The sequence below is a fragment of the Nostoc sp. LEGE 12454 genome, from assembly GCF_056620565.1.
In genome coordinates this window covers 57,672-115,342 of the sequence record NZ_JBWQXL010000016.1, presented here as the reverse complement: position 1 = coordinate 115,342, position 57,671 = coordinate 57,672, and the positions used below count along the sequence as shown (strand labels likewise).

Annotated in this window: 48 protein-coding genes and 1 pseudogene (1 of these 49 only partly in view); 27 read left to right on the top strand and 22 right to left on the bottom strand. The window is 41.0% G+C overall.

Translation table 11 applies throughout. From position 1 onward, the window contains the following. Positions 1-12 precede the first annotated feature (12 nt). The 5 genes from AC1F2U_RS18425 to AC1F2U_RS18405 all read left to right on the top strand — a co-directional run bounded on the left by AC1F2U_RS18425 (position 13) and on the right by AC1F2U_RS18405 (position 3,926). Positions 13-705 carry a hypothetical protein gene (locus AC1F2U_RS18425; RefSeq protein WP_480262411.1) on the top strand — a complete coding sequence of 231 codons (693 nt, stop codon included), beginning with the start codon at positions 13-15 and terminating at the stop codon, positions 703-705. Between the two features lie 8 nt (positions 706-713). Continuing rightward, positions 714-2,336, top strand: a complete 1,623-nt coding sequence (locus AC1F2U_RS18420) for a TrbI/VirB10 family protein (RefSeq protein ID WP_480262410.1) — start codon at positions 714-716, stop codon at positions 2,334-2,336. Between the two features lie 37 nt (positions 2,337-2,373). After that, positions 2,374-2,946 (top strand): hypothetical protein, encoded by a 573-nt coding sequence (locus AC1F2U_RS18415; protein ID WP_480262409.1) that lies wholly within the window; start codon positions 2,374-2,376, stop codon positions 2,944-2,946. Positions 2,947-3,365: 419 nt separating this feature from the next. Continuing rightward, on the top strand, positions 3,366-3,605 hold the full coding sequence (locus tag AC1F2U_RS18410; protein WP_322717398.1) for a hypothetical protein: 240 nt from the start codon (positions 3,366-3,368) through the stop codon (positions 3,603-3,605). A 63-nt stretch (positions 3,606-3,668) separates the two neighbouring features. Further along, positions 3,669-3,926, top strand: coding sequence for a hypothetical protein (locus AC1F2U_RS18405; RefSeq protein WP_480262408.1), 258 nt, complete (start codon positions 3,669-3,671; stop codon positions 3,924-3,926). Positions 3,927-4,001: 75 nt separating this feature from the next. Here AC1F2U_RS18405 and plsY read toward each other — a convergent pair whose 3' ends face one another. The 4 genes from plsY to AC1F2U_RS18385 form a co-directional block, all read right to left on the bottom strand. Further along, positions 4,002-4,685: a glycerol-3-phosphate 1-O-acyltransferase PlsY gene (gene plsY, locus AC1F2U_RS18400; RefSeq protein ID WP_480262407.1), complete on the bottom strand. Its 684-nt coding sequence runs from the start codon at positions 4,683-4,685 to the stop codon at positions 4,002-4,004. Positions 4,686-4,775: 90 nt separating this feature from the next. Then, positions 4,776-6,050: a DUF3086 domain-containing protein gene (locus tag AC1F2U_RS18395; RefSeq protein ID WP_480262406.1), complete on the bottom strand. Its 1,275-nt coding sequence runs from the start codon at positions 6,048-6,050 to the stop codon at positions 4,776-4,778. A gap of 136 nt (positions 6,051-6,186) precedes the next feature. Beyond that, positions 6,187-6,573, bottom strand: a complete 387-nt coding sequence (locus AC1F2U_RS18390) for a DUF3119 family protein (RefSeq protein ID WP_194043054.1) — start codon at positions 6,571-6,573, stop codon at positions 6,187-6,189. A 119-nt stretch (positions 6,574-6,692) separates the two neighbouring features. After that, positions 6,693-7,487: an MlaE family lipid ABC transporter permease subunit gene (locus AC1F2U_RS18385; protein WP_480262405.1), complete on the bottom strand. Its 795-nt coding sequence runs from the start codon at positions 7,485-7,487 to the stop codon at positions 6,693-6,695. A gap of 454 nt (positions 7,488-7,941) precedes the next feature. Here AC1F2U_RS18385 and AC1F2U_RS18380 point away from each other — a divergent pair, with 454 nt between their 5' ends. From AC1F2U_RS18380 to treS, 4 genes are all read left to right on the top strand, one after another. After that, positions 7,942-8,238 carry a hypothetical protein gene (locus AC1F2U_RS18380; RefSeq protein ID WP_480262404.1) on the top strand — a complete coding sequence of 99 codons (297 nt, stop codon included), beginning with the start codon at positions 7,942-7,944 and terminating at the stop codon, positions 8,236-8,238. 544 nt (positions 8,239-8,782) lie between these two features. Continuing rightward, positions 8,783-9,604 carry a signal peptide peptidase SppA gene (gene sppA, locus AC1F2U_RS18375; RefSeq protein ID WP_099102028.1) on the top strand — a complete coding sequence of 274 codons (822 nt, stop codon included), beginning with the start codon at positions 8,783-8,785 and terminating at the stop codon, positions 9,602-9,604. 124 nt (positions 9,605-9,728) lie between these two features. Continuing rightward, entirely contained in the window at positions 9,729-10,139 is a 411-nt protein-coding gene (gene aroH / locus AC1F2U_RS18370) for a chorismate mutase (RefSeq protein WP_480262403.1), read from the top strand. Positions 10,140-10,791: 652 nt separating this feature from the next. Further along, positions 10,792-14,178: a maltose alpha-D-glucosyltransferase gene (gene treS, locus AC1F2U_RS18365; RefSeq protein ID WP_480262402.1), complete on the top strand. Its 3,387-nt coding sequence runs from the start codon at positions 10,792-10,794 to the stop codon at positions 14,176-14,178. 718 nt (positions 14,179-14,896) lie between these two features. Here treS and AC1F2U_RS18360 read toward each other — a convergent pair. The 7 genes from AC1F2U_RS18360 to AC1F2U_RS18330 form a co-directional block, all read right to left on the bottom strand. Then, complete coding sequence (locus tag AC1F2U_RS18360) at positions 14,897-15,310, bottom strand: type II toxin-antitoxin system VapC family toxin (protein WP_480262401.1); 414 nt, start codon at positions 15,308-15,310, stop codon at positions 14,897-14,899. Beyond that, positions 15,297-15,557 carry a DUF2281 domain-containing protein gene (locus tag AC1F2U_RS18355; RefSeq protein WP_480262400.1) on the bottom strand — a complete coding sequence of 87 codons (261 nt, stop codon included), beginning with the start codon at positions 15,555-15,557 and terminating at the stop codon, positions 15,297-15,299. Before AC1F2U_RS18355 ends, AC1F2U_RS18360 begins: the two co-directional genes overlap by 14 nt. 126 nt (positions 15,558-15,683) lie before the next feature. Continuing rightward, on the bottom strand, positions 15,684-16,085 hold the full coding sequence (locus AC1F2U_RS18350; protein ID WP_480262399.1) for a PIN domain-containing protein: 402 nt from the start codon (positions 16,083-16,085) through the stop codon (positions 15,684-15,686). After that, on the bottom strand, positions 16,082-16,441 hold the full coding sequence (locus tag AC1F2U_RS18345) for a hypothetical protein (RefSeq protein ID WP_480262398.1): 360 nt from the start codon (positions 16,439-16,441) through the stop codon (positions 16,082-16,084). The genes AC1F2U_RS18350 and AC1F2U_RS18345 overlap by 4 nt, the downstream gene beginning before the upstream one ends. 160 nt (positions 16,442-16,601) lie before the next feature. Beyond that, positions 16,602-17,930 (bottom strand): GIY-YIG nuclease family protein, encoded by a 1,329-nt coding sequence (locus AC1F2U_RS18340; protein WP_480262397.1) that lies wholly within the window; start codon positions 17,928-17,930, stop codon positions 16,602-16,604. A gap of 173 nt (positions 17,931-18,103) precedes the next feature. Then, positions 18,104-18,409 carry a hypothetical protein gene (locus AC1F2U_RS18335; protein ID WP_480262396.1) on the bottom strand — a complete coding sequence of 102 codons (306 nt, stop codon included), beginning with the start codon at positions 18,407-18,409 and terminating at the stop codon, positions 18,104-18,106. 219 nt (positions 18,410-18,628) lie between these two features. Further along, entirely contained in the window at positions 18,629-20,842 is a 2,214-nt protein-coding gene (locus AC1F2U_RS18330; RefSeq protein ID WP_480262395.1) for a phosphoketolase family protein, read from the bottom strand. A 186-nt stretch (positions 20,843-21,028) separates the two neighbouring features. On the opposite strand from AC1F2U_RS18330, the gene AC1F2U_RS18325 reads away from it, so the two are divergent. From AC1F2U_RS18325 to crtO, 4 genes are all read left to right on the top strand, one after another. Then, a complete protein-coding gene (locus tag AC1F2U_RS18325) occupies positions 21,029-22,411 on the top strand; it encodes a cytochrome P450 (protein WP_480262394.1) in 1,383 nt (460 codons plus the stop codon). A 487-nt stretch (positions 22,412-22,898) separates the two neighbouring features. After that, positions 22,899-24,275, top strand: a complete 1,377-nt coding sequence (locus AC1F2U_RS18320; RefSeq protein ID WP_480262393.1) for a cytochrome P450 — start codon at positions 22,899-22,901, stop codon at positions 24,273-24,275. A gap of 103 nt (positions 24,276-24,378) precedes the next feature. Beyond that, positions 24,379-25,137, top strand: coding sequence for an LmeA family phospholipid-binding protein (locus AC1F2U_RS18315; protein WP_322671294.1), 759 nt, complete (start codon positions 24,379-24,381; stop codon positions 25,135-25,137). 105 nt (positions 25,138-25,242) lie between these two features. Beyond that, complete coding sequence (gene crtO, locus AC1F2U_RS18310) at positions 25,243-26,937, top strand: beta-carotene ketolase CrtO (RefSeq protein ID WP_480262435.1); 1,695 nt, start codon at positions 25,243-25,245, stop codon at positions 26,935-26,937. Between the two features lie 85 nt (positions 26,938-27,022). Here crtO and AC1F2U_RS18305 read toward each other — a convergent pair whose 3' ends face one another. Then, positions 27,023-28,759, bottom strand: a complete 1,737-nt coding sequence (locus AC1F2U_RS18305; RefSeq protein WP_480262392.1) for a trypsin-like serine protease — start codon at positions 28,757-28,759, stop codon at positions 27,023-27,025. 641 nt (positions 28,760-29,400) lie between these two features. Between AC1F2U_RS18305 and AC1F2U_RS18300 the strand changes: the two genes are divergently transcribed. Then, positions 29,401-30,144: a tetratricopeptide repeat protein gene (locus AC1F2U_RS18300; protein ID WP_480262391.1), complete on the top strand. Its 744-nt coding sequence runs from the start codon at positions 29,401-29,403 to the stop codon at positions 30,142-30,144. A 78-nt stretch (positions 30,145-30,222) separates the two neighbouring features. Further along, on the top strand, positions 30,223-31,095 hold the full coding sequence (locus AC1F2U_RS18295) for an SDR family oxidoreductase (protein WP_480262390.1): 873 nt from the start codon (positions 30,223-30,225) through the stop codon (positions 31,093-31,095). Between the two features lie 9 nt (positions 31,096-31,104). On the opposite strand, the gene AC1F2U_RS18290 is transcribed toward AC1F2U_RS18295, so the two are convergent. From AC1F2U_RS18290 to AC1F2U_RS18275, 4 genes and pseudogenes are all read right to left on the bottom strand, one after another. After that, positions 31,105-32,466 carry an eCIS core domain-containing protein gene (locus AC1F2U_RS18290; RefSeq protein WP_480262389.1) on the bottom strand — a complete coding sequence of 454 codons (1,362 nt, stop codon included), beginning with the start codon at positions 32,464-32,466 and terminating at the stop codon, positions 31,105-31,107. A 231-nt stretch (positions 32,467-32,697) separates the two neighbouring features. Further along, positions 32,698-32,877 carry a hypothetical protein gene (locus tag AC1F2U_RS18285; RefSeq protein WP_480262388.1) on the bottom strand — a complete coding sequence of 60 codons (180 nt, stop codon included), beginning with the start codon at positions 32,875-32,877 and terminating at the stop codon, positions 32,698-32,700. A 212-nt stretch (positions 32,878-33,089) separates the two neighbouring features. Further along, positions 33,090-33,641 (bottom strand): annotated as a pseudogene (locus AC1F2U_RS18280) (REP-associated tyrosine transposase). Between the two features lie 403 nt (positions 33,642-34,044). Continuing rightward, the gene (locus tag AC1F2U_RS18275) at positions 34,045-35,709 is read right to left on the bottom strand and encodes an eCIS core domain-containing protein (protein ID WP_480262387.1); all 1,665 of its coding nucleotides are present in this window, start codon (positions 35,707-35,709) and stop codon (positions 34,045-34,047) included. 192 nt (positions 35,710-35,901) lie between these two features. Here AC1F2U_RS18275 and AC1F2U_RS18270 point away from each other — a divergent pair, with 192 nt between their 5' ends. The 10 genes from AC1F2U_RS18270 to AC1F2U_RS18225 all read left to right on the top strand — a co-directional run bounded on the left by AC1F2U_RS18270 (position 35,902) and on the right by AC1F2U_RS18225 (position 48,940). Further along, a complete protein-coding gene (locus tag AC1F2U_RS18270) occupies positions 35,902-36,141 on the top strand; it encodes a hypothetical protein (RefSeq protein WP_480262386.1) in 240 nt (79 codons plus the stop codon). Beyond that, entirely contained in the window at positions 36,141-36,665 is a 525-nt protein-coding gene (locus AC1F2U_RS18265) for a phage tail protein (RefSeq protein WP_480262385.1), read from the top strand. Before AC1F2U_RS18270 ends, AC1F2U_RS18265 begins: the two co-directional genes overlap by 1 nt. A 23-nt stretch (positions 36,666-36,688) precedes the next feature. After that, positions 36,689-40,324: a hypothetical protein gene (locus AC1F2U_RS18260; RefSeq protein ID WP_480262384.1), complete on the top strand. Its 3,636-nt coding sequence runs from the start codon at positions 36,689-36,691 to the stop codon at positions 40,322-40,324. 37 nt (positions 40,325-40,361) lie between these two features. Further along, positions 40,362-40,934, top strand: a complete 573-nt coding sequence (locus AC1F2U_RS18255) for a CIS tube protein (protein ID WP_480262383.1) — start codon at positions 40,362-40,364, stop codon at positions 40,932-40,934. Positions 40,935-41,005: 71 nt separating this feature from the next. Next, a complete protein-coding gene (locus AC1F2U_RS18250; RefSeq protein WP_480262382.1) occupies positions 41,006-42,742 on the top strand; it encodes a VgrG-related protein in 1,737 nt (578 codons plus the stop codon). Between the two features lie 72 nt (positions 42,743-42,814). Further along, positions 42,815-43,312, top strand: coding sequence for a PAAR domain-containing protein (locus tag AC1F2U_RS18245; protein ID WP_180277558.1), 498 nt, complete (start codon positions 42,815-42,817; stop codon positions 43,310-43,312). A gap of 511 nt (positions 43,313-43,823) precedes the next feature. Next, positions 43,824-44,237 (top strand): GPW/gp25 family protein, encoded by a 414-nt coding sequence (locus tag AC1F2U_RS18240; protein WP_480262381.1) that lies wholly within the window; start codon positions 43,824-43,826, stop codon positions 44,235-44,237. Positions 44,238-44,330: 93 nt separating this feature from the next. Then, entirely contained in the window at positions 44,331-46,526 is a 2,196-nt protein-coding gene (locus tag AC1F2U_RS18235; RefSeq protein ID WP_480262380.1) for a putative baseplate assembly protein, read from the top strand. A 123-nt stretch (positions 46,527-46,649) separates the two neighbouring features. Continuing rightward, positions 46,650-47,681 (top strand): phage tail protein, encoded by a 1,032-nt coding sequence (locus AC1F2U_RS18230; protein ID WP_480262379.1) that lies wholly within the window; start codon positions 46,650-46,652, stop codon positions 47,679-47,681. Between the two features lie 59 nt (positions 47,682-47,740). Next, positions 47,741-48,940, top strand: coding sequence for a DUF4159 domain-containing protein (locus tag AC1F2U_RS18225; RefSeq protein WP_480262378.1), 1,200 nt, complete (start codon positions 47,741-47,743; stop codon positions 48,938-48,940). 16 nt (positions 48,941-48,956) lie between these two features. Here the strand turns inward: AC1F2U_RS18225 and AC1F2U_RS18220 are convergent, their stop codons facing one another. From AC1F2U_RS18220 to serA, 4 genes are all read right to left on the bottom strand, one after another. Beyond that, a complete protein-coding gene (locus tag AC1F2U_RS18220) occupies positions 48,957-49,271 on the bottom strand; it encodes a hypothetical protein (protein WP_442949849.1) in 315 nt (104 codons plus the stop codon). Positions 49,272-49,350: 79 nt separating this feature from the next. Continuing rightward, entirely contained in the window at positions 49,351-50,619 is a 1,269-nt protein-coding gene (locus tag AC1F2U_RS18215; RefSeq protein WP_480262377.1) for a hypothetical protein, read from the bottom strand. A gap of 130 nt (positions 50,620-50,749) precedes the next feature. Continuing rightward, on the bottom strand, positions 50,750-51,670 hold the full coding sequence (gene prmA / locus AC1F2U_RS18210; RefSeq protein ID WP_480262376.1) for a 50S ribosomal protein L11 methyltransferase: 921 nt from the start codon (positions 51,668-51,670) through the stop codon (positions 50,750-50,752). A gap of 171 nt (positions 51,671-51,841) precedes the next feature. Further along, the gene (gene serA / locus AC1F2U_RS18205) at positions 51,842-53,422 is read right to left on the bottom strand and encodes a phosphoglycerate dehydrogenase (RefSeq protein WP_480262375.1); all 1,581 of its coding nucleotides are present in this window, start codon (positions 53,420-53,422) and stop codon (positions 51,842-51,844) included. An 804-nt stretch (positions 53,423-54,226) separates the two neighbouring features. Here serA and AC1F2U_RS18200 point away from each other — a divergent pair. Continuing rightward, complete coding sequence (locus AC1F2U_RS18200; protein WP_480262374.1) at positions 54,227-55,030, top strand: Uma2 family endonuclease; 804 nt, start codon at positions 54,227-54,229, stop codon at positions 55,028-55,030. A gap of 441 nt (positions 55,031-55,471) precedes the next feature. Here AC1F2U_RS18200 and AC1F2U_RS18195 read toward each other — a convergent pair whose 3' ends face one another. After that, a complete protein-coding gene (locus AC1F2U_RS18195) occupies positions 55,472-56,326 on the bottom strand; it encodes an HIT family protein (protein ID WP_480262373.1) in 855 nt (284 codons plus the stop codon). Positions 56,327-56,515: 189 nt separating this feature from the next. Continuing rightward, positions 56,516-57,340 (bottom strand): MAP7 domain-containing protein, encoded by an 825-nt coding sequence (locus AC1F2U_RS18190; RefSeq protein WP_480262372.1) that lies wholly within the window; start codon positions 57,338-57,340, stop codon positions 56,516-56,518. A 149-nt stretch (positions 57,341-57,489) separates the two neighbouring features. On the opposite strand from AC1F2U_RS18190, the gene AC1F2U_RS18185 reads away from it, so the two are divergent. After that, positions 57,490-57,671, top strand: the start of a protein-coding gene (locus AC1F2U_RS18185) for a HEAT repeat domain-containing protein (protein ID WP_480262434.1). 2,938 nt of this gene lie beyond the right edge of the window; 182 of the gene's 3,120 nt are visible here — the first part of the coding sequence; its start codon is at positions 57,490-57,492; its stop codon lies off the right edge, out of view.

Below are 57,671 nucleotides of genomic sequence, written 5' to 3'. Positions count from 1 at the left end.
GATCAATTATTAATGCAATTACTCAAACCAGAAAATAAGAAAAATAGCCCCTTACCCCTGTTGGCAGTAGGAACATTTGGTTTACATCTATTTACCTTGCTGTTACTAATATTTCATGGGTCTATGTTACAACAGTTAGGTCGACAACTCACACCTCAAAGTTTAGTGCAACTTGTTGATGGTCATGCTATAACGGTAGACCCCCAACCCAATTTAGAGCGGCAACCAGAGACAATTCGGCGCTTTGTGGGTGAAACTATGAGTTTAATGCTTACCTGGTCACAACAACAGCCACCAACACAAATCTGGGAAATTACCTCCCAATTGGTAGCTGATGATTTTAAAGAAAAACTTAAGTTAGAAATTACTAATTTAAATCCAGATAGCCAATTTGAAAATGTTAATAGAGGAGCGGAGAATGTCTTAGTAATCCAAAAAGTTTCTCAACCGAAAGCAATAAGTAATGGGAAGTGGAAAGTAGAGATACTTGCCAATCAATTAATTTTTAACAGTTATGATAAATTAGGGAAATCAGTTTCCTTTAATAAACAAATTTTAGTTAGAGCAATAGATCAACCTGTAACTTCACTACCAAATGCAGCACTACTGTCGCAGTTTGCAGCTTACCGCCTTGGAGAAGCCAGATTAGAAATTTATAATATATGTGAAATTAAAGATAATAATTGTTCTGGAAATCCAAACTAGGCTCTACCATGACCCGATACTCAATTCCTGCCCAAACGCCTCCCCAAAATGGATTTGCTCTAACTACCGACGATCGCCAACCAGAAGTAGAATCTGTAGATTGGGAATCGCGGATGTCAAGGTTGGTCGGCTTTGAAGAAGAATCTTCTTCTAGTGACACCGAAGGATCAAAAGACTCTGCAACACCGCCAGAGCCTCTTTCTCAACCACAAGATGTTCAGACTAAGCAAGCACTCTCATCTAATCCCTTTGCCAAGTTAGGCTTGGTAGGGGCTGCTACCTTAGGGATCGTTTTGGTGGGTGGTGTGTTTTTGTCTCAGTTGTTCGGTGGCAGCAATCAAAAGCCAAAAACTATTGTTTCTCCACCAGTGCAAGAGCAGCCTACTGATGAATCCATATCTCAACAGATGGAAGCCCAAGTAGATACTCTCAAAACGAAATTAGCTCTGACTGAACAAGCACAGATGGTGAGAGCTGCCCAACAACAGCTGAGAATTGCCAAATCAACGCCGACAGTAGCCTTACAACAACCGTCAGTTAGACAAAAAGCGATCCCAACACCCCCACCAACAGCTTATGTCCCTCGGACAGTGACAGTTGAGCGCATCATTAGAGTACCTGCTTATCAACCTTCGCGATCGCCCCAGCCACCAGTTGTGAACCCCACTCAACCAGTAGTTAATGTAACTCCACCAACTCCCCCAAGCCCATTTGAAGAGTGGGCAAGGTTAGCAAAGTTGGGTAGCTATGGTCAAGTCAATCCGAGCAATCAACCTACTAGTAATATAGCTACTTTGGAACCTGCAACCAATGCGCAGCCGCAGCAAGAGGCAACAAATCCCAATCCCGACTCCAATCCCGAACAAACCTCACAAACCCCACAACAGGACAATCCTGCGGTCAGTCAAGCCCAACCGCAGGGACAGAAATCTGTAGCAGTTGGGAGTAGTGCTAAAGCTGTGTTGGCGACAGCAATATTTGGAGAAACTAGTAATAAGTCAGGCGGTGGTGGAGATGCAGAAGAAGCGAAAAACGTATTTGTAATCCGATTGAAAGAAGCACTAAAATCTACCGATGGTGCGATCGCTCTACCCGCAAACACCGAATTCCTAGCTGAAATTGGTTCGCTTTCCGAACAAGGTCTTTTGCAGATGAACGTAGTCAAGGTTATCTCGCAAAATAATGGCAACCCCACAGAACAAAGCTTACCCAACAATGCAATTATTCTTCGCGGTACCCAAGGTAAGCCTTTAATCGCAAATAAATTTCCCGGTCAAAGTTCGTCTATAGCCTCGATGGATGCAGGACTATTTGTTTTGGGAGGTATTGCTAAAGCAGCAGAGCTAGTAAATCGGAGTGATAGTGAATACCAATATCCAACAGTTAACCCCACTAACTCCGACGGCACTTCTAACGGTAACAACGTCACCAGTGCATATCCTATTTTGGTCACTAAGAACAGACGCAATCTGGCAGCGGGGGTTCTGGAAGGTGGTATGAACTCTGTAGTACCCCAAATTGCCCAACGTAATCAACAGGCGATCGCCCAAATGTCTCAACAAGGTGGTATTTGGTTTTTGCCAGCAGGCACAAATATTGAAATATACGTTAATCAACCAACACAATTTTAAGGGGTAATATTTATAGCAATTTTAGATATTTGCAACCATGAAAAAAAATATTAACTTGTCAGGAAATAATCCAAAACGTTCTTATTTCCTACCTATAGCTTCCTTAACTTTCTCGGTTGCTATGTTCTGGTTGGTAGGTCGTGCTGTAGCTAATAACGCCGTTCTGCGTTCCATATTTTCCTGTCAAGCACAAGGTTTAGGGGGACTAGTACCTACGGTCGACGTTTGGTATCAACAAGGAACAAACTTAAGTTTTATCCCAGCTGGAGAAGTAATTAAAAAAGTTTGGTTAAATGACCCATCACAAGTAACTATGGATTTTGATGGGCCAGTATGTATGCAGTTTGGTCAAGAAGCTAATAGTAATTCAGGAGATTGTAAAAACTCCGCAGCCAATGTAATTCAACTCAGACGAATTCAAAAACTCGACATTCCTGGACTTCCTCCCACTAGCAATACACTTTTAACAGTTGTTACCGAAGCGCAAGGTAAAAACAAATTGTATACTTTTAAAGTGATATATAAAACAGATAATCCTGAATATCACACCTTAGCAGTTTTTCCCGATCCTTCTGGTCAGGAAGGAGCTTGTGCGAAAGTTTTACAATAAAGTTCTAGCAAAATTACCTGATAGCCACAGAAGTTTCCCCTCGAAAAAAAGCATTAATACCTACGTATATCTGCATTGTGGCCAATCGAAAGCCCTACTGTAATTCCCTCCTCCGAAAAAACGGTTAGGGAAGATTTAAGTCTTTGGACAGTTTTATTTCTTTATATAGCACCGTTAAGATAACGTCTGATACCATTTTAGATTTTGAATTTTAGATTGGAAATTGCCTCTGTCGCAATCATTTTTCAAATTGGTCTGAGCAGTCTTCTAGTTCAATCAATTGAAAAACTCTATAACTTAACAGATTTAACTGACTCAGGCATTTTTACGCCTACATCTTTATAAATCTTCAGACAAAAACTAACCACAAATTCCAAATCCGTGTAAATATAAAGAAAAGCTTAAGAGGTTACAGACTCATGGTGACAGCGAAAATGATGCAACAGCTTTGGGCTGTAATCGAGTCTACCCAGGTCAACACCCTGCTCCAGTTTGACGATGCTGCTTTAGTACAATTGCTTCTCCAGCAGTTAAAAGCGAAGCAGGGGCTTGATGCCCAGGCAGATAGCACGCTCAATACTTACATAAAATCTAAACTGCCCCTAATTCGTGATACGGCGGAAGGTCGTTTATCTTTAGGGCAAGGCGGCAATCATTAGTCCGAAAAATCAAATTATTGCTCGCTGCCAAGCATACGCTCAGAGTTGAAACAGTGGAATATTATGAATAACTGGCTAGTAATTGCCCTAGTAGCTTATCTAATTGGAGCAGCGATTGAAGGGGTGAGTGCAGCCAGTCAGCTATCTCATTCAATGCCAGAACTAGCTAAAAACACACAAGCTCATCCTTCAGAGTCTGACACTGGATCTAGTTCAAGTTGGCGAGTTCTGGCCGCTATCGCCTCAGTCAGCATTTGTGGAGCTTTTTTGTGGCCTTGCCGCCTTTTCCACCGTTTAATTAAAGGCAATGTTCGTTCGTAAGCCTAAAAGATCAATACAGTAATTCTGGAAGAAGCTCCTTCTGAGAGAAGAGTTTTGAGTTTGGCTCTCGCTTACCTATGATGCAGTTTGTTCGGGTTCTGTCGCTACAGGTTGCCCAATTTTTGGCTCCGTTCCCGCAAACAGTCGTTCAATATTAGCGCGATGGCGCAAAATCACATACAACCCACCGGCAATCCCAAACAGAATATAGGGTAAAGGTTGATGCAAAAGTACCATGAAAATGGAAACTGCGATCGCGCCTGCTATTGAACTTAAAGAAACAATCCGCGATATCGCCACAACGACGGCAAACACACCCGCTGTTGCTAAACCTACCTGCCAATTCATTGCCAACAAAATTCCCAAACTGATAGCAACGGATTTACCACCCGTAAAGCCCAAAAAAATTGATTTACTATGTCCCAGAATGGCAGCTAACCCAAATATTGTTACTAACCACGGTTGCCACAGTTGTACATCTACCGTTTGAGGGATATAATTTTGAATTGGTTCAAAATTGAACAACCAATAAACTAGAGCGATCGCTAATACTCCCTTTAAGGAATCAAGTACTAAAACCAATGCTCCTGGCCCTTTGCCCAAGGTTCTTAGTACATTAGTTGCGCCAGTAGAACCGGAACCAACTGCCCGAATATCAATACCTTTTAACTGCTTTACAGCAATGTAGCCAGTGGGAAAAGAACCCAGCAGGTAAGCGATGACTACAATTGCCCCGCACAGAATTAACCAAATAGCCATAATAAAATTCAAAATTCAAAATTTAAAAAGTCAAGAGGTATTACTCTTGACCAATGACAAATGACAAATGACTAATGACTAATGACTCATTTAAAAGTCATCATCATAGTTTCTCACTATTTTGGGGTCAGGGGCAAAGGCTAACCACAGGGGAAATTGCAACAGTGACAGACTAATTTGTTCTTCTGAATCGTCAATAATAATTAAAGGCAATTGATTGGCTTTCGTCAATCGGTCTGCTTTTTGAGCGAGAGCGTCAGATGCCTCAAATAATACCACACCCCGGTCTGGGCCGAAATCTGGGCGACCGATTCCTAGACAATCTTGCAAGCCACGCCGCCATTCACCTAATCGCTCCGGTGTATTAGCTAAAACTAAAGTACGGACGCGATCGCCATACAGCTTGTGTAATATCGAAATTGCAGCTGAGGCAATCAAAATATTCTGTAAGCGGCTACCCATTGTCCGCAAACCACCCCTTCCTCCTTGGGTAAAAAACCAGTTGGAAACTCGTTCAGCGTGGATTGGTTCAAAGGTACGGCGTAGTTGCCACGGTGGGCCGTAGTAATCTGGTTTATTGCGATATTGGTCAATGAGGCGGCGAATTTGCTTTGTCGTATCTTGAAACTGCTGTTGGGCAAATTGGGGTATTCCAGGTTGGGGTTCAGCTGGTTTAGCCTCTTTTACAGATGGTTTTTCTCGTTCCACCACACTTGGCGTTAGTTGCAACTGCTCGGCGGCAGAGGCCAAATCCTGTAAGCTACCCGTGAGATAGTCTTTAAAACCCTGCACCCGGATTGCCAAGTCTTGGGATGTACCAGCAAAAGTGGTTCGCATCTCATTGCGGATACGCTCTTGACGGCGTTCTAATTGTTCTACAGAAATTTGCAGGGTTTGTTTGCGTTGTTCTAACTGGACTAGCGACTCTTGCACGATTCGCCCCAGCGAGGTTTGAGTTTCACTCACCTGTGTCTGAAGCTTATCGTAAGAAGTTTGCAGCTTGGCTATTTCTGACTTGAGAACTGCTTCAGCACTCTGCAACTCTGCTATCCGCTGCTCTGCTTCTACATATAATGAATGATTTCCCGATCCTATTTCAGACCCCAGAGCGGCATTTTCCGCTTCTAACTGCGCTACAAACTCGCCATTTGAATTTTCTGTTAGCTCTACTGTAGAATCTACCACTTCTGCACTGGAAATGATTGGCTCAAAATTTGTGTAGTCCTCCGATGAGCTAATGGCTTTTGTGTCTACCACTGACTCAACTGATGGATTTACTGGATGTTCAATTGCATTGTTCTCTTCTGGTTTTTCTGCCAACCGCTCATCAATTGGTTCTGGGGTTTGAGATGCCTCTGGGTTCATAAACAATAGTGTAATTCCTATGACGCGAATAAATAGCTTTCAGAAATATTACAATTGACCTGCTATAAAAGTCCTGAGCATGAGTGCTGAGTTCTGAGTCTATATCAAAACGACTCAGAACAGATGGCAATCAGCACTAAATACGCGGACAACGTTGTTCTAAACAAGTTTTCAAGGTGTTGGGGTCAAATAAAATCGGCAAAAAGTGAATACTTTTAATTTCTTTAAAGTAAAACAAAATGGGGACTCTATTCCAAAATATCCGCCAGTTTTGCCATTCTTGGTAGGGAAAGCGTCGAATCAATTTTTCGCCTCTGTAAATATCTAAGTCGGTAGCGGTAAATTGCAAACGCAGCGTTAACGCCTGAAACATGAGAAACAAACCAAACAGAGTGAAAACGGAGCCTACCCACGGTTGTACCAACAGTAGTGGAATCGCGGCAATCACCAACACTATGGGTATATTGTAACTAGGCTTGAGTTCCACAGTTGATGTGGAGTTAGAAACAAATGAACTGGTCACAGTTTTAAATCCTGCTTTGTTTAGTAGGCATCTCTCCTATTTTAGGAGTCAGGAGTTAGAAGTTAGAGTTAAGAGTTAAGAGTGAGGAATTTTAACTCATAACTCATAACTCCTCACTTCTATAGCCCTATGAATGCACTGCCAGTCCCCTGAAACATTAACCAAGAAAGAAAGAAGTTGCTAACAAATATAATCAGCAAGGCAGTCACAACAGCTGTTGTAGTTGACTGTCCTACACCTTTGGCACCTCCTGTTGTCGTCAACCCCCAACTGCAACCAATTACAGCGATTAAAATGCCAAAACAACAGGCTTTAATCATGGCGCTAAAAATATCCCAGATACCAAGAAAGTTACGGGCTGAGTCTAGAAATACCGTATCAGACAGGTTATAGATATTGGTCGCAATGATGAATCCTCCGAACATCCCTGTCACTAAAGACAGAAGGGTTAAAATTGGTAGCATGAAACAGCAAGCAAGAACGCGGGGGATAACCAGATAATCAATCGGATCTGTTCTCAACATCAACATGGCATCAATTTGTTCTGAGACTCGCATGGTACCGATTTCTGCTGCAAAAGCAGAACCGACTCGTCCGGCCAAAATCACTGCTGTTAACACAGGAGTAAGTTCTCGTGTCAACGCTACAGAAAGGACTCCGCCGATAATGTTTCCTGCGCCAAAGTTGATAAATTCTCGCGCCACCTGAATCGTAAACACTGCGCCAACGAAAATAGCCGTCAATAGGGCAATAAATAAGGAATCTGGCCCAACTGCTGCCATTTGTTCTAAGGTATTGCGCCGATGGATTTTGCCTCTCAATAGGTGAACTAGTACTTGCCCACCCAGAAAAATCGCCGCCAGCAGCCGCTGACTCCATTCCCCTAAACTGGATTTGGATGTAGTCTGGTTCAATGTTCTGTAGCTAACTCGGTAACTGCCTTAAGAATAGCGGAAGTCATGGGAATGGGGAATGGGGCATTGGGCACAAGAAGCAGAGGTGCAGAGGGGCAGAAGGGAAAAACTTACTGTAACTTCTCCTCTGCTCCCCTGCTCCCCTCCTCACTCCCCGAATAGGACTGAATATTAACTTAGATTAAAGATGTTCTCAGAAAATAAAGCTGTTCTTAAACGTGCTCTAAAGCAATAAATAAGTACTCCTCTTGGCAATAACCTCGATTTTACAAGGCTTTTGTAGATTTCAGCCGCTTTTTTTATCCCCAGCATGGGCTGTAACTGCTAGCCATTTATTTTAATGAAAACTTAAGATTTTTGACAGATTCGCTGCTCTGGAGCGATCGCCCGTATTGTAGAAAATGACAAACCGCTATCTTGCTCTTGTCATCTCTACTCACGGAGTTTGTCTTAAATGACTATTTTCACTAACTTTCTCCGCTCCCTTGTACTCACAATCATTTTTAGTTTTGTCCTTCCCATCTTTTTCGTTGGCGGCGGATTCCTCGTTCTGTCCCTCATTGGTAACATCCCCTGCTTACAAGAGTTAACTGAGGCGATCGCAACTGAGATTATTCATTTTCTCGCCACCTTCGGCAGTGGAACTCCCCTACGCGGATTATTTGTAATTAGCTTAACCTGTAGTTTCGTTGGGGCACTGTTTGATATGTTTGTCTATTATCGGTATCAAATTTTACGGATAGATTCTTGAGTAGTGAAATCGCTTTATCAGGAGATTATTGGGCTGTATAAGACAGGAAAAAGTGATATTTCCAAGAGTGAAAGTACTACTAGTCTATAACCTAAATAGAGATTAGTGTTGCTGAATGAATTTGGATTAATTAAATTGAGTGTCGAAGTAATTGATTAAATATTTATATATTCATTAGTTATTAGTTATTAATTACTGACAACTAGTAAACGTGCGCGACCTTAGTAAAACCAGTCCTCAAACATTCAAAAAGCCAGAATAACAAGGCATTGAGAACTTTTAATTTTGCAAAATAGTTAAAATAGCCTTTCTAAATCATCACGTTAACGCTAAACTAGAGTTTGGCATTTTGTGCTAGCTGCAATCTTTGAGGATTTGATTAGGATTAATCGAGAATATCAAATAAAACTCACTGAAAAATATAAAAATTTCCTTAAAATTCTGACGATCGCAATGCCTGCTCATGTTTCTTAACAGAGGAAAGCAGGTCGTCTGACCGTTGGGGATCTTATATTGAATTTATTACGAGGTATGTTGACAGCTCATGGTTTGGCCGTTTAAGCCCAAGTTTAGAAAACAAATTGCGCGGATTGAAATTACTGGTGCGATCGCCAGTGCTACTCGCAAACGCGTCCTAGAAGCCCTGAAAACTGTAGAAGAAAAAAAGTTTCCGGCATTATTGCTACGTATCGATAGCCCTGGCGGTACAGTCGGAGATTCTCAAGAAATCTACAGTGCCTTAAAGCGTCTGCGCGAGAAAATCAAAATCGTCGCTAGCTTTGGCAATATTTCGGCTTCTGGAGGAGTGTACATCGGCGTGGGAGCCGAACACATCGTTGCCAACCCAGGTACAATTACGGGTAGCATTGGTGTGATTCTGCGTGGGAATAACTTGGAACGCTTGCTAGAAAAAATCGGTGTTTCCTTCCAGGTAATTAAGTCTGGCCCTTACAAAGACATTTTGGCTTTCGATCGGCAACTGACCGAACCAGAAGAACACATCCTGCAAGAGTTGATTGACACAAGTTATCAGCAGTTTGTCCAAACGGTAGCTGATGGCCGTTCTTTAACGGTAGAAGCTGTAAAAAGTTTCGCCGATGGCCGGATTTTTACTGGACAGCAAGCCCTAGCTTTGGGTGTTGTAGACCGCTTGGGCACAGAAGAAGATGCCCGTCGTTGGACAGCAGAACTGGTTGGTCTCGATCCAGAAAAAACTCTCTGCTATACCCTAGAAGAACGTAAACCCTTATTGAGTCGCTTTATACCAGGAAGTCGTCAGTTTTCATCAGGAATTGGGGCTGGTATTGATTGGCTCGAATTTGAAATGTCTACTAGCGGTTTACCTCTGTGGTTATATCGACCCTAAATAATTGTTTGTCGTTAGTCATTAGTCTTTTGTCCTTTGTTCACAGTCAAATGACCAATGACCAATGACCAATGACCAATGACCAATGACCAATGACCAATGACTAATTAAGGAGGATTTTGGCGTGGACTGGCAAATGCGGGCTATTCGCGGAGCAACAACCGCTTCAGAAAATACTGTTGAGACAATCCAAGAAGTGGTTACAGAACTACTAGATGAACTGGAAAACCGGAATCAATTCCAGCCAACGGACATCATTAGTGTGACTTTCTCAGTGACACGCGATTTGGATGCAGTTTTTCCAGCTGCGATCGCCAGAGCGCGTCCTGGTTGGGATAATGTGGCTATGTTGGATGTGCAGCAAATGCACGTCGAAGGCAGCTTACAGCGCTGTATTCGCTTCTTAATCCACGCCTATCTGCCAGCCTCCGCCTCAATTCATCATATTTATTTACGCAACGCCGCTAGCTTGCGTCCCGACTGGAGTTTGCCTCAGATACAAGCATCACAGCAAGCAGTTAAGTCAAAAGTGTAAAATACTTAATATTTTTTAAGAATAAATCCAGTTTTCGAACTGTAAATTAGTAATGCGGCTGTAGTGACGAGTATTGTTTGTTACTAAAATTTTCTGCAACTGCAACACTAGCAATTAGTAAATCAAATTCAGCAATAGTTTGTCCTATTCTACGGAGTTATGCCTTTAATTCAGCATACTTTCTAAGGGCAGAATCGCTTAAAGGTAGAATGGGTAAGTTTTGAATAAATTCTTTTGCACTAGTTAAATTTTCCACTACTCGTTGAGAATTATAAGCACCAAAATACAACTCAGCAACCGTGATATATGTACAGCAGGTTGCTTTTTAAGTGAAGTTCAAAATGCAGTACGGGAACATCAGATATAAGAAGTTTCTGCCTCACTTCTCTACAAGAGGCTGCGCCAACGACTACGCTCAGTGACCACCTGCCTCAAAACCCGTAACTTTTTACTTCATGCAAATGAAAACTGCTATATGTATATACGCAGTTGGGATGATTATTTATGACTAAATATAGCTCGTTTGGTAGTTTCATTACTTAAGCAAGAAAGCGTAAACATTACTCGTGTAAGATAAATAAGCTGATAATCTCAGCGATTGTATCAAGTAAAATATAGTTCTATTGGATATGCGATCGCATATCTTTTTAAAATGCCAAACTCCAGCTTGAAAGATGACTCGTTATGGTTCAAAAATGCAATTATCTACGAACTAGGTGTTCGCACATTTGCTGACAGTAATGGTGATGGTATTGGTGATTTTCCAGGACTGACAGAAAAACTAGACTATTTACAAGATTTAGGTATTACTGCCATTTGGTTGTTACCTTTTTTCCCTTCACCACTCAGGGATGATGGTTACGATATTGCTGATTATACTAGTGTTAATCCTATCTATGGCACATTAGAAGACTTTAAAGCGTTTTTGAGCGCTGCTCATCAGCGCGGTATTCGTGTAATTATTGAGTTAATTATTAACCATACTTCCGACCAACATCCTTGGTTTCAAAGGGCACGTCGCGCCCCGAAAGGAAGTCCGGAGCGAGATTTTTATGTTTGGAGTGATACTCCTGAAAAATACCAAGAAGCGCGAATTATCTTCCAAGATTTTGAGACATCTAACTGGGCTTGGGATTCAGTTGCCAAAGCTTATTGCTGGCATCGTTTCTATTCCCATCAGCCGGATTTGAATTATGACAATCCCTTGGTGCGCGAAGCGGTATTTGATGTTCTAGATTTTTGGTTGGAGATGGGTGTAGATGGACTACGCATGGATGCTGTGCCTTATCTCTACGAACGGCAAGGAACGAACTGCGAAAACTTACCTGAAACCCATGCTTATTTGAAGGAGTTGCGATCGCACATCGACGCGAAATTTCCTAACCGGATGTTATTAGCTGAGGCGAACCAATGGCCTGAAGATGCAGCTCAATATTACGGTGCAGGGGATGAGTGTCACATGAACTTTCATTTTCCCCTAATGCCGCGCTTGTTTATGGCAGTGCGGATGGAAGATAATTTTCCGATTGTAGATATTCTTCAGCAAACTCCATCGATTCCTGATAACTGTCAGTGGGCATTGTTCCTCCGCAACCATGACGAACTGACTCTAGAAATGGTGACAGATGAAGACCGGGATTTTATGTATGGGGCCTATGCACAAGACCCAATGATGCGGGTAAATTTAGGCATCCGCCGCAGATTAGCGCCGCTTTTGGGCAATGACCGCCGCCAAATTGAGTTACTCAATAGTTTACTGTTATCTCTGCCAGGAACCCCCGTACTTTACTACGGTGATGAAATTGGCATGGGAGATAACGTTTATCTAGGCGATCGCAATGGTGTTCGCACACCTATGCAGTGGAGTTCTGACCGCAACGCTGGTTTTAGTCGCGCCAACCCGCAACGCTTGTATCTACCCGTCATCGTTGACTCAGAATATCATTACGAAGCACTCAACGTCGAGGCACAACGGACTAATACCAATTCTCTCTGGTATTGGATGAAACGTTTAATTGCTACTCGCAAACGGTTTTCGGCATTGGGTGAAGGGCGTTTTGAATTGGTACAGTCTAATAATCGCAAAGTTTTTGCCTTCAGCCGGATTGCCTCTGAAGAATATGTCTTGGTAGTCGCAAATTTATCTCATTATGTGCAAACGGTAGCGTTAGATTTATCAACCTTCAATGGGTTATTACCAATAGAAATTTTTGGTTCCACCGAGTTTCCACCGATTACAGAATCGCCCTATTTCCTCAGCTTAAGTCCTTACGGATTTTACTGGTTCACCTTACAACGCAAACCTAGCTCAACTCAACCCCTTAAACCCCAAGCAGACTTGAGCTATTTGCTGGTAAATGGTTCATGGCAGAATGTGATTTTGCAACGAGAGTCAAAAAGCATTCTAGAATCAACACTGCGGGATTACCTCTATACCTGTAGCTGGTTTGGCGGTAAAACTCAGACTGTACAATCAGTACAAATCATTGAAGCGATTTCTTTACCCTATAACCAGCAGATAGCTCAAATTGTTTGGTTGCAGGTAGATTATAGCCAGGGAAACCACGAAACTTATCTGTTATTTCTCGCCTATGCAGAAGGTGAGCAAGCAACACATCTTTTGGCAGAAATGCCGCAAGCTGTAATTGCACGGCTGAGGGTGCAAGGCAAAATAGACACTCCTCCACCCAATACTCAAGAAGGTGGAATTTTATTTGATGCTTTAGCAGACAAGAACTTTCTCACCTCGCTGCTAGATGATGCGATCGCTAATCATCACTCTTATAAAGGGATAAGCGGAGAATTATTTGGCACTACTACTGATTCATTCTCCGAATTGCGCCGACAGTTAACCAATCATGAGCCGATTGTTCTGAATAAAGAAGAACAAACCAATACTTATATAGTTTATGGCGATCGCTTGTTGTTGAAACTCTTCCGTAAAGTCGAGGAGGGTTTGCACCCAGATTTAGAAATCCGGCGTTTCCTATACCAGAAAAAACGCTTGCAAAACTCAGTTTTCCTAGCTGGTGCTTTAGAATACCGCCGTGGAAATAAAACAGGCAATAAAACTGCTCAACCCGCCACTATAGGCATATTACAAGAGTTCATTTCAGATATCCGCAGTGGCTGGGACTACACTCTTGATAGTTTGCAAAACTACTTTGATTTTGTTACCACAGAACACGCCGCTATTACCGAAGTGCCTCTGCCATCAGGTTCCTTGTTGGATTTACAGAGAATTGAGATTCCAGAATTGGCAATTGCAACTATCACTTCTTACCTACAAAGTGTTGAGATGTTGGGTAAATCCACAGCTGAATTCCATATAGCGCTGGCAACAAATATAGATAGCTCAGACTTTGCTCCAGAATCTTTTTCATCACTTTATCAACGTTCAATATATCAAAATGCACGTAACTTAACTGGACAAGTATTTCGGTTGTTAAAAGAACGAGTAAAATACTTGCCAGCCGATACTCAACCATTAGCATTAGAAGTTCTTAATAGTCAAGAGAAAATCTTAGAACGCTTTCAGTTAGTTGTCGGGCAAAAAATTACTACATTGCGTACTCGTCATCATGGAAACTACCATTTATCGCAAGTATTTTACACAGGAAAAGACTTTATTATTCCTGATTTTGAAGGCAAAGCAGATCGTAGTTTTAGCGAACGACGCATAAAGCGATCGCCTCTACAAGATGTAGCAGGAATGTTGCTATCTTTCAACTATGCAGTTAACGATGCTCTAGGCTATCAAAAAGAATCTGGGATGATCCTGCCGGAAAATTTACCCCTTCTAGAACAATGGGGACAGTTTTGGTATACCTGGGTTAGTACTAGCTTTCTCAATTCTTATTTAGAAACTGCTAGTCAAGAATCTTTCCTGCCAAAGACGACAGAAGAACTAGATGTGCTGCTTTTTGCCTATCTTCTAGAGCAAGCGATTGATGCAGTAGGCAATGAACTAAATAATCGCTCCGATCGGGTAGAAATTCCACTCCAATTTATTCTGCGATTACTGAGTGAAACTGCTTAAACAGTTTTTCCTAGTCAGAATAAACTGTAAGAAATAAATAATATTAGGAGGAAGGAAAGATTTTCACGCTCCATTTTTGATACCTTAATTTTCGACCTGAATGCTTACATTTACTCTAAGGCAATGAGGCGATCGCATTTCCTTAACTTGTCTTTTTGAGTGCCAAACGACTGAAGTCACGGCTATACAAACAAAACCTGCTTTTGCAGGTTTCAAAACATTGAAATCCGCCTTCGCAGACTTTGTTTGTGAGCCAGTGATATCATGTCCGCATAATTAGTTATGCTAACCACAGTCAATACACCCCACCCCCAGCCCCTCCCTGCTCTTCGGGAGGGGAGACAAAGCATAGCTTTGGCGGGGGTGGGGTTCTTCGGGTTTAATAAGTAATCAAGCGGACTTGATATGACTTCTAGTCTGAGAGGATGTTTGAAAAGTTCTCTTCTTGGTAGCAAAACGTTTTAGATCCCCCTAAATCCCCCTTAAAAAGGGGGACTTTGATTCCGGTTCCCCCCTTTTTAAGGGGGGTTAGGGGGGATCAATAAGTGCCTAAAATCACAGCGAAACACTTTTCAAACAACCTCTGAGGGAGAAAAGATTTTTTTTACGTAGAGACGGGAATGCTGGGTTTCGTTCCTCAACCCAACCTACAACTACAACTTCATCCCATTGGGAGAAGAGAAATTGCGCGATCGCGGCTGATAAATTTATAATTACTTCAAAATAGAAGATTTTCAAAAGGATAACTTTGCTTCCAACGATAGGTATTAAAGTCACGCTGATCTACTGAAAAAATGCGTCCATGCCCTAAATGTTCTGCTAAAATTACTAGGGAAGCATCAGCCAAATCCATTGGAAGATCGGCATATTTTTTCATTAATTCAATAATTCGAGCAGTATGGTGAAGTTCTAAATTAAAAATCGTAAATAATTCTTCTTGCAGACTATTTATAAAAATAATTTCAGCGTCAATTCCCTTGCGAGTTAGCAAAAGATAACAGGTTTCTGTGACAACACACCATGTTGTAATTAAAGGTTCATTATATTGTTTTAAAGCTTGTTTTACTCTTTCGTGGTGAGTGTCTTTTTTATCAATAAGAGCTAACCAAAATCCTGTATCAACGACGATCATATTTATTATCTAATGTATTAGATAAAACTTCTTTATATGTGGTTGATAAATTTTCGTCAACAGAACAACAACCAATTAATCCAATTTCATCAAACTTATCATAGAGACTTTTTTCTTGACTATGATTTTCTGATTCTGATTGAGGATACCGCTTTTTGAGTAACTGAATAAAATCAAGTAGTAATACTTGAGCTTCTTCTGGTAAAGTATCAATATCTCTATATATTTCTTCAAGTTTTATAAGCATAATTAACTTCTAAGATTGAGGAAAATAGTATTACTTATTATAGACTGCTTTTCAAGCGATCGCGGCTGATAATCTAATTTATAATGGCATACAGCCAAATAATCGAGACTAACTAATGTTGAGTGTTTAAAGCAGAGTCCAGTTTTCCAGTTTTAATCCGTTGATGCGTTCATAATGACGAGTATTGTTTGTTACTAAAGTGTAGTTTTCTGCAAGTGCAACACTAGCAATTAGTAAATCAAATTCAGCAATTGTTTGCCCTATTCTACGGAATTCTGCCTTTAATTCACCATACTTTCTCAGAGCAAAATCGGTTAAAGATAAGACGGATAAGTTTTGAATAAAGTCTTCTGCATTACCTAAGTTTTCTGAAACTCCATTAGAATTGTATGCACCATAATACAATTCAGCAGCAGTGATGACACAAATGCATACTTCATCCCATCCGACTGCTAATAATTTATCTCTGACTGGCTGGCGACCCTTAAGCCAATAAATACATGTATCAGTGTCGAGTAAATAATTCACAAGCTATAATTGCGATCGCTTACAGTACGGCTTGAATATATTTCATCAACAATTTCTTCTGCGGTGCGTGTATCTTCCCAGCTTCCAAAGGTTTCTAAAAAATCTTCTGATGCATGGGGTTTTGGCTGCTGTTCAGATGAGACAATTATTTCATTAACTATCAATTGATTTGCTTCTGGAACTCCTAATTTTTTAGTTTCCTCTTTAGCTATAACCATGATTTGCATCAAGGTTATAGCCTGACGCAGAACATCACCTTTACTTGTGCCTATTTTATTTGCTAGTTCGTCTAATATCTGATTTAGTTCAGGTGACAAATCTAAGTTTAAGCGAACCATATTTTGAGCGTCAGTCATGGTTCCATCCTTGTGTAAAATCTTAAGTATATTATAATTGGCTAAGGCTGTATCAAGAAATAAAGTCAGGTGTTTCAGCTTTGATGACTCAAGAATACATTTTATAATTACTTTAAAAAGGATTTAATCTAAAGCAATTGTTGATTTTTATCAACTCAAGCTACTTATTATTATTGGTTTGAAGCAGCGAAGATATAGAATTAGATTGTAGCCATACAAATAGTTTTATACTTCCTCTATCATAGTCAGTTGATTTATACTCACCCCTTAAAATTTGTTCTAGAGCTTGACTATTAAACCTTGACTTGTCTTTCATGAGGTCTTCAAACATAGCTAGTGGAAATAGTATACTCTCAACTTCTACATCATCTTCACTAAACCTAATCATCTCAAATCTAAATTTATAACCAGACCATCTGATAGTCGGTAGTCTATCAACTGAATGTTTGGAATTTTCTATTATTCTATTATACTCAAGACTAGGATTTTTCTGATTGTGCATTATCCACCAGTAAACATTGTGTCTAACAAAATGCTTTCCATTGTCGTTAGTACATACTTCTATTTCTATATCATCCACATAAACAAACTGACGAGTCATTATTCTAACTTCACCTTCAGCCATTGGTTCTAATTCCTCCCAAGGTTCAACTTCAACTTTATTTTTATAATTACTATTTAAAGGTTGATTTCTATAAATATTTTCTACTGGAATAGGATCGTCTTCTAATGCTTCTAAACCTGATGTATTCTCATCATTCTCTTCTTTTTTATCTAAAATTAATTCTAGCTGTTCCCTACTAAATGCCATAAGTTCTATTCCAGCTAGAGTCCGATGAGTTGAATGTTCCATGAAGTAAACTAAACTATCAAATGGAGATAAATCTATTCTTAAACCGTTGTATTCAGTCTCCCATAAACCAAATTTACCTGAAGATTTAGGATAAGTTTTGTATTCTTTCCACTTTAGTGAGCTAGCCTTTTTATTAATGTTCTTTAATGCAGTTCTAATACTTCCAGAAAATCCTTTCATCCCATAAACAGGATATACTAAATATATTGTTGGTAGTTCTCCATCTGATATTGGATCAAAGCCAACTATCATAACATTGAGCTTGGCTAGCTGCTGAAGACTTTGCTGTAAAGCAGTTTCGGCTGGAGTTATTTTTCTAATTGGTACTACTACTTTAGACCAATTAAGGGGTGGTTTGTATAACTTGATAAACTCATTTTCGAGATTTGATAGATTTTCTATATCACTACTACAAGTCAACCAACTAATCCTAAGAGGATTTTTCCGATTAAATCTTTTTAGCTGATTAAATCTATGATGTGCTTTCCATCTTTCAACTAAATTAATAGTTCTACCGATATAAATAATATGTCCTTTACTGTCAAATACAAAGTAGATAGCCGCACAATTAGGAAGACGATCTTTATCCAACAAATAAACTGATGGTAATTCAAATATTTTGATGTTTTCTAACAAAATTAGACACCCATAAATAAAAGATATATATTTTGAATTATGCTTTATAGAAACATCAAAAGCTATATCATAAAACCGCAAATATACGCAAATATACGCCAAATTATCCGCGTTTAACTGCGTACATCTGCGGTTTGAAAATCCTTAATCCACTAACCCGATCGCACTTTTCCTCAAGTCTCCACATTCCCCACGCTTCCAGATAAAATATCACCCTTCGTCCTAGCTACAAAAATCAAGTTTTGCGACTTGTAAACTAAGTTTCTGACTCGTAAACTAACTTTTGCGACTCCAAAACCAGCTTTTGCGACTTCAAAACCAGCTTTTGCGACTTCAAAACTAGCTTTTGCGACTTCAAAACTAACTTTTGTGACACCAAAACCAGCTTTTGCGACTTCAAAACTAGCTTTTGCGACTTCAAAACCAGCTTTTGTAACTTCAAAACTAGCTTTTGCGACTCCAAAACCAGCTTTTGTCAAAGAATTTCAGCAAATCTACTCCCATTTTTCCTGCTTGCTAAGTTCTCTTCAATAAAAAAACGCAAATATACGCATTCCGACGCAATTTCAGCGTTTCTATACGTATAAATGCGATAAAAGTAGAAGCAATTCCAGCTTTATTTAATGGGCGTTGCTGCATCTAGGGATGAAACGCAAAGTAAAATTCAATAAATTTATCCCGCATTTATGCAACATCATTTAATGAACTAACGCGATCGCACGTTTCGTCAACGCCTCAGCAGTCAATCCATTAAACGCCATCAATTCACCAGCACTCGCTGTAGTTTCGCCACGCTTCCATGCAAAGGTGTCGCGCTTCGCTTTACTCCTTAACAAAATTGGTTCCAGCATCCCCGCAGCACCACCTGTCACCGCAATTAGTGCATCACCATCAAATAATTCGGCAAATTTTGCATCATCTAAGAAACCGCCTTCGGGTTCAGAACAAGTATCCCATGCAGTATCATCGCTACGATACAATTGCCGAGGATTGATAACAGAAACTATCTTCGCACCAATACCTTCAGTTTCTAAGAAAGCAGCAGCTTCAAATACTGGCATTAATGTCATATCGCCAATTACAGCAAATACAACTTGTTTATCGCCAGCAACTTCATGTAATAGTACTGCGCCATCGCGCAACCCTTGACGAGTTTGTTCTAAAGTTGTGCGAATTTGCAACGGCGATTTACTTGCAGTAATCACAATTCCCTTATTCTTAGTTTTCAATGCCCAGTCATAACAAACTTGGATACTGTTAGCATCGGGGGGAAATAATGGAAAAACATTTCCATTTCGCATCAGCGAAGCAAAGTAAGCTTCAATTTCTGGACGTTGGTGAGTCCAACCGTTGCGCCCTTGCTCTAATGCGCCAGCTGTGAATAAAGTAATAGTGGAGGGTGTGGAACGGCGCAATTCTGCCATTGATTGAGTCACAGTTTGCCAAATTGGTACTCCGTTGATGGCAAAAGATTCGTAGGAACACCACAAAGTTCTCGCACCCATTAACGCCAAACCCGCAGCTAAACCGGCACAAGCATCTTCACTCAATGGTTCATAAACTTGTCCGTTTGGTGCTTGATTATATAAATCGTCGGTTGTGGGATGGATAATCTTTAATGCTTGGTTGATGTTGGCAATTCCAGATGCTTCGTTACCATCGGCGTTGGTGACGAGGAAATTCCGATCTTTATTTCCCACTATTCCTACCAATCGTCCCATCGCAGTTGTAGAAACTTTCGGTTCGCCACCGACTGCATATTCTTCTAAAGGTAATTCGCCTAATTCTGGTAATGGAAATTCAAATTCTGTCACCACAGTTTTTGCTGCTGGGCCACCACCGGCGCGTTCGGCATTTGTTCTGACTAATTGCCAAGCTTCTGCTGACAAAGCACGGGTTTGCAATGCACTAATAATATGCGGCGCATCCAGCGTATCTTTAGGATATAAGTTGTGAGATTTCGCCCCGCGCGCGTGGACTCCTGCACCTTTGAGTTGTTTAATGATGAAAACGGTAAGTTTGCCGCCGAGTGCAGAACGCGCTGCTTTATCTACACCTGAAAGTACTGCTTGCGTAAATTCTAGGCGCTTCTCAAAGGAAAAGGCGGTACTATCAACGTAATCCCCTGGCTGGTTTTTATCGTCAAAATCCTTAGCATCAACTAATACCACTTCATCAAAACCGTTACCTTGCCAATATGCTTGCATCTGTTCGTTGGTTTTCAGGGAAACCATGCTGTGATGTTCTTGGCTGTAACCGTTCCACACCAACACTGGTAAAAAGTTGGTGACAGCAGGATAAGCAGTATGGAAGTGAGCGATCGCACTGACAATATAAGGCTCACCCAATCCACCATCCCCAACTGTAAAGGGAAATAACTTATCTTTGTGCAATAGTGCAGCCGCCATTGCAAAGTGTTGCCCTTGTCCCAAAGGCCCCGCAGGTGCGAGAATACCGGGAATGAAACCAGAAAGGTGTCCTAATAATCCGTGCTTTTCTCGGAAGCGATCGCGCAATTGTTGAACTGTAAAAATTCCCATGTCCTCTAGCGAACGATCCAAGAACATGGCACTATAAAATCCGGGGGCGTGGTGTCCAACTTCGGTAATAATGTTCTTGTATCCCAGCATGACAAGAGATGCATAAGCTTCTGCTTGGCTGGCGAATCCGCCGGGATGCCCAGAAGCTTTAGTAGCAGTAACTTGTAAGGTTAGGTAGCGTAAGGCATCAGCAGCAAGTAAAGTTTGATATACAGCTGCTTTGTCTGTGGTCGATGCGATCGCTATTTTGCCCGACTCAATAGCAGGAGTTGCACCATAAGTTTCAAATTCTGGTAAAGCTTCACCAAAATATTGAATCCCTTCCGAAAAATTGGGAAGCGCTGAAGATGCCTTTGGGGAGATTGCAGTCATGCTGAGTACCTTTTGACGATGAGGTGAAACTGTAGATGCTCGTTGAATTTAACCAAAATTTTACATCTTCGAGGTTGTAACAGTTTATTGCTTTTTTGCAACGTTAGAATAAGTACTTTAAATGGTCACGCAAGCAAGATTTCAATTAGTTTAAGTAGCAAAAAATATTTAGTAGGAAAAAAATTTATGAAATTCCCAAATGGGCCGCAAACTCCAGCAGTTGTACAGATGCTGCGTTGGATTGTTAATCCGATGTCATTTATGGAGGATTGTGCCAAAAGCTATGGCGAGATTTTTACTCTCAGATTAAACAAAAATCTTCCTCCTATGGTGATTGTCAGCAACCCCCAAGCGCAACAGCAAATTTTGACAACTGACACCAAGGAATTAGAAGCCCCTGGCGATCTGAATGAGGTATTTGAACCATTGCTGGGAAAGCATTCTGTGATTAGCATTAGCGGCGCAGAACACCAGCGTCAACGCCAGTTGTTAATGCCTCCTTTTCACGGCGAAAGAATGCGGAATTATAGTCAGGTGATTACCGATGTCACCAAGCAAGTCATCAGCCAATACCAGATAGGTAAACCCTTTAATATTCGGTCTGCAACCCAAGCTATTACCTTGCGGGTAATTATGCAAGCTGTATTTGGTCTATATGAAGGGCCTCGCGCCGAAAAACTACAGCATTTTTTGGGCGATCTTTTAGAAAAGGCCAGTTCTCGCTTAAGTGTGGCTTTGCTTTATTTTCCACCTTTGCAAAGGGATTTTGGCCCGATTAACTTTTGGGGAAACCAGATGCGCCTTCAGCAAGAAGCTGATGAACTCCTCTACGAGGAAATTCGGGAACGTCGAGAAAAAGCAGATTCATCACGCACGGATATTCTTAGCTTACTCATGGCTGCTAAAGATGAAGCCGGTCAATCCATGACCGATGAAGAGTTGCGCGATGAATTAATGACTCTGTTAGTCGCTGGTCACGAAACCACCGCGACAGCCTTAGCATGGGCATTCTACTGGATTCACAAAATACCATCAGTGCGCCAAAAGCTACTGCAAGAATTAGATAGTTTGGGCGATAACCCAGATCCCAGCACCGTTTTCAAATTACCTTATCTCAATGCTGTTTGTTCCGAGACATTGCGGATTTACCCAGTAGGTATGCTAACTTTTCCCAGAAAAGTAAAAACACCGATATCGCTAGGCGGTTACGAACTAGAACCGGGTACAGTCTTACTTGGTTCTATTTATCTGACCCACCAACGGGAAGATATTTATCCAGAACCTAAGCAGTTTAAGCCAGAACGCTTTTTAGAACGGCAATTTTCTGCTTATGAATACTTGCCCTTTGGGGGTGGTGCTAGACGCTGTATTGGGCTAGCATTCGCTCAGTTGGAAATGAAGCTAGCACTTGCTCAAATCCTTTCTAGCAAGGAATTAGAACTAGTTAATAAAGGCGAAGTACGACCTAAACGCCGTGGTTTGGTGACAGGCCCAGATCGTCCGATTGAGATGGTTGTCAAGAGTCAACGTCAGGTGAAGTCTCCTATTTTACAGACAACCACTGTTTGATGCTGGGGAGTTTGATGGTTGCGTTCAGGAAATTTTCAACTTCCATCTATATATTTAGATAGATTTTCAATGCTTTTAAATAATCCCCCATAGTTCTCTTTTAAGGAGGTTTATGGGGAATTTTTATATACTGCAACTGGAAAAAGAATGGATTTTAAAGTTGATTATATACACTAATACAAGAAATTTTAATATCACCAAAAGACGTAATTATAGGCGGTTTATTCAAAAAAGAATGATTAATTTGTTTCTATAAATATCTCTAAAAATCAGAAAAAATAGTATTATTAGTTTTGTAAAAATTAATAGCGATTAATTACCACTACAATTCACTTAATGCTAGGTAACTCCCGATTATCTCCTGAAAATATTATAAAAACTTGCTCTAATTGCATCTTTTTTAAGGAGTCTTAGACAGAAGTAAGCCTTAACCTAAGCGAATTGAATTATTTGCGCCTTCTTAAATTCTAAAAGTATTGAATAAACAATGAAACTATTTGATAATCTACGCACACCAGCGTTGCTACAAACTCTGCAATTAATTGCTGAACCAACAAAGTTTTTAGAAAATAATGCTGCCAAGTATGGTGATGTTTTCACAGTACAGGTAATGGGTTTAAAGTCGCCACTGATAGTATTTTTTAGCCATCCTCAAGCAATTAGTGATTGTTTTGCCATCCCTGCACACCAGTTAGATTTTAAGAAAGCAACCCATGTATTTAAACCCTTATTTGGTGAGAATTCTATTGTATTTCAAGAGGCGCGATCGCACCAACAACAGCGACAGCTATTACTCCCAGCATTTCATGGCGATAATTTAAAATCTTATGGACAAACAATTTGCCAAATTACTGAAGAGGTTACACAAAATTGGACATCAGGTACAGATATTTGTATACACAAATTAATGTCAAATATCACTTTAGAAATTATCTTGCAAGTGGTATTTGGGATTACTCATGGTGCGCGTTACCAACAATTAAAACAACAATTGAGTTCTTTATTAGAAGACGTAACTAAACCTTGGTATTCCAGCTTGTTTTTCTTTCCTTCGCTGCAAAAAGATTTAGGCGCATGGAGTCCTTGGGGAATTTTCTTAAAAAGACGAGAGCAAATTGACAAACTCATCTATGCAGAAATTTCTGAAAGACGTTGGCAAAATGATGCTGCGCGTACAGAGATTCTCAGTTTGCTAATGTCAGCGTATGACGTAAATGGGCAACAGATGACAGATGAGGAATTACGCGATCAACTAGTTTCATTATTGTTATTGGGTTACGAAACTACATCTGGTGTATTAGCCTGGATATTTTATTTAATTCACTCTCACCCAAAAGTGAAACATCGGCTAATGCAAGAACTAAATACCTTGGACAATCTCACAAATCCTGAAACAATTGCACAATTACCTTATCTCACCGCCGTCTGTCAAGAAACACTGCGAATTCACCCTATTGCTTTAATTTGCACACCGCGAATGGTAAAAGATAAAGTGGAAATTATGGGGCATAAATTTACATCAGAAACAGTTTTAGTTCCCTGTATTTATTTAGCACATCGCCGAGCCGAGACTTACCCAGAACCAGAACAGTTTCAGCCAGAAAGATTTCTCAACCAAAAATTTTCACCTTACGAATATTTACCCTTTGGTGGAGGTTATCGCGGTTGCATTGGTGCAGCCTTTTCCATGTACGAACTAAAATTAGTCACAGCCATAATATTATCCCGTTTTGAATTAAGCCTTACTGATAAACGTCCTGTGCATCCAGTCCGTCGTGGAATTACAATTGTCCCTAGCGGCGGTGTAAAAATGGTTGTTACTAAAAAAGCAAAACTCAAAAGACAAACAATACTTTCTACTTAATTACTCAATCCTCCAATTTGCATATATCGTAATATAGAGCCGCTTATTAGTATCTAACCTTTACAGTAAATAATAAGAGGACATTTATGAGAATTAGTAATTCATGCCTAATGAGCATCGGTTAGAAGAACAATTTTTATCCCAAGAAGCTGAAAAACAAGTATCCAATCAGCTAGATGAAGTAGAAGAAATAGAAATAGATGTAAAAACCGATCTGTTAAAAATACTTCAAGGACAAGCGGATGGAGTTTCGGTGACTGGTCAAGGATTAGTGATTAAAGAAGACATTCGCGTACAGGAAATAAAACTGCAAACAGATAGTATTGACATCAATCCCTTTAGCGCTCTTTTTGGTCAAATAGAACTCAATGAGGCTGTAAATGCCATTGCTCGGATTGTACTCACAGAAGTGGATATGAACCGCACTTTGGCATCAGACTTTGTTAGTAGCCAGATGCAAAACTTTGATTTGGATGTAGATGGCGAGATTGTCAGTTTTGAGCCGCAAAAAATTCAAGTATTTTTACCTGGTGAAGGCAAAATTGAATGTAGGGGAAGAGTGCTGTTAAAGGAAATGGGAAATACTCGTCCTTTAGCCTACACTGCGGTGCTTCGTCCACGGACTCATTCACAACCCGCGATGCTGGAGAGTTTTAACTGCACCGAGGGAGAGGGTGTTTCAATAGAATTAGTTACAGCAATAATGCAAAAAGCCAAAGAACTGATGAATCTACCATCTTTAAAATGGGAAGATATGGCGTTCAAGATTAAAGATATAAAAGTAGAAAAGGGTAGTTTAATACTTCTGGTAGAAACTCAAGTGAAGCAAATACCATCATCAATTACTGAATTATCTCTTTAGTAGTATTGACAATAGTTAAGGATAGTTTTTGTAACTAGGGAATGATGTAAATTTTTTAAAAGTTTTGTAAGCTTTTAAAAGCTACTTAATTTCAAAATGACAACTATGCAAGAGTATGATGTTGTGCTGATCGGTGCTGGGCACAATGGGTTAGTTTGTGCAGCTTATTTGCTAAAAGCTGGTTATAGCGTCCTGTTACTAGAAAAGCGTTCTGTTATCGGTGGTGCAGCAACAACTGAAGAATGTTTACCCCAAGAAGCTCCTGGATTTAAATTCAATTTGTGCGCGATTGACCATGAATTTATTCACTTAGGGCCAGTTGTTGAAGAATTAGAACTAGAAAAATACGGCTTGCATTATTTGGAGTGCGATCCAGTTGTTTTCTGTCCTCATCCTGATGGTAAGTATTTCTTAGGACATAAGTCAGTGGAAAAGACTTGTGCAGAAATCGCCCGTTACAACGAACGTGATGCCAAAAAATACGCAGAATTTGTAGACTTTTGGCAGAGGGCATTGGGTGCAATGATTCCGATGTTTAATGCACCGCCAAAATCAGTTATAGACATCCTTGGTAACTACGACATCACCAAACTGAAAGATTTAGTTTCAGTTATTGGTTCCCCTAACAAAACGCTGGACTTCATTCGCACGATGTTAACCAGCGCTGAAGATTTACTTAACGAGTGGTTTGATGAAGAATTTCTAAAAGCGCCACTAGCAAGACTAGCAGCAGAACTTGGTGCGCCGCCATCACAAAAAACCCTTGCCATTGGTGCAATTATGATGGCAATGCGTCATAATCCTGGGATGGCCAGACCTCGCGGCGGGACAGGCGCACTTGTGCAAGCTTTGGTGAATTTAGTCACAAGTAAAGGTGGCGTTATTCTCACAGACCAGCATGTTGAAAAAGTTTTAATTGATGATGGCAAAGCTGTAGGCGTGCGGGTTGCTGGTGGTAAAGAATATCGCGCAAAACACGGGGTTATTTCTAATATTGATGCCAAGCGGTTATTTTTGCAAATGACTGATAAAAGCGAAGTTGATGGAGCCGATCCAGATTTATGGGAAAGACTAGAACGCCGCATCGTTAACAACAACGAAACTATCCTCAAAATAGACTTGGCTTTAGACGAACCCCTGCGCTTTCCACACCACGCTCACAAAGACGAATATCTCGTCGGTTCTATCTTGATTGCTGATTCTGTAGCTCATGTAGAACAGGCTCATAGTAAATGTACTTTGGGAGAAATTCCTGATGCTGACCCATCAATGTATGTGGTGATGCCTAGTTATTTAGATCCCACATTAGCACCACCAGGCAAGCACACTTTATGGATTGAGTTTTTTGCCCCTTATCAAATTGCTGGTGCAGAAGGTACTGGTTTAAAAGGTACTGGTTGGACGGATGAATTGAAAAACAAAGTTGCAGATAAGGTGATTGATAAATTGGCAGACTATGCACCCAATGTCAAAGATGCAACTATTGCCCGTCGGGTAGAAAGTCCAGCCGAACTAGGAGAAAGATTAGGTGCATACAAAGGGAATTATTACCATGTTGACATGACTCTAGATCAAATGATATTTTTCCGTCCATTACCAGAAATAGCCAATTACAAAACACCAATTGATAATCTATTTTTGACTGGTGCAGGGACTCATCCAGGTGGTTCAATTTCGGGAATGCCGGGACGCAATTGTGCACGCGCATTTTTGCAGGCAAAACATCCCATTAGCCAAAGTTTGAAAGATGCGCGGGATTCGATTAAGTCAACTGTCGAGTCAATGTTTGGCATTAATTAAGCCTTTTGTAGAGACGCGATTCATCGCGTCTTTACCCAAGGATGCGTTGCAATCATTAATTGAACTAGTATAAATCCTAGATTATTTAGGCAATCACGAAAATATTTGTATTAGTCATGGCTAGACCTATTCCTATTTGAGCAACTTGGATTTGACTGGATGAGCCTGTACCATCAGCATCAAAGAATAAATCCCCTGTATTATTGTTGTAGATAAAGCGATCGCTGCTATTTTCTGCTACTGAACCAATAAAAAATTGCGTGGCTTGAAGTATACCTTCACTAAGTCCACCTCCAAACCCTATTTTAGAAATATAAATTGTGTCATCTAAGGATGAAAAATCTGTAATGTTATCAATACCCTCTGAAAGGGTATTAATAGTAAAAACATCAGATCCAGTTCCTCCCGTTAGGGTATCGTTACCTAAACCTCCAACGAAAGTATCATTACCACTTCCCCCTATAAGGATGTCATTGCCATTTCCACCATTTAGATTGTTATTACTAGTATTATCAGTCCCATTAATCTCATCTGTACCTGTTAAAGTGAGATTTTCTTCATTGGCTGATAAAGGCGAGGTAACGGTTGATGAAACAGTCAGAGGTGTGGAAATGGGCGTACTATTGGCAACAGTGAGTAAAGTTCTAAATACCTTTTGGTTGCTGGTTAGACTTTCATCAAACTCTTGGATTGAATTAGTTGGATCTAAAAATGAAATAACATAGTAATTTCCAATTGGGATATTAGGAAACGCACCGTTCCAAGTCGCTGTTCCCGAATTGAATGGATTAATCGAAGAAATAGTTGTATTACCAATTAAGTAATGAGAACCAATACTATTAGTGATATTGGCATCAGTAGAAGCGTAAAATGAAACCGAGAAAGTGCCTGTCGCGGCTGTACCATTGTTGCGAGGATAGACTGTGATGCTGAAATTTTCCCCATATTGGATATTGTTATTACTAAAACTTCCAAGGGTTGTGTTAAACCACACATCAGAATCTACTAAATCAGCTTTGTCAGTGGGTTGGCGCGCGGTCGTGTCTTCGTCGATCCAGTTTTGAATTTCATTATATCGAGTGCTTGTAATTCGGGCGAACTCGTTGTAAAGCGGAGTGTTGTTGGTGGTTGTCTCATTTGAAGCTACTCCATAAATAGTCGGTTTATTTGTATTGGAATTATCAAGCCAGAGAGGACTTCCACTATTTCCAGGTAAGATATCTAGCTCATTACTACGCAAGATCGAGTCAGTTGTACTTGTGATTTTTCCACTCTGAGTCCACATATCATAGTTGTCAAATTTTCCATCGCTATTGGAATCAAACTTATCAGATGGGTATCCAGTGACATTCATTAAAGTTCCACTGCTGAGATTATCGTCATATCCATAGTTAAACCAGCCAGTGAAGTTTCCAATATTGCGGTCAAGAGTTACCAATCCTATATCGTATTGAAAAGTTTCGCTTTTAGTTTGATCTCCTTGAGTCCATCCTTCAAAAGAACGTGTGTAAACAGATTTGGCTTCACTATAGTATTCATAGTCAGAGCGGTTTGTACCAGCAATGATATTTCCTTTAGAACCAAGCATCACCTCAATTTTATCTGCCCAACCCCCATATCTTGTGTCATACACACAATGTCCTGCTGTTAAAAAGTGGTAGGAATCAATCATGGCACCAGAACCGTTGATGATAATATCATCAGCAGTATTAATAACCCCATCTGGGCCTTTCCAACTTATTCTCATCTTTCCTATAGCACTAAATGGAAAAGTTGTCGTGTCGCTAACTTTTGTCCGACCATCAGGGGAGAAAATAGACATACTTTCATATCCTAAATAAAAATGATGAATACAAAATATACAATCTTAATGCCAAAAATTATTTCATGGCATTATGAATCCACTAGCAATTTTTATGAGAATTTTTCCTGCTACTAAGTTTTTAAGTGATATCAAAGCTCTAAATTGCCATATTTTTAATATAAATTATTTCTACGATCGATCAATAATTTAGAGCTTACTTTCAATTTTATTTTGAACCAAAAAATAAAACTAATTAATAGAGATAGAGGTCGGAAAAACTAACTACTCTGAGATTACTTCTGTTTTCACCTCTGCGATCCTGGCTGATTTATACCGTCGGCATTGGCGGATTGAAGAAGCTTTTCATCAGGGTGAATTACTACACGAGTGCGATGTTTACGATGAGTCACAGCTACGCAATATATATAGCAACACAAATAATTGTTTTTTGAGTAAAGTAGGTTCTAAGCGATTGCTTTATGTGTATTTAATATGATAGTATTATACACTCTTGATTTTAATAAAGTTTTATGCATCGTCAACAAAATTCTTTGGAAAAATAAATATAAGTAAATTAATGGGTAAAAAGTAGTGTATTTTAATAATACTCAAAAAACTAACAAATTTGAACATCATCTAATAATTTTTGTAGGTACAGCATGGTTTTTCGGCACTGCTTCGTTGCATCTGGCTTGATAGCTTTCTTGGCATTTGGCTGTAGTGGTGGGGCAAACTCATCGGCAGAAAATACTACACAGGTTGTCCAAGAAAGCAATGTAACCCAACTTTTCATAGAAGCGAAGGCTACCCAAAAAGCAGAAGATTACTTTCATCAAGGTAACAATTTATTAGATAGACAAAATTATGAAGATGCCATAAAAGCTTATGATAAAGCGATCGCCATCAAAGTTGAGAGTCCTGAAGCTTGGATTAATCGTGGCATTGCCTTAACATCGTTGCAACGCTACCAAGACGCTCTTGCATCTTACGACAAAGCGAGCGCGATTAAACCCGACAAATATGAAGCTTGGTATAATCGTGGCATCGCCTTAACATCGTTGCAACGTTACAAAGATGCAGTTACATCTTACGACAAAGCGATCGCGATCAAACCCGACAAATATGAAGCCTTAATTAACCGAGGCATAGCTCTAACAAAGCTGCACCGCTACCAAGATGCGATCGCATCTTATAATAGAGCGATCGCCATTAAGCAAGATTTGCACCAAGCATATTACAACAAAGCTTGCTCTTATGCTTTACAAAGCAATCTAGAATTAGCAGTTGAGAACCTAGACAAAGCAATCAAGCTTGTTCCTGATAAATACAAGAAGTTAGCAAAAACTGACCCAGACTTTAGCAAAGTGCGTAGTAAAAAGCAGTTTCAGGAATTACTGCAATAGTATTAGATCGCCACTACTCAGTGTAAAATATAAGCCTGCTGTAGAAAGTATTTTTTCTTGAGCGGTTTACGATTAGACATGAAAAAATTATTAATCACCGGAGCAAGTGGTTTTTTAGGATGGCATCTTTGCCAGGTTGCAAAACAAGAATGGGAGATTTATGGTACTTACTTATCCCATTCTTTAGAAATTCCTGGCATGAAAATGTTAAAAGCGAACTTAACAAATTTTCAGGAATTGAAAAGTATCTTTAATGATGTCAAACCAGAAGCAGTTATTCATACTGCTGCACATTCGCAACCAAATTTTTGTCAAACAAACCCCAAAGAATCGCACGCAATTAATGTTATAGCATCCTGCAATATTGCCGAACTTTGCGCGGATAATTCTATTCCTTGTGCTTTTACTTCAACCGACTTAGTTTTTGATGGTTTAAATGCTCCATATCAAGAAACAGATGCCGTGTGTCCTGTTAATCTTTACGGTGAGCAAAAAGTCATGGCAGAAGCAGGTATGCTAGAAAGATATCCCATGACCGCAGTGTGTCGAATGCCGTTGATGTTTGGTGCAGCAACACCCACAGCGAAAAGCTTTATTCAGCCATTTATTCAAACTTTAGAAGCCGAAAAAGAACTAAGTTTATTTATAGATGAATTTCGTACACCAGTAAGTGGAACATCTGCCGCCAAAGGACTCTTACTAGCATTAGAAAAAGTTAATGGCATCATTCATTTAGGTGGCAAAGAGCGGATTTCACGTTATGATTTTGGACAGATATTAGTAGAAGTATTTCAACTTCCCGCCACTAGACTTAAATCCTGTCGGCAACAAGATGTGAAAATGGCAGCACCTAGACCAACTGATGTTTCTTTGGATAGTTCCAAAGCTTTTGCATTGGGGTATCAGCCTTTATCTGTAAGGGAAGAATTAGAGGCAATACACTTCAGTTAAAGCTTAGTGTTAATTGGATATGTATACATGGATATTCGCGTTTACAGACTTTGTAGGAGATGATTTTTTGGGATCTGTCCTTAAAAAATTTATATAACCCTCATTATTTCTGTGACTGTCAAGCACATGGTAGTTCTGTCCGCTTTTTCCCCTCCATGCGTTAATCGCGTCATCGCAAATTTTTTGTGAAATCTTAAAGGTTGGAAAATAATTCCATCTTCCCGTCTTTGTCCCATCAGCTGTTCCATCATTCGTTTGTATAAAGGTTTCAATTTTATTGATGAAACTCTGTACTTCTTGTTGATGCTGCTCCTGCTCTTGGGCTTTTTTTTTCTGCTCCTCTTCGGCTTTTGCCTTGCCTTTTTGGTCTTCTGTAGGGGGTGCTTTTACACTAGCAGGTAGTCCACTCCCCCACACTCGCTGCACATTTGCGGTATCTAATACTCCCCCCTTTTGCTGCACTACATGGGTCAACTCATGCGCCAACAACTCCTGTCCACCCCGACTCCCAGGATTATATTCTCCCGAACGAAAGAACACATCCTGTCCCGTCGTGAAAGCACGCGCCTGAATTGACCGATTCAACTGGTCTGATTGACCATCAGTGTGAACCTTCACCCCACTAAAATCAGCGCCAAACGCCACCTCCATCGGTTCGCGGATGTTGTCTGCGATCGCCACTCCTCCACCCCTTGCTTGGTTAATGGACGCTTCCAGGTCTGGCGCAGCAGCCATCCCAGACTTAGCCTGACGCTGCACCATCGGCTTCATCTGTAATTCTTCTTCATCCTCTGGCAATGCTTCTCGTTGCAGTGTGCTATTGTCCAGAGATTTCATCTGCAATTCTTCCTCATCCTCTGGCAATGCTTCTCGTTGCAGTGTGCTATTGTCCAGAGATTTCATTTGCAATTCTTCCTCATCCTCTGGCAATGCTTCTCGTTGCAGTGTGCTATTGTCCAGAGATTTCATCTGTAATTCTTCCTCATCTTCTGGCAATGCTTCTCGTTGCACCAAAGGAGTGATGGAATTCGCTAGAGGTTTCATCTGCAATTCTTCTGACTCTGGCAATGCTTCTCGATGGATAGACTGGCGATTTACAGGTTGCGCCATTCTTTGCATTACCTGCTGTGCTACGCTATCAGCTTCCTGTTCGTATTTGTCTCCAGGCTGGCTAATTGAGAGTTTTGCTTGGGTACGCAGTGGTATGCGACTGATATCGTGAGTAAGTGGTTTATGGAGTGGTTGTATTTCAGGAATTGCTTGGCGTGAAATTGCCGACGACTCTAAACCAAAGCCACGTATCGGTTGTTTCAGGGATGGAATTGAGAAGCCTGTAGTAGTTTTTTTCTGCCGACTGACGTGTTCTCTCATTTTCTTCTCCAGATTGCCCAAGCAGTAGGTAGATCAATATTTTACTGTTAATAATATCTAGACTACTGCGATCGCACTTGTAACACAATTCACCTGAAGTCTAAATTTTTGGGAAACCTATCCTATAGTATTAGGCGATGCCTGCGGCGGGCTGCGCCTACGCACTTCAAGAGGTGTAGGGTGGGCAAATTCCGATCGTTTGACAGACAATTTCATGTCCATTTACTCAACTTAAAAGAGATGCGATCGCGCTTCTGCCTTCCCGGAATTAACTTCCGCCTTCACGTTTCGGTGTTTCGCGCAGTCTGTAGCAACTTCCGCCTTCCCTGTAAGAGCTTCCGCCTTCACGTTTCGGTGTTTCGCGCAGTCTGTAGCAACTTCTGCCTTCCCTGAAGTAACTTTTGTCTTCAAGTAAGGGAACTCCAAAAAATAAATCATCCAATTTCACCGAATCAAAAAGACTTTTTCTTCCCCTGCGAAGATATCCCTGTTCCTCTACAAGATTGGCGATCGCAGTTTAATTCAATTTGGGATAAAATGTATCTTCGGCTTTCTGAATTTCAATCATGTCCAGTAGGGTGCGTTAGTGACAGCGTAACGCACCGCACCACATTCCAATTCTTCTAAATATCCCAAATACTGTTAAGCACTTCTGGAACTTCAATCATTCCCCAATTTTGCGGATAAACACCTTGCTGGATAAACCGATGAATAGTTGAAAATTGCCAATCCTGTGGAGTCAGACATAATTGATGCCGCACAGGATTGTAATGAATATAATCGCAATGTTTGGCAAAATCTCTATCGTCCTGAATCAGATGTTACCAAAATCTTCTTTGCCATAAATTGCGTTCTTGTCGTTTTTGTCGAGAGGTAGAAATATCAGTATTAATTCCCAATTGCTTACTATACTGTTTGGTGACAAAGGTTTTAATTAATCGCATTCGAGTTGATAAATCGCTATCTCCTTCTGGTAATGTCCATAAACTATGGAAATGATCGGGTAATAGCACAAATGCGTCGATGGTGAAGGGATATTTTTGACGTACATGAGTGATAGCAGCGCGCAGTGCAAGGCGTGCGATGTCGCTGATGAGCCAAGGTTAGCGATGATGAGTGACTTGAGTGAGAAAATAAGTACCACCAGGAAGTTTTGCTCGGCGGTAGTTGGGCATAGGTATTCATTGATGAGTCGATTGTCTTAAAATACCCATTGTTTATGCCGAATCAATATTTCTTGTAGGGTTCGTTAGGCGTTCGTATTTGGATATTTTGACAGGCGATTTGGTTGTTTATGCCGTAACGCACCAAATCATTGGTTCGGTGCGTTACTTCGTTAACGCACCCTACAAGATCGGGCGATCGCACTAACATCTAGAGTACAGCGATCGCACTTTTAATACAATTCACTCAAGGTCTAAAAATATCGTCCTATTAGGTACTTCAAACTAAAAAAATATCCCATCGTTATGGAGGCAGGGGGACAGGGGGCAGGGAGAGTAAGAGAAATAGAACCGGAATAAATTGGATAATTTATTTTTTGGAGTTCCCTTAATGAGGGATTGTTTTGTACGTCGCTTACTTATCCGAAACCCTCGCTGGATAAAATGTATCTCCTGCTTTCTTTATTTTTATTTGGTCTCCACCATTGGGTAAGAACACATCATTCTTTCCTGATACTTCGGATGTTTTCAACGCATCTCTCAGATTCTGATTGCTCCATTGCTCAGGAAACATTGTACTGCGTTTTTTAGTTCCCAAATCCAGCCCCCACTCCATTTCCCATACTCCGTCAGTATTCTCGCTGATCACCTTGTAGCTTAACCTATTGCCCCATCGTATTTGCATATCTGAGAGCAAATGTCCACCCTTTACTGAGCCATCTTCATTCTCCTCTCCTGCCAAATGATCCAGTAATGCTATGTAAGGTGCGATCATCGACTCTTTATGCTCAGACGCTAGATCGTCACGGTTTTTAGGTTCTTTTGATTCTAAACTCAATAAAGTTTTTACACTGTCCTTTGCTTGATCCACTGTGTAATTCCGATTTTGCTCGTCGTGTAAAGTGTTTAGTTTTTCTTCAATCATTTTTATAGTTACATAACCCTTCACTTCATCCCTGATTTTTTTTGCCAAGCCATTTATATCTTTTTTCTTTTTATTTCTCTGGTCGGATATGTTTTCAATTGTCCTTTGAATTTTATTTTTCACTGAATTGTTTGTTGCTGGAATACTCCCAGCATCAGACTGATGCTGCACCATTGGCTTCATTTGGGCAAGTTGATTTTCTTCTTCCTGTAGTAAAATTTCCCGTTGCACAGATTGCTGATTTACAGGCTTGCTTATGGTCTGCATTACCTGCCCTGCTACTCTATCAGCTTCCTGCTCGTATATATCTCCTGGCTGATTAACGGTTAGCTGTACCTGGTTTGGTAAAGGCGATCGCTGCACCGCCCCGCCACTCTGCTGCACTACGTGTGTAAGCTCATGCGCTAACAACTCCTGACCGCCCCGACTCCCTGGATTATATTCCCCCTGCCGAAAAAACACATCCTGTCCCGTCGTGAAAGCACGCGCCTGAATTGACCGATTCAACTGGTCTGACTGACCATCCGTGTGAACCTTCACCCCACTGAAATCTGCGCCAAACGCCTGTTCCATCGGTTCGCGGATATTGTCTGCCATCACTTGTCCACCACCCTTTGCTTGGTTAATGGATACTTCCAGGTCTGGCGCACCAGCCATCACAGCCTCACCCTGACGCTGCGCCATCGGCTTCATCTGTAATTCTTCCTCATCCTCTGGCACTTCTTGCCGTTGCAGTGTGCTATTGTCCAGAGATTTCATTTGCAACTCTTCCTCATCCTCTGGCATTTCTTGACGTTGCAATGTGCTAATGTCCAGAGGTTTCATTTGTAATTCTTCCTCATCCTCTGGCAATGTTTCTCGTTGGATAGACTGGCGATTTACAGGTTGCGCCATTCTTTGCATTACCTGCTGTGCGACGCTATCAGCTTCCTGCTCGTAAATGTCTCCCGGCTGGCTAATTGAGAGTTTTGCTTGGGGACTACGCAGTGGTATGCGACTGATATCGTGAGTGACTGGTTTATCGAGTGGTTGTATTTCAGGAACCGCTTGGCGTGAAATTGCCGACGACTCTAAACCAAAGCCGCGTGTCGGGTGTTTCAGGGATGGAATTGAGAAGCCTGTAGTAGTTTTCTTCTGGCTGACGTGTTCTCTCATTTTCTTCTCTAGATGCCCAAGTAATAGCTAGATGAATATTTTGCTGTTACTAAGCATCTAGAGTACAGCGATCGCACTTGTAACACAATTCACCCAAAGTCTAAATCCAGGCAAAAACTAAGTTCGACTTTTGGCTACTTTTGATTCTGATGCACTACCTTTAGCCTGGATTTAGGGAGAGTTTTTTTATTTATGGACTCAAAACAGCAACAAACTTTTTTCACATTCGATGGAGATGTTGGCGGGACTGCTGGCTACGCTGGGGTTCCGGCGGCATCTGATTCCAGCAAGGCAGCTAAAACGGCAAGTAAATATCTCAACGACTCATTGCTGATGAACCAGCTTACAGAACACGTGTATAAACTTTTGCTAGAAGATTTGCGATCGCAGGGAGAAAGGGTAGGTAATTATAATTCCCAAAGGTGGTTGTGATGGCTACAGGCGCTAATAATGGCAACATTACTCATGAATTAAATTATGTCACTACTAATCGGTTCTACGTTGAGATAGACAGTTCTATTGCTGCATCTTTCGCTGAATGTTCAGGATTAAGTATTCAAATTAAGAAAAATGTGTTTCAGGAAGGTGGTGTTAACGACCAGCAAAGAATTTATTTAGGTCATACAGAATTTGCAGACATAACTCTTAAACGAGGATTTACCGATCATCCAGGTTTTTGGAACTGGATGAATGCAGTTTTTGATGAAAAAAAGAAAACATCTCGACGCAATGTCAATATTCTAATTTTCAATCAAGCCGGTGAGACAATGATGAGTTGGACTTTGATTGGTGCTATTCCTATAACCTGGAAAACACCTGCACTCCAAGCAGATGGTAAGGCAGTTGCCATTGAAGAATTAACTTTAGCTTATGAAGGCTTACAAGTTGCAAGGTCTACAGGAGGAGGCACTTCCGTACAACGAAATCAAAAAAGTGGATATTTCGTTTCTAGCTAATTGGCTATTTTTAAACGATAACTATGCAAATTATTCAATCTCCACTAGGAAACAATATTCAGCCCCTTGGGGTAATATCATCTTTATCTATTCCTGATAGAATGCTATTGAGAAAACAGTCTCATTCTTTGCATTCCCGAAGTAATTTTATTAGTCCCATACAAACTAAACTACCATTAGTCACATCCTCTAAATTTTTCTTATCTCGTGAACATGAACCATCGATACAACCATTAATAGGTTGGGATAGTTGGGATAATCAAGATATAGATAGTGATTTGCCATTACTTGAGTCTGATTCTTTTGAGCCAATAGCTCTACCTGAAAATAGTCAGGTTAATAATAGCGAACTAGTAAAAGAGAGTATTTCAGAGATACTGCCAAATCGTATTGATAAAAAAACAAGTGATAATACCTCGCAACAAGTAAATATTAAAGGTAAATCTAAATCAAAAAAAGCAAAAAAATCTGAACAGCCACCTGAGACAAAACCCAAATCCAAATCTAAAAAAGCAGTAAAATCATCTGTAGCTAAGAATATTGTTCAAAGCAATGTTACTATTGATGGTAATAAAGATAGCTTCTTAGCATCAGATAAGCCTCTGTCTGTTGAGGCTAATTTGGAAATACCTACATTGCAGCTAGATAATGCTGTCTTTGATAATTCTCTAGCTTTGCCGTCAGCACTTACCTCAGCCGAACTTAATGATGCACCTACTTTACTCCATCCTTTAGCGAATGATGAAAATACTATAGGGGCGAATATTGCTGCACCTAATTCTGAGTCTTCAGTTGCAAAAAATCCGATTGCAATACAACAAAAAATTGATTCCAGTGTTTCAAGTGAATCTCCAGCGAGTATCCCTGTTCAGTTAACACCTACCTCAGCCAATATTGAAGACACACCTAGTTTATTGAGAAATGATAATAATGAACGGTTAGTAATTTCAGAGTCACAGTCTCCTATGGTGGTTAATATTTCAGATGTCTCAGCAAATCTGACTTCACTGCAACGTGACAGCTATCTTGAGACTACTACTAGCGAGTTTACAGAAAGTCAGCCTATATTAGTACCACTTGAGATTGGTGAAACACCAATAATTACTGCGACATCGCCTGAGATTGGTGAAACTACGATCGCACCACTTACCGCTACATCGCCTGAAATTGGTGAAACTGTAATCGCGCCATTTCCCGCCACATCGCCTGAGATTGGTGAAACTACGATCGCACCACTTACCGCTACATCGCCTGAAATTGGTGAAACATCAATAATTACTGCGACATCGCCTGAGATTGGTAAAACTGCGATCGCACCACTTACCACCACATCGCCTGAGATTGGTGAAACTGCGATCGCACCACTTTTCGCCACATTACCTGAGATTGGTAAAACACCAATAATTACTGCGACATCACCTGAAATTGGTGAAACTGCGATCGCACCACTTACCACCATATCGCCTGAGATTGGTGAAACATCAATAATTACCGCCACATCGCCTGAGATTGGTGAAACATCAATAATTACCACCACATCGCCTGAAATTGGTGAAACATCAATAATTACTGCGACATCGCCTGAAATTGGTGAAACTGCGATCGCACCACTTACCACCACATCGCCAGAGATTTCTGAAATACCAATAATTACTGCGACATCGCCTGAGATTGGTGAAACTACGATCGCACCACTTACCGCCACATCGCCAGAGATTTCTGAAATACCAATAATTACTCCTACATCACCTGAGATTGGTGAAACTGTAATCGCAACATTTCCCGCCACATTACCTGAGATTGGTGAAACACCAATAATTACTGCGACATCGCCTGAGATTGGTGAAACTGCGATCGCACCACTTACCGCCACACTACCTGAGATTGGTGAAACACCAACAATTACTGCGACATCACCTGAGATTGGTGAAACTGTAATCGCAACATTTCCCGCCACATTACCTGAGATTGGTAAAACACCAATAATTACTGCGACATCGCCTGAGATTGGTGAAACTGCGATCGCACCACTTACCGCCACATTACCTGAGATTGGTGAAACACCAACAATTACTGCGACATCATCTGAGATTGGTGAAACTGTAATCGCGCCATTTCCCGCCACATTACCTGAGATTGGTGAAACACCAACAATTACTGCGACATCGCCTGAGATTGGTGAAACTGCGATCGCACCACTTACCACCGCATCGCCTGAGATTGGTGAAACATCAATAATTACTGCGACATCGCCTGAGATTGGTGAAACTGCGATCGCACCATTTCCCGCCACATCACCTGAGATTGGTGAAACTGTAATTGCAACATTTCCCGCTACATCGCCTGAGATTGGTGAAACACCAATAATTACCGCGACATCGCCTGAGATTGGTGAAACTGCGATCGCACCACTTACCGCCACATTACCTGAGATTGTTGAAACACCAATAATTACCGCCACATCGCCTGAGGTTTTTGAAACGCCAACAATTACCGCCATATCGCCTGAGATTGGTGAAACAGCGAGCGCACCACTTACCGCTACATCGCCTGAGATTGGTGAAACTGCGAGTATTTTCAGAAAAATTATTGACAATGAACAAACAATAGAATCAGAATTTCCCTCTGCGGTAACAAATGAAGAAAATCCTGAAATATTAACCTTTGTTGATACCTTAGATAATCCAACCTCTCCACAAAATGAGGTAAGTACACCACCTCAAGTTGAGCAAAATGCGATCGCAGAAAATTTGTCAGCACCTAAAGGTTATGCTACTGGTGGTCACGTAACAGATTCCCCCGTTGAAAATCGTCAGCAAATTGCACCCTCGGATACTGTACCTGCAATGCTTACGCCTGGGGAGTTTGTGATTAATACCAGGGATGCACAAAAGCATTTACCTTTACTACATCACATCAACGCTGGTGGGACACCGCACGATATCATCCTTCCAAGTTTAGAGACACCCAATGCTCAAGAACCAGAAGAAATAACCTCTCCAGAAACCCCGACTAAAGTCGATTCTTTTCCAGACATTTCATTACAACTAAAAACTACTGAGACTCACTCCCCTCATGTATCCAACTCTTTAATTCCTTCTTCCTTGGGGTTGGATATTGGAAAACAGAACCTTTCTATCCTAAATTCTCCACAGCTTAATCCTCTTCAAAACGAAACAATTCATGTAGATGAAGCTTCACCTCAATACTCATCGCCTCCCCTGATTTTCCGAAAAGCAAATTCTAGCAATAATACATCTTCCCAATGGTCAAATACACCTTCTCAATGGTCAAGCGTGGAAGATTTACTAAATGGAAATAATGATGAATTAACTAGCTTTAATTTCAATGATGTAGAATCTAACAGCCAAAATTATGAATTTTCTCAGGTTTCAGAATCGCCACAGGTTTTTGCTAAACACCTTCCTGCATCGAGAGGTTTTGCTGATGGTGGAGAAGTTATTCCATCCGATATATCTAGAGAAATAGCACCAGTAACAGAGACGATAGAGAGCGCATCCTCATTTTCTCAAGAAGATGATAAAGATGATACCTCTGATCTTGAAGCTCTAGCCCGTGAAATTTATAACAGATTACGGCAACGGATAGAAATTGAGCGAGAACGTCATGGCGGTTACTCAGGTCGATTACCTTGGTAAATTTCTATTCAATAATTAATTTTGGAGAAATACTCAAATGGCAAGTCCAGCAATTATTGTTACCCAAAAGCGTCAACCACAACTTGAAAAAGCCAAACTTATGGCTTATAACGGTGAAGCGCCAGATATTGAATTAATGTTTAATCCCACGGACATTAGTTTTGCTCGAAGTGTTAGGTGGGAAAGTAAAGATGGTAATAGAGGAACTACTTTACTTCCGAAAGTAAATTTTTCTGGCGTTGAACCTTACAAATTCACACTCAAACAGTTACTCTATGATACTTATGAAACGAAAGAGTCAGTGATGAAAAAGTATATAGACAACATTAAAAAAGGTGTAGAAACTATCACTACAAAAGTTGACAGTCGTCCACCTGTTTATATATTTACATGGGGATCGGAGTATTTTTATTGTGTAATCACGAATCTAACTTACACTTTAAATATGTTTCTGAGTGATGGTACGCCAGTAAGGGCACTGGTAGATATAGCATTGCAAGAAGTAGATAAAAAAAATCTTCCTGGAGGAAAAAAATCAGCTTCCCAAGGTCAAAAGACTCCGCTAGATCCAAAGGTGGCAAAAACCGAGCGAACAAACTTTAAGAAATGATAAATATTAATGTATCGCTACTTTGCAATTAAAGGCTGCTCTGAACATTTCCTAGTTACCAAATAATAGTTATGCCTCCTAAAAAAAGCCTTTATTTAAGCGAACCTAAAATCGTGATAGAAGGAAAACCCGCTTCTCCTGAATTAATGAAGGATTTGTTAGAAATGACAATAGAAGAAAGCCTTCATTTGCCAGCAATGTTTACGCTAGTCATACATAATAGCTATATTCCCACATCTGACCAACCACAAAACAAGCCTTGGCGACATGAGCAATTGTTTAAAATTGGGAAAAAAGTGAAGTTGGGTTTTACTTCGAGTACTACTCTAGATAAGAATTTTCAAGATGTGGGAGAAAAATTCTTGATTGAAGGCGAAATTACAGGCATGGAAGTTCACTTCAATGAAAAATCCGAAGCTGATATGATTGTTCGTGGCTATGATATTTCCCATCGTCTTCACAGAGGTCGTTATAATCGTTCTTTTTTGAATCAAAGGGATAGCGACATAGTAAAAAAAATAGCTAAAGAAGTAGGGATAAAACTTGGCAATATAGACCTAAGTGGTGAAGTGCATAAGTATGTCTTTCAAGAAAACCAAACTAATATGGAGTTTTTGCGGGAAAGGGCTGCCCGCATTGGTTTTGAACTATTTGTTACAGATGGTCAAATAAATTTTTGCAAACCAAAACCTCAGGCAGCTTTACCACTAAAATGGCTAGTTGAGATTAATAAATTTAGTACTCGCGTCACCAGTGCCCAACAAGTGAGTTCTGTGGAAGTACGTGCCTGGGACTATACTAAGAAACAATTGATTACCCAAACAGTTAAGAAAGAGAAACAACTAACTCAAACAGGTAATCAGCTAGGAAGTACTACCAGTACTGCATTTACCAATCTTAAGTCCCAAGAAATGATTGTTGTAGATAAACCTGTTGCCAGCGCAAAACAAGCAAAGACTATGGCTCAGGCTCTGTGTGATGAACTGGGAGGAGAATTTGTTTATGCAGATGCCAAGGCAGAGGGTAATCCTGAGATTCGACCGGGGCGAGTAATTGATCTTCAGGGTATGGGCGATCGCTATAGTGGTAAGTATTATGTTACAGAAACACGCCATTTCTACAGTAAGCGGGTTTATGAAACTGATTTCAGCGTGCGGGGACTACGTTCTGGTAACTTATTCACAACTCTATCTACAGAAAAACGCCTACAGCCATCTGAGACTTTATTAGTGGGAATTGTGACTGATAACCAAGACCCACAGGCATGGGGTAGAGTCAAGGTCAAGTTTCCTACCCTCACAGAAAAGGATACAAGTGACTGGGCGAGAGTTGTAACTTTGGGAGCAGGCCCAACCAGAGGTTTCGACTGTTTACCAGAGATAGGCGATGAAGTACTGGTAGGTTTTGAGCATGGCGATATTCACCGTCCCTACATAATTGGCGGAGTATGGAACGGAAAGGATGCACCACCAGAAAAAGTGCGTGACTCAGTTACAAAACGTGGGGTAAGATTACGCACCTTTAAAACTCGTGTCGGACATACTCTACAGTTTATCGAGGAAGATAAACTAACTAGTAAAACAGGTATTAGCCTAGAAACTAAATACGGTCACAAAATCTATCTTAATGATAGTCAAAAGTGCATAGTGATTCAAACCAAACGTGGTCATATAATCAAAATGGACGACATGGCTAGGTCTGTTTCAGTGGAATCAAAAGGTAATTTGTCATTAGATGCTGTTGGAAATATAGACATTTCAGCCAGGGGTACGATTACAGTCAAAGGTGCGATGATTCGCCTTAATTAATTACGAATTACGAATTATTTTCATTGGGCTTTTTTAAAGTTTGATCGTGAAAAATATTATTAGGGCATTGTCATGGGTCGACCAGCAGCAAGAATTACCGACAATGTAGCGCATCCCTTACCGCCAGTATTGACAGGAGGCCCAGGTAGTCCCAATGTGTTGATTGGGTCTTTACCTGCGTGGCGGGGTGTGCTTGCAGCAGCAGTACCAGCTTTGCTATCTGCTAAAACATCTTCTGATACGGCTGTCCTAGCAGCTGAGACTGCTACCAAGGCGGCGGCTGGTACACCAGGAGCACCTGCTGCCTTAGCCGCCGAACAAACTACAAAGACAACAGCAGCATCTACTATGAGTAGCGCAATCAGTTCTGCTGCCGCAGGTGCTGATATTCATAATTGCGCCACACCCTCGCCCGTACCTCCACATGGGCCAGGTGTTGTAATTGACGGTAGCAAGACAGTGTTTATTAACAACCTGCCTGCCTGTCGTATGGGCGACACTATTATAGAAGCATTAGGCCCACCGAATAAAATTATCAAAGGTAATCCCACTGTTTTGATTGGCGGCTGATTGATGAGGTGGAGGGGATGAGGGAGTAGGGGGGTAGAGAAGTGGAATTCTAAATCAAAGACTCATCCGCGAGTATTAAAGACTCATTCACGAGTATCAAAGACTCGTCCACGAATATGAAAGACTCGTCCGCGAGTATCAAAGACTCGTCCACGAATATAAAAGACTCGTCCGCGAGTATCAAAGACTCGTCCGCGAGTATCAAAGGCTCATTCACGAGTATCAAAGACTCGTCCGCGAGTATCAAAGACTCGTCCGCGAGTATCAAAGACTCGTCCGCGAGTATCAAAGGCTCATTCACGAGTATCAAAGACTCGTCCGCGAACCTTACAGCGTTTTTCAAGTAAATAAATCACAGAGTAGAGACCAATACCTTGAGTTAAGCATTGTTTCTCTCCCCCTGCCCCCCTGCCCCCCTGCCTCTTCAACCTCGACCTTTGGCGAATAGGCTTAAACTTTCTGTGCCGATATCTTTAAAGATATCCATGTAACAGCTGTCTAAGTGCCAGATATGGTTTACGGTCGTGAACGAGCCTATTTGGGAACAGGTTGGGCTTATCCACTGCATTTAAGTGTGCAAGGTGGGATACAACTTAGCCGTGAAGATCAAAAAGTTAAAGAATCTATTTGGATTATCCTCCGCACTGGAGTAGGTGAGCGGGTTTATCGACCTACGTTTGGTTCGCGCTTGTCGGAACTGGCGTTTGCACCTTTAAATAGCGATACCCTACTGCGAATCCGTCTTTATGTCTTGGAAGCTTTAGAAGTTTGGGAACCACGCATTATTATCGATGAAATTGTCACCGATCCTGACCCTGTGCGTGGCAGAGTGGACATCATCATTAATTATCGACTCAAAGACGGTCCCGATATTTATAGTTTTGTTTATCCTTATTATTTGGTTTCAGCTGGGGAGGAATCGTGATACGAATTAAAAATTAAAAATTAAAAATTAAAAAAGCTAAATTTCATCTAGGTTTCTAGGCTTGTATCTGTCACATTCTTTTTTTAAATTGGTATGAACTTTGACTTTTTACCGAAATTACCTTCTTCCAATTTAGACGATCGCGCCTTCGATGATTTGGTGGAAGAATGTATTATGCGTATTCCTCGCTACTGTCCAGAATGGACAGACCACAACCTCAGCGATCCAGGAATTACGCTAATTGAGTTATTTGCTTGGTTAACTGACCAGATGTTGCTCAGATTTAACCAAGTACCTCGCAAAAATTATGTAGCTTTCCTAGAATTACTGGGTATTCGTCTTCAACCTCCCGCCCCAGCCCGCACGGAATTAACTTTTTATTTAAGCGCTGCACTACCTGAAACCTACACTATTCCGGCAGGATTAGAAGCTTCAACTATCCAAACTGAAACCACAGAAGCTATTACCTTTAGTACAGATTCTCCTCTAATTATCGGCAACCCCCGCATACAACACTTCTTAACTGCCCAAACCACCGAAGATATTCCCCAATCTCTGCGAGAAAGAGTCACAAGTTCATGGACTCGTGAATCTAACGGTTTCTGGACAGGCAATGAACAGCCGATATTTGAAGAGGAACCTCAGCCTGGTAACTGCTTTTATTTAGCGATCGCTTCTGATGATCCTCTAGATGGTAATGTTCTAGATATTACTTTTCAAGGAGCCGCAGCTACGCCTGCTGGGATTAACCCCAATCAACCGCCTCGGAAGTGGGAAGCCTGGGATGGAGAACATTGGCAACCAGTTTTATTCCAAGAGTCAGACGATGAAACTCGCGGCTTCAGTTTTTACGAACTCGCTGAACAGGGTGGTAGCCCGTCTGAAGGGGCAGATGTCCGTCTGCATTTACCGCAAAATTGGCCTGTTACCAACTTTACTTCTTACCGGGGTCGCTGGCTACGCTGTAGTTTTATTACTACAGAAACAAATCAACCTGGTTACAATCGTCCACCACGAATTACTGGTTTAGCAGTGCAATCAATTGGCGGTACAGTTAGGGCTAGTCACAGTACCTTTATTGAAGATGAGCGCTTAGGAATTAGTGATGGTACACCCGGTCAGACTTTTGAATTACAAAGCGCACCGATTTTAGAACGCCGAGAAAATGAGTATATCCTAGTTATTCCCGATGGTGGTTTGCCTCAGAAGTGGACTGAGGTGAGAGATTTTGCTGATTCTGGGCCGCATAACTTTCATTACACCATCGATTCCATCACTGGTACAATCCAGTTTGGGCCGCTGATTCGTGAACCTAGCCAACTTAAACAGCAAACATACGTGCGCTCCCGAATCCAGCAACCATCACTGGATGACACATCTGTACAAGTTCTGGAAAATAACCAGTCTGAACATCAATATGGGGCGATTCCTCCCCGTGGCTCAGAGATTAAAATGGTTGCTTATCGTACAGGTGGTGGTAGAGAAGGCAATGTTCAAACTGGGGCAATTCAGTTTTTGAAGTCTGCATATCCATACATTGCTAGTGTAGTCAATCGTGTACCAGCAATAAATGGCGCAGATGCCGAATCGCTGGAACAGGCGGTGATGAAGGCTCCCCGCATTCTCCGCACGCGCGATCGCGCCGTCACTGCCGAAGATTTTGAAGTTTTAACTCAACAGGCGGGTGCTGGTGCGATCGCCCGCGTCCGCTGTTTGCCAGCGAATTCTCAAAGACAAGCTGGTATAGTTAGTTTGCTGGTAGTTCCTTATGCAAACACAGATGCGATCGCCCAAGGCAATGGCATGACACCAGAAAATTTTGCCCTGAGTAATGCCCTGCAAGAGCAAATTTTGAGCTATTTAGATGAAAGACGCTTATTAGGGGTACAAGTAGAGTTACAAGAGCCGAATTACGTAGGTGTTTCTGTACAGACAGAAATTGCTTTAGAGCCAGCATACAACAATCCTTTTGCCAGCGAAGAAATTCGCCGGAATTTAAGGCGATCGCTATATAAATATTTAAATCCCTTAACTGGAGGAATTGACGGCAAAGGTTGGCCATTTGGGCGACCAGTTTATACATCGGATATTGTGGCATTATTGCAACAAACCCCAGGCGTGCGTCATTTAGGCCCCGTCCTGCTGTTTCCCATCCGCAAGCAAGGAGAAAATTGGCGACGACAACCATCCCCTGAACAATTGATCGATCCGGGATCGGAAGGTTTGATATGTTCTTGGGCTGATACAAATCTGCGTTCAAATCACGACATCCAAATCATTAATCGCTGATTTGTCATTTGTCATTTGTCATTGGTCATTTGTCATTTGTCAGTAGTTATTCTCCCCTTGTCCCCTGCCCCCTGCCTCCTGCCTCCTGCCTCCTGCCTCTTCTTACCCCCAATCCCCAATCCTATGGTTCAAAGTCGCTCTAGTCCCGCTGTAAGCATTCAATTAACGCCGATGCAAATTCCCGAAGCTTTACCTGTGGCGGGTTTAGCATTTGCAAATGCGGATAATATAGATGTCGCTGGACGTAGTTTGCTCTTGCATCCTGGACATCCCAGCGAGATGATTGTGCAAGTGCAAAACTTAGAACAACGTCCTTTGCGGGTAAGCTTAAGCGTTGAAGGAAACTTCCCATCGCAGTGGTGTCAGATTGGCACAGAAGGCACTGAAATACCGCCTCGTGGACAAATGGATGCTGTCCTCTACTTCTCAATTCCCGACACATTTTTTGAAGACCAAGAAGCGATCGCTCCTGGAAAAAAAGACAAACTAACACTCAATTTTCGCAGCCTAATTACTCTACACATAGACTCAGGCACGGACAACGAACAAATCGAGAGAAGCGAGTATTTCGATTTATACATCCGTCCCTACACTGCCTACATGGAATTCTTGCCAATTTTGTATCGAGAAGTGGACTTTATTGGTCGCTTCATGAAAATATTTGAGCAAGCTTTTCAACCAATAGTTGATAGTTATAACGTCATGTGGGCAAACCTCGACCCTTTGACAGCACCGCAAGCATTACTACCCTTTATGGCTCATTGGGTTGCTTGGCAAGTAGATTCTGTTTGGGATCTCCAGCAACAACGGCGTTTAATTCGCCGAGCCGTAGAACTCTATCGCTGGCGAGGAACTCGTAAAGGATTGCGTCTCTATTTGCATCTTTATACTGGTTTACCGTTAGACGAAGATTTACCTAATGAAGCTGATAAACATATTAGTATTACAGAACCTTTTGGCCCAAGTTTTATTATAGGAGACGCACAATTAGGAAATGCAGTTTTAGCAGGTGGACAACCATATCATTTTATAGTGCGTTTGCGTTCAAATATTTCTAGTGGCATTATCAACGAAGAACTTATCCAAAGAATCATAGAACAAGAAAAACCAGCTTTTTGTACATACGAATTATCTATCGAAAATCCCCCTAATTAAATAATTCGTAATAAAGTAAAATTTAATCCAAAATCTAAAATCTAAAATCTAAAATTGCTATGTCTCATCCTTTTCCACCACCACCAATTAAATCCTTTGAACGCTTGCAAGCCGCAGACGGCTTACTAATTAATGCAGAACGTTGGCGCACAGCCCATGAATATCACCGGAATCGGCAAAATGCTCAATATCAAAGTTTAAATCAACCAGGAATTGTCTGCGGTTTAGGCGTGCGAGATGTGACTGCCCCAAGCCAAGTTGAAGCTAGATATCGAGATGGACGTTGGGTACAAATTCAACCTGGGATTGCAATTGATTTAGCAGGTAATCTAATCGTTGTACCGACTTCTTATGACTTTCCCATTGATTTAGAAGTAGTAAGTTCTGAACCGCTGATGATTTACTTAGTAGTTAGCTATGTAGACCCCGATGAATTGCGGCGCGGACAGCAAAGAGATGTTGTTCAAGAAACTTATCGAATTGACCAAATAAACTCTACACCAGCCAGTTCAGAAATAGAAATATGTCGGATACTTCTGCAACCAGGACATACTGAAATTACCCAACCTGCGGATGCTTTTTTCCCTGGATATAATAATATTGATTTGCGTTATCGTCGTCAGGCACAAATGCGTCCTCAAGCACTTGTATGTATGGCGCAGGCGACTCATAGCGATCCTGAATGTGCGCGTAATTTTTTCAGCCTTTCGTATTTGTTACAAGCTGTAGAACCCCTATACCCAAATTTGCGCGGGGCTGATGAACCAGGTCAGGTTTCTTTAGGAGAAAATATCCAAGACTATGACATACTTTATCTGACAGGTGGACAGGCTATATCTTTAAATAGTCTCGAATTTGAATCCCTCAGAAATTATTTAAATTTAGGTGGTGTACTTTTTGTTGATGCGCCAACAACTGCTAATGCTTTAATTGAGAGTACTCAAGCCTTGGCACAACAGTTAGAAAGTCCTTTAAGACCTTTAGAAGAATTGCAGCGGAGTCATCCTTTAAGGACAAAACCTTTCTTATTTGCTGCTTTACCAATGGTTAATCAACAACAGATTAAATTGTTAATTGGTGGAGGAATTATTCTAGCCATTGGAGATTTAGCAACTGCTTGGGGATTGGATAGAGATTTGAGTTTACCCAGATTGACCATTCGTACAGCTCAGGAATTAGGAATTAATATTCTTCACTATGCTTGGAAGCGGCGACAGTTAATTGGGTTGCAACAGGAAGATAATTCTGGGCAGTGGTGAAAGCCAAGCAGATACATCAGAATTCAGCATCGGAACGCGTGCCGCAAACAAACTGGAGACATTTTTCAAAGTCATCGCCTTGCCAGTTGTTAGCAAATTTCAGCAAATCTTTAGCTTTGGAGTAGCGCAGGGTTGCTTCCCCATCTTGGATAGAGGTATCTTCTAGTTTAATACCAGAGGCATTTTTTCTAATTTTGAGGTATTCGAGATAGTCGAGGGTTTGCTCTAAAATCGATTCTGGAGCGGTTTTGATCGCAGCAAGTAGCTGTTCGTTAATGGTAGTCATGGGGGCACTGGAGGATTGATTATGGATATCTTGATTCTTCATCATTTCCTACCGTTGTTTTTGAAACCGAAAATAGCGATCGCACTAAATTAACGATACCATCAAGGTCTGAAAATGATTGACTTTATTTGTTTGCGATCGCACTATTATTTTTATCGTGTTCAAGTTCTCTCATTAGAGAATCAAAACCACTGGTATTGTTTCCGCTTTGGGCAAATAAAGACCGAATTTTATTGATTATCGCACTCATGCTATTGGAGAAAAACCGACCGAGATTATTAACAAAGTTTTTCAATTTCTCAAAAATCGTAACCTCTACAGTAGAATACTTATTAACAATTGGATATACAATTTTTCCTTTTTCTGTTTGATAGTATTCTTGTTCAGGCATCAACATTGATGTGAGTGGTTGCACCTGTTTTGCCATATCAGCTTCGGTTCGTTTATTGCTGAGGAATAAAACATCATAAATTTTTCCATTCCAGCTAGCCCAATAATGGTTTTGGAAAAACCATCGTTTACCGTCATCACAATTAGGTTTTTTTCCTTGGTATGGGGTAGTTCCAGCTTCACTTAAAAAAGGTTTAGCGATACTTTCAATTGTTATTTTTTCAATGCCAAAATATTCTTCTGCAACTTTTTTAAAAGCACGGGCTAATGTCTGACAATCTCCTTCTGGAGAGCCTTTTAAGAGAGTTTCTGGACTCTTGCTCACCATTGTGTATTGAAATTGGATATTTACAAAGTTTTTGAAGAGTTGTTCCAGTATTTTATCTTGTGGCAATGTGTCATCTATGCCATTTACTAGTGTTTTGGCTAGTGAATATTCTTGTAAAAATTTTTGTTTTTTATCTGCTGAGTTATTTGCTGCTAATATTTCTTCAGACTTTGCTTGTTCGTTCTGATTACCTGGTATCGTCTGCTGTGCGTCCTGGTTTTGCAGAGGAGATCGATTAATTTGGTTGACTACAGAAGTAGCGACACTATCCGCCTCTTGCTCATATCGATCTCCTGATTGACCAATAGTCAGTTTTGGCTGTATTTCTCCTATAGGCAGGCTATCAGCACGTTTTATTGCCATTTTGCTCAAGTTATGACCAAACTGCGAAGAGTGTTCCTTGCCTTGCTGCAAAGACTCATTCATCTTTGTTTGCAATACAGTAAGTCGCTCTTGTCCCTCTGGCGTGATAGTCCCATGCTTGGCTTGTATTTGGAGTTTCGTTGCCTCAAACTGATATTGTTGAAATTTCTGATTTTCTACCTTTGCCTGTACTATAGGCTTGTTGGAGCCAAGTTGAGAGTGGGTAGTTAATAAATGCGATTGCAACTGACTTTGCTCTGACGAATAAGCGGATGAGTCAGCTTTTTTGTGGATTTGTAGCCGTTCTTTCATCGCTAGTTTCAAAAGTCAATAGTGGGTAATCTATATATTATGTCACTTACTTAAAGCTCCCCGACTTATTTAAGAAGTTGGGGATCTAATTGTTTACGAATGATTTAGGATGGCGATAATTTCTATCGAATTAAGAACGCCGTACATTTAAGCAACACCATTCTTTGCGTTTCCACAGGGTAGCGACAACCCAACCATTTTCTTCTAAAGCGTCAGCAACAGCTTTAGATTGTTCTAGTAAAATTCCACTGAAGATTGCCCAAGTTTCAGGTTTAGCGATCGCACTCATCTCTGGAATTAATTCAATAATCACATGAGCCAAAATATTGCAGACGATACCATCTACTGGGTTTTCAATTAGTTTTGTCAAAACGTCTACACTTCCCAGTGCTGGTAGTAAACGTTCTGGGTTAATATCATTCAGCGCACCATTACTGATAGTTGATTGCACCGCTAAAGGGTCAGTATCCACTGCATAGACTTTCTCTGCACCCAGTAGCAGCGCCCCAATGGAAAGGATACCAGAACCACAGCCAATATCCGCAATTACTAGATGTTCATGTTTGCCACTATTACCCACAAACGACTGCGAAACTCCACTTAGCCGCATTTCCAGTGATTCCAAACATAGCTGAGTGGTGGCATGGTTGCCCGTACCAAATGCTACACCAGGATCGAGGCGAATTACTAACCGTTCCGTTGTTTCTGGTAATGGTAGCCACGCGGGGTTGATTAAGAAGCGATCGCCTATTTCTTGCGGATGCCAATATTGTTTCCAGCTAGTCGCCCAATCTTCCTCATCAATTAACTGCCATTGCAAAGAAGGAGATGAAACTCCTACACAGAGAGCATCTTGACGCAGCCACAGCGACAGCGCCGCCAAATCTAAAAGCTGTGTTTGAATTGTCGGCAGATAAGCCCTTACTAAAGATGAATTTCCTTTATTTTCACTAGCTGTACCACGACAGCCAAAATCTTCCAGTCGCCAAAAGATCGTATCTTCTAGGTCTGGTTCACATAAAATCTGTATTTCCCACCAGGTGTTTGCCATTTTTGAGTGCTGTTAGCGCTAGCGGGGCGTTCAGCCCGTGGTGAGTGCTGAGTGCTGAGTTTGAGGGAGTTAGGAGTTAGGAGTTAGGAGTTAGGAGTTTTTAACTTTTAACTCCTAACTATTCACTCCTAACTTTTATTTACTCAGCACTCGTTACTCAGCACTCAGCACTCATAGTGTTACTGTATACGCGTCCCGAATACCAGGGACTTTTATAATCTCATCCAAAATGCCCTCTGGTAAAGGGTCATCTATACTCAGAGCCATTACGGCATCACCACGGACGATTTTCCGACCTACTTGCATACTGGCAATATTCACATTAAAACTGCCGAGTAGGGAACCAAGTTTGCCGATGATCCCCGGCATATCGCGGTGCAGGGTAAACAACATATATTTGCTGGGTGGAACGTTAATCGGGAAACCGTCAACGTCGGTGAGGTGGATTTCCCGCTCACCCAACAAAGCACCTGTAACAGAATGGGTACCTAAAGTACCCGTGGCTTCTAGATGCAATGTGCCAGCATAATCTCGAATGGAAGCATCGCGGGTTTCAATCACCCGAATTCCGCGTTCTTTGGCTTCTATGTTGGCATTTACGTAATTTACTCGTTCCCGCAAAGCTTGGTAAAGTAGTCCTTTGAGGGCAGCGACGATTAAAGGCTGACTTTTGTTGGTCGCGAGTTCCCCTTGTAGTCGAATATTGAGTACTTCTACCCTTCCACCAGCTAGCTGTCCTACCAGATTACCTAGAGTTTCTGCTAGTTGCATATAGGGTTTGAGTTCTTCCAACACATCAGGGCCGAGTCCGGGAATGTTGACGGCTGAACGTGCTGGTAATCCTAAAAGTACATCGCGAATTTGTTCGGCAACATCAATAGCCACATTCACTTGAGCTTCTGCTGTCGAGGCTCCCAAGTGGGGAGTGAGGATGATTTCTTTGCCTAGCGATCGCAATTCAGATTCACCCAATGGTTCTGACTCGAACACATCCAAGGCTGCACCGCCGATTTTACCCGCTTTCAAAGCAGCTGCTAAAGCTACTTCATCAATGATCCCACCACGAGCGCAGTTGATAATCCGAGATGTAGGTTTCATCTTTGCCAAGGTTGTGGCATTGATTAAGTGGGTCGTTTCTGGGGTTTTTGGGATGTGTAGGGTGATATAGTCTGCTTGTTGGAAGAGTAAATCTAGCTCCACCAACTGACAGCCAATTTGTTCGGCTCGTTCTGTCGAAATAAAAGGGTCATAAGCTAGGAGTTTCATCCCCATTGTCTTAGCTACAGCAGCAACATGGGAGCCAATTTTACCCAAACCGACAACGCCGAGAGTTTTTTTGTAGACTTCCGCACCAACAAAACTATTGCGATCCCACGCACCGCGTTTCACCGAAGCGTTAGCATCGGGGATGTGGCGAGACAAAGCCAAAATCATTGCTAGCGCATGTTCGGCGGCAGCAATTGTATTTCCCTCTGGAGAATTGACTACCACAATCCCTCGGCGTGTGGCAGCAGGAACATCCACATTATCCACACCCACACCAGCACGACCGATGATTTTTAGTTGGGTGCCGGCTTCAATGATTTCTTGAGTGACACGCGTACCAGAGCGAATCATCAGCGCGTCATACTCACCAATAATTGCGATCAGTTCCGCTGGTTTTAGACCTAGTTTGACATCAACGGTTGCAACTTGCGAAAGAATGTCAATTCCAGCTTGGTCAATCGAATCAGAGACAAGAACCTTAGACATGATTACTTCATTTAAAGCTACAGGTTTTGCTGCACAAGACTTTTTAGTTTAGTCTTTATCTGTCGCAATTCAGCAAAAATTATTTGTTTGAATATCAACTTAACCTTTACTTACACTACGTGCTGATAGTATCGAAGCATGAATTGCTCCCGGTGGGCACTGCCTCCTAAGTTTTTGAACATAAGTTAGCTGTTTACACCACCCTGTGGCTAAATATAAAGCATGAATAGCACTAAGCACCTATATATTTATTAATAGTTAAGAGTTACCAAAATTTTCTCGGCTGAAGCAACTTACTTTGTGGGGTATAAACGCTTGTATGCTTGACTGGGACGCAACTTTAGCTGAGGCAATGCTATACACAAACAGGAAACGAGCTAGTAACTAATACATCTGTCGAATCTCGTCTGTTTCTCAATACCACAAGTGGTATCCCTTAGTCAAAGCAAAACATTGGATCGTTAAGATAATCAGATTGTAACAGTTAGAATTTAAGCATCAAATAAATTTTATTGCTCATAATTCCGGCAGATTTAAGATTGTTTAGTAGTTAAAAACTACCAATTAGTGTCAGTAAAATACTGAATATACAGTAGTAAACTAGTAATTTTTCAAGCTAATTTTAAGAGTTTGTAGTAAGTACTTTAGTGCTTAAAAAACTAGAACTAAAGTTCTGACTACGAACTTGTTCACGCCTCGTGATTAATGAGACAGACTACTAATGACATTGCAAGGGGAGAAATCGCTATAATTCTGTTGAGCCAAATAGAGCCAAATATCCTTTGAGTTTTGGGGAAACCAGCCATGTTAGAGTACAACTTGCCAAGGTACTTGCCCTCAGCCGAGGAACTACCAGACTCTGATGAAACGCCTGTGGATAATGAACTGCAAGAATTGATACCAGGCTTGTTAAAAGCGATCTTGCTAATACTTTGGTCAGAACGCATGGACTGGTTGTTTGGGATAGATATGGGTATTTATTATCACCCTGATAAACCGCCAATTGTGCCAGATGGGTTTTTGAGCTTAGGAGTAGAGCGATTTTATGATGAGGAACTGCGTCCTAGTTATGTGCTGTGGGATGAAAACGTTGTACCGATTTTCGTTCTAGAAGTAGTTTCCCAAAATTATCGTAAGGAATACACTACCAAACTAGATGAATATGAGGCTTTGGGTGTACTTTATTACGTGATTTATTCCTCTCGCCGTCGTCGCAAACCGCATCTAGAAGTACATAAGTTAGTTAATGGTAAGTATGAATTGCAAGAGGGAAACCCCGTTTGGCTACCAGAAATTGGCTTGGGAATTGGTTGCGAAAGGGGAAATTATTGCGGCGTAACGCGGGAATGGATGTATTGGTATGATGAGCAAGGACAACGGTATCTCACGCCCGCAGAACAAGTAAAACAAGAGACACAACGCGCTCAACAAGAAGCACAACGTGCCCAACAAGAAGCACAACGTGCCCAACAAGAAGCACAACGTGCCCAACAAGAAGCACAACGCGCTCAACAAGAAGCACAGCGTGCTGAAATTGCAGAAAAACGGGTTCAACAGTTGGCGGAACAATTAAGAGCACTTGGGATAGATCCAGATAATCTGGCTTAACTGAAATATTGTGCAATATTTTCAACAAAACCTAATTTTTAGGTTTTATTAGATTTATGTATTTTTCATAAATGATTGTTAAAATTTCTACATATCATCAATTAGATTGCACACACTTGATGCAATTGCGCTCATGTAACTTAGCAGCATATAGCGGTTAATCTACTACTTATAATAGTTTTTCCACGATCTGAAAATAGCGCCACTCCACCCGAAACCGTTGTATGTATTTCTTTATCTCCAGATTCCAACCGCGCAGCTTGAAACGATAACCGGATTTGTTCAGCGTACTGAAACGCTTTCTCTTGTGTCAGCCCAGGTAGAGCCAATATAAACTCCTCACCACGTTTGAGCAAGTCATGAGCTTCCAGTAATTTTTATAATCACTTGAAAGCGGTTAAGTTACAGCAGAATTTGGAATCCTGCATAATTACAGAAAAACTATTGTTTTTTAGGAATAACGTTCCTGATTCCACTTTTAGCAGAGACAGTATCACCTTTGTAGCGAGGGATGATATGAATACTGGCGTGCATAATATTTTGACCTGCGGCTCTATTGATGTTCATTCCTACATTAAAGCCATCAGGCTCAAATTCACTTTTGAGAATTTCTTGGACTTTGTTCACCATAAACCAGCAAGCAGATTGCTCCTTAAATGGGAGTTCAAAATAGCTGCTAACATGACGTTTGGGAATAATTAGAACATGTCCTTTACTTATTGGATAGCCATCAAAAATAGCATAAGCAGTTGCTGATTCAGTTAATAGTCTGAGAGTTTTATGGGGATTACAGAATATACAATAGTTAGATGAATTTCGCTGATGATTATAGTGGACATACTCATATACTTCCCGATATTCATCTAAGCAAATTGAAGTAAAAGGAAGTTTGGAAATACACTGATAGGTAGGTTTTTTGTGAATGTAATGTTCTCTAAACCCTTCTTTTTTGATATCCCTCCTTACAGCATAATAAGCTTTACCTCCTGATTTTAATAAATGTGATATTTCCATAAGAACATTAGTTTGTTCTTCACTAAATAAAACATTTAAAACATAAAAGCAAATTATTGTATCGAATTTATTATCAGGATATTTTGGAAAATAATAAGGGTCATAGCCTGTAATATCATAACCTTTTTGGCGCAATATTTTAACATCATTACCAAAGCCACAACCAAAGTCTAGTATTTTGCCTTGTAAAAGGTTTTGATTTAATAAAAACTGTGCCGGAAATGATAGATAACTTCTTTCGATCGCAGTAAGATGGCTGAACAGATTTTTTTGCTGTTTCATAGAATGAATTTTGGTGCTGATGTCCCAAAATTATTATTCCCAGCATTTGTTTAGGTTATGCGATGTCTACGATGGTCACTGAGCGGCTGATGAGCGGAGTTAAACCATGCGTACCCCTCCGGGGAAGCAAGCTACGCGGAGCGTCTGTCTGCGACACGCTGCGCGAACGTAGAGAAGCGCGGGCTACGCCTACGCATCAGGGTCAATACCTAGCTCACGTAACTTAGCTGCTAATATATCAGCACGCTGGCGTTCTTGTTCAGCACGTTGGCTTTCCTGTTCAGCACGCTGGCTTTCCTGTTCAGCGCGTTGGCGTTCTTGTTCAGCACGTTGACGTTCTTGTTCAGCACGCTGGCGTTCTTGTTGGGCTTGTTCGCTACTCCACAACAGCAAATTTCCTTCTGTATCCCACCAGCGGAGCCAATTCATGGTTTGGCATAATCTCTCACCTTGCCAAATTCCGAGAAATAGCTCTAACTCAGGAATCCAGTAACGTCCATTAGCGTCTGCTTGCTGCAAAGTATATTGTTCATTTTGCAAACACCGTAGTTCTATGCTGGGTTCGTAAGGGTCGTAGGTTACGTATGTTGGAACTTGGAGAATCTTTTCGTAATAATAGAGTTTACCGTAGGGTGGAGTTGAGCGGACTGATAGTTCTCCCCCTTCTGTGTCTGAAAGAAATTCCATCACCACAGCCACAGCAGTGCCTTCTAAATTCGGGGTATAGCTGCGACGAACTACATTTGTTCCCACAGACTGCACCTGAGGAACATAAAACCAGTCTGGTGCTTTAACAACAATTTTTTTGTTGACTGTAGCTACAAGTCCAAAGTTAGAGCCAATCAGCATTTGAGGTTGGATGCGTGCTGTGCTTCCCAAAGCATCGGTAAGCGCAGCAGCGATCGCCGGTTGTTGAATATTTTCCACTGGATCGTCTGGTAAAATGAAGTCGGCTGGAAGTGCTTCCCAAGTAACAATTGGTTCTTTTTGGATGGGGTTAACTTGTAGAACCATAAAATTACTCCTAATATCAATGCACAGTATATTAGTTATTTTTAACAAATCTTCAGCCAGCATCGCTTTTAAGTTAAAAACCCACAAATCTGGAAAGATTTCTCTGACAGGTGTATATACTCGTAGTCAAGCACTTAGCAGGCGTGAGTATGATAGTTGAGTGGTTCACTCTCTGGATAGGTCAAAAAGCGGTTGGATTTCTTGTCAAAACTATTATTAGCGAAGAATTTTTCAAAGATTTAGTTAAAGACTACGCTAAAGATTTTTTCAAACATATCTTTAATAATGCTGTAACTGCGCCCTTCAAGCAAGAACCGCTTCAGAAAGCTGT

What these genes read in the sequence shown, in the direction of transcription:
- AC1F2U_RS18315 (WP_322671294.1), top strand. Translation starts at nt 24,379, where the DNA reads ATGCCTAATGAGCATCGGTTAGAAGAACAATTTTTATCCCAAGAAGCT.
- AC1F2U_RS18380 (WP_480262404.1), top strand. Translation starts at nt 7,942, where the DNA reads ATGACTATTTTCACTAACTTTCTCCGCTCCCTTGTACTCACAATCATT.
- crtO (WP_480262435.1), top strand. Translation starts at nt 25,243, where the DNA reads ATGCAAGAGTATGATGTTGTGCTGATCGGTGCTGGGCACAATGGGTTA.
- AC1F2U_RS18265 (WP_480262385.1), top strand. Translation starts at nt 36,141, where the DNA reads ATGGCTACAGGCGCTAATAATGGCAACATTACTCATGAATTAAATTAT.
- AC1F2U_RS18345 (WP_480262398.1), bottom strand. Translation starts at nt 16,441, where the DNA reads ATGACTGACGCTCAAAATATGGTTCGCTTAAACTTAGATTTGTCACCT.
- AC1F2U_RS18415 (WP_480262409.1), top strand. Translation starts at nt 2,374, where the DNA reads ATGAAAAAAAATATTAACTTGTCAGGAAATAATCCAAAACGTTCTTAT.
- AC1F2U_RS18320 (WP_480262393.1), top strand. Translation starts at nt 22,899, where the DNA reads ATGAAACTATTTGATAATCTACGCACACCAGCGTTGCTACAAACTCTG.
- AC1F2U_RS18260 (WP_480262384.1), top strand. Translation starts at nt 36,689, where the DNA reads ATGCAAATTATTCAATCTCCACTAGGAAACAATATTCAGCCCCTTGGG.
- AC1F2U_RS18305 (WP_480262392.1), bottom strand. Translation starts at nt 28,759, where the DNA reads ATGTCTATTTTCTCCCCTGATGGTCGGACAAAAGTTAGCGACACGACA.
- AC1F2U_RS18410 (WP_322717398.1), top strand. Translation starts at nt 3,366, where the DNA reads ATGGTGACAGCGAAAATGATGCAACAGCTTTGGGCTGTAATCGAGTCT.
- AC1F2U_RS18330 (WP_480262395.1), bottom strand. Translation starts at nt 20,842, where the DNA reads ATGACTGCAATCTCCCCAAAGGCATCTTCAGCGCTTCCCAATTTTTCG.
- prmA (WP_480262376.1), bottom strand. Translation starts at nt 51,670, where the DNA reads ATGGCAAACACCTGGTGGGAAATACAGATTTTATGTGAACCAGACCTA.
- AC1F2U_RS18215 (WP_480262377.1), bottom strand. Translation starts at nt 50,619, where the DNA reads ATGAAAGAACGGCTACAAATCCACAAAAAAGCTGACTCATCCGCTTAT.
- AC1F2U_RS18290 (WP_480262389.1), bottom strand. Translation starts at nt 32,466, where the DNA reads ATGAGAGAACACGTCAGTCGGCAGAAAAAAACTACTACAGGCTTCTCA.
- AC1F2U_RS18220 (WP_442949849.1), bottom strand. Translation starts at nt 49,271, where the DNA reads ATGATGAAGAATCAAGATATCCATAATCAATCCTCCAGTGCCCCCATG.
- AC1F2U_RS18395 (WP_480262406.1), bottom strand. Translation starts at nt 6,050, where the DNA reads ATGAACCCAGAGGCATCTCAAACCCCAGAACCAATTGATGAGCGGTTG.
- AC1F2U_RS18425 (WP_480262411.1), top strand. Translation starts at nt 13, where the DNA reads ATGCAATTACTCAAACCAGAAAATAAGAAAAATAGCCCCTTACCCCTG.
- plsY (WP_480262407.1), bottom strand. Translation starts at nt 4,685, where the DNA reads ATGGCTATTTGGTTAATTCTGTGCGGGGCAATTGTAGTCATCGCTTAC.
- AC1F2U_RS18230 (WP_480262379.1), top strand. Translation starts at nt 46,650, where the DNA reads ATGGTTCAAAGTCGCTCTAGTCCCGCTGTAAGCATTCAATTAACGCCG.
- serA (WP_480262375.1), bottom strand. Translation starts at nt 53,422, where the DNA reads ATGTCTAAGGTTCTTGTCTCTGATTCGATTGACCAAGCTGGAATTGAC.
- AC1F2U_RS18225 (WP_480262378.1), top strand. Translation starts at nt 47,741, where the DNA reads ATGTCTCATCCTTTTCCACCACCACCAATTAAATCCTTTGAACGCTTG.
- treS (WP_480262402.1), top strand. Translation starts at nt 10,792, where the DNA reads ATGCCAAACTCCAGCTTGAAAGATGACTCGTTATGGTTCAAAAATGCA.
- AC1F2U_RS18250 (WP_480262382.1), top strand. Translation starts at nt 41,006, where the DNA reads ATGCCTCCTAAAAAAAGCCTTTATTTAAGCGAACCTAAAATCGTGATA.
- AC1F2U_RS18190 (WP_480262372.1), bottom strand. Translation starts at nt 57,340, where the DNA reads ATGGTTCTACAAGTTAACCCCATCCAAAAAGAACCAATTGTTACTTGG.
- AC1F2U_RS18275 (WP_480262387.1), bottom strand. Translation starts at nt 35,709, where the DNA reads ATGAGAGAACACGTCAGCCAGAAGAAAACTACTACAGGCTTCTCAATT.
- AC1F2U_RS18295 (WP_480262390.1), top strand. Translation starts at nt 30,223, where the DNA reads ATGAAAAAATTATTAATCACCGGAGCAAGTGGTTTTTTAGGATGGCAT.
- AC1F2U_RS18195 (WP_480262373.1), bottom strand. Translation starts at nt 56,326, where the DNA reads ATGAAACAGCAAAAAAATCTGTTCAGCCATCTTACTGCGATCGAAAGA.
- AC1F2U_RS18360 (WP_480262401.1), bottom strand. Translation starts at nt 15,310, where the DNA reads ATGATCGTCGTTGATACAGGATTTTGGTTAGCTCTTATTGATAAAAAA.
- AC1F2U_RS18405 (WP_480262408.1), top strand. Translation starts at nt 3,669, where the DNA reads ATGAATAACTGGCTAGTAATTGCCCTAGTAGCTTATCTAATTGGAGCA.
- AC1F2U_RS18355 (WP_480262400.1), bottom strand. Translation starts at nt 15,557, where the DNA reads ATGCTTATAAAACTTGAAGAAATATATAGAGATATTGATACTTTACCA.
- sppA (WP_099102028.1), top strand. Translation starts at nt 8,783, where the DNA reads ATGGTTTGGCCGTTTAAGCCCAAGTTTAGAAAACAAATTGCGCGGATT.
- AC1F2U_RS18245 (WP_180277558.1), top strand. Translation starts at nt 42,815, where the DNA reads ATGGGTCGACCAGCAGCAAGAATTACCGACAATGTAGCGCATCCCTTA.
- AC1F2U_RS18240 (WP_480262381.1), top strand. Translation starts at nt 43,824, where the DNA reads ATGGTTTACGGTCGTGAACGAGCCTATTTGGGAACAGGTTGGGCTTAT.
- AC1F2U_RS18300 (WP_480262391.1), top strand. Translation starts at nt 29,401, where the DNA reads ATGGTTTTTCGGCACTGCTTCGTTGCATCTGGCTTGATAGCTTTCTTG.
- AC1F2U_RS18255 (WP_480262383.1), top strand. Translation starts at nt 40,362, where the DNA reads ATGGCAAGTCCAGCAATTATTGTTACCCAAAAGCGTCAACCACAACTT.
- AC1F2U_RS18270 (WP_480262386.1), top strand. Translation starts at nt 35,902, where the DNA reads ATGGACTCAAAACAGCAACAAACTTTTTTCACATTCGATGGAGATGTT.
- AC1F2U_RS18325 (WP_480262394.1), top strand. Translation starts at nt 21,029, where the DNA reads ATGAAATTCCCAAATGGGCCGCAAACTCCAGCAGTTGTACAGATGCTG.
- AC1F2U_RS18420 (WP_480262410.1), top strand. Translation starts at nt 714, where the DNA reads ATGACCCGATACTCAATTCCTGCCCAAACGCCTCCCCAAAATGGATTT.
- AC1F2U_RS18235 (WP_480262380.1), top strand. Translation starts at nt 44,331, where the DNA reads ATGAACTTTGACTTTTTACCGAAATTACCTTCTTCCAATTTAGACGAT.
- AC1F2U_RS18200 (WP_480262374.1), top strand. Translation starts at nt 54,227, where the DNA reads ATGTTAGAGTACAACTTGCCAAGGTACTTGCCCTCAGCCGAGGAACTA.